Below are 57,671 nucleotides of genomic sequence, written 5' to 3'. Positions count from 1 at the left end.
GGGTTTTTTAAACGGACTGACAGAATATGAAACAGCCCAAACCGCATTACAATACCTTGGATGGGCACTGCTGGGCAATCCTTATATGAGTGTGGGGCGAAACGTGGCGTATGACGCGGTCTTAATAAAGAAAAAAATCTGGACGGAAAAAGAATTGTCCATTGCATCCGGTGATGACGATTTGACCATACAGACAATGGCAAATGCACGGAATACAACGGTTTGCCTGTCATTGAACAGTTATACCGTAAGCGATGCTGAGGATAACTGGCCGGATTGGATGAAACAGAAAATACGGCACTATCAGAGCGGAGCACTCTACAAGCCATTTGACAGGATGCTGTTGGGCGCATATTGGTTTACTAAAATGGGTGTTTATTGCCTCCTTGTTTTTTCAGTAATCGCATTATTGTTTATCGAGAATGAAACAATAATTACCGGGTACGCGTTTTTAATCTTTGCTGTTTATTTTTCCATGACGATACTGTATAATTTTTTTTTGAACAGAAGGCTGCACTTGAATTCAAGATGGTATCTGGCGGGTATCTATGATTGTATCTATAGCGTCACAGTTACTTCTTTAGGACTGATAAGCAGGATTAGCCCCACAAGCAAATGGTAATAAAAAGCCATAATGCCATTGATGATGAATTGCTCGCTGCTGCCAAATCCGGCGATCAAAGGGCGTATACGGCTCTTCTGGAGAAGTACAGGAATTCCATTTTCCACATCATTTTAAAAATAGTAAAATCGTCCGAGGATGCCGAAGACCTCACCATTGAGACGTTTGCCAAAGCTTTCGACAGGCTGTATCAGTATTCCCCAGAATATGCTTTCTCTACCTGGTTGTTTAAAATTGCATCGAACACCAGTATTGATTTTTTGCGAAGGAAAAGTATTGATAAGGTTTCCCTGGACCAGCAGGACATATCCATTACGGATAATATTAGATTCAGTACTGCTAATGACCCTGAAATGGATTTGATAAAATCGCAGCGGCAGGATAAGTTACAAAAGGCTGTAAATGAGATGGACGAGATATTTTCACGGGTCATCCAGCTGCGCTATTTTAAAGAATATAATTATGAGGAGATTTCAGCCGAATTGGGCATTCCGGTAGGTACGATTAAGATCCAGCTGTACCGCGCCAGGAAACTATTGTTTAAAAAATTATCTGAAGAAAAGGATAAGTGGTGATTATTTTACAACCGTCAGCTTTTGTGTAGATGAAAATTCCTCGTTGTAAACCGTCATGATATACGTGCCTTTTTCAAAATGCTGCATTTCCAACATATTCTGTGCTGCAGAAAAGGTAGTGGAATACACTATCTCGCCTAAAACGTTATGGAAATCAATATAGAAAATTCTGGATTTTGTGGAAGGCAATCCTTCTATGGTCAAATAATTTTCCACCGGATTCGGGTAAATTCTGAGTTTATCCGTCCATGGACGAACGACGCCGCTGCTCAGGCATTTATTAGAAGTAACAATAGCCGATCGGGTGCTGCTTAAAATAGCCTGCATACGATCTACCTGTTTGGTCGTGAACATCACCATACAGGCATCATCGGTATAGTCCATATAGTTTTGAAACATGATACCGGGAGAAGCGGCGGTACAGGCATCGGTCATTTCGCCCAGCGGGCATCCGGTGGTGGCAATTTCCTGATTCGGAGTGTCAGTAACGTTATCCGTACCGGAACATTTGCTTCCGGTGCCTTCATCATCCCCCCAGATATGCCTTAAGTTCAGCCAGTGTCCTACTTCATGTGTGGCGGTTCTGCCGAGATTAAACGGGGATTTTGCTGTTCCAATCGTGCCGAATGCTTCAAAATCTATAACAACCCCGTCGGTTTCACCGAAAAGGGCAAGGTCATCAGGCAACTGTGCATACCCGAGGGTATTGCCGTCCATTTTGCAAACCCACATATTCAGGTATTGGGTGGAATTCCAGGCATTTTCACCCCTTTTGTTGCTAAATTTCACACTATCGTCATCAGAAAATTCAGTTCTTGTGGTAGGCGTACGTGTTATTCCGGTCGTAGCGTTTCCATTCGGGTCAGATTTTGCCAGGCAAAACTCAACCTGGGCATCTGATGCCAGGCTGAAAAACGGATGGCCGGAGGATAATTTATCGGTATTCAGATTCCGGTAGTCTTTGTTTAAGCGTTCAATCTGTGATTGAATCTGTGCAGCTGAAATGTTTTGGTCTGGGGTGTTGTAAACGACATGCACAACAACCGGAATCGTCACTAAACTGGCTATGGAACCAGGTTTGTTGGCGGAGGATTGGTTGATCCATTGTGCGGTTTCCTGCTCCAGTTGTTCCCTTTGCCTTATAACTTCGGGATTGCCGGCCGCTTTTCTGATGAAAACATCCATCGTGGAGCATCGTATCCGTTCATTTCCAAACGAATGTGGTAGTACAATCCATGAAATTAACAGAACGGACAGGTATTTCAGACACTCGCTCATTTAACGAATTTACAATTTAATTTTCAAAAAAGCTATATAACAAGGTCATTCTCAGTCAAAAATTACCAAATCTTTATTTGTGGACAACTTTGGCAATTCAATTTTGTAAAGCAGGTACTTAAACGTATTTTTGCACCGAATTTTTAAATCACATTAGCAATATATTCTATGGCAAGCGTAGGTAAAATAACTCAAATCATCGGTCCTGTAGTGGACGTGTCTTTCAGCGGAGAGGGAATTGCTCTTCCAAAAATATTAAACGCATTGATCGTAAAAAAAGACGATGGTTCTGAAGTGGTGCTGGAATGCCAGCAGCATTTAGGGGAAGACAGCGTTCGTTGTGTGGCGATGGATGCAACCGAAGGTTTGACGCGTGGTGCTGAAGTAACCGATACAGGCAGCCAGATTACAATGCCGGCCGGTGATGCCATCAAAGGACGATTGTTTAATGTTATCGGCACCGCTATCGATGGTATCGGTGAAGTGAGCAAGGTAGGCGGATATCCCATACACAGGAAACCTCCGAAATACGAAGACCTGGCTACTTCTAAAGAAGTATTATTAACCGGTATCAAAGTGATTGACCTGATAGAGCCTTATGCAAAAGGTGGTAAAATCGGTTTGTTCGGTGGTGCCGGTGTAGGTAAGACGGTATTAATCATGGAGTTGGTGAATAATATTGCCAAAGGACATGGCGGGTTATCCGTATTTGCCGGTGTGGGTGAAAGAACGCGTGAAGGAAATGACCTGTTGCGCGAGTTCCTGGAATCAGATGTAATTAAGTACGGTGAGGCTTTCAAACACTCTATGGAAAAGGGTGACTGGGACTTGTCCGTTGTTGATAAAACAGCTTTGCTGGAATCCAAAGCAACCTTGGTGTTCGGCCAGATGAACGAGCCTCCCGGAGCACGTGCGCGCGTGGCATTGTCCGGATTGACGATTGCGGAGCAGTTCCGTGATGGTGACGGTGATGGCAAAGGACGCGATATCTTATTTTTCGTAGATAATATCTTCCGTTTCACTCAGGCGGGTTCTGAAGTGTCTGCGTTATTAGGACGTATGCCTTCAGCGGTAGGTTACCAGCCGACACTCTCTACCGAGATGGGTTTGATGCAGGAACGTATTACCTCTACCAAGTCCGGTTCCATTACCTCTGTACAGGCGGTATATGTACCGGCGGATGACTTAACGGACCCGGCTCCGGCAACTACATTTGCTCACTTGGATGCGACCACGGTATTGAGCCGTAAGATCGCTGAGTTGGGTATTTATCCTGCGGTGGATCCGCTGGATTCCACTTCGAGAATCCTGGATCCTCAGGTAATCGGCGAAAGACATTACGGTGTGGCTCAACGGGTAAAAATGATTTTACAACGGTATAAGGAATTACAGGATATCATTGCCATCCTTGGTATGGATGAATTGTCTGAAGAAGATAAACTGGTGGTTCACCGCGCTCGTCGTGTTCAGCGGTTCTTGTCTCAGCCATTCCATGTGGCAGAGCAGTTTACCGGCTTGAAAGGCGTTTTTGTCCCTATCGAAGAGACTCTGCGTGGTTTCGAGATGATTATGGAAGGAAAAGTGGATGAATATCCGGAAGCGGCATTCAACTTAGTAGGTACCATTGACGATGCTATAGAAAAAGGTAAAAAATTATTGTCTGAAGCAAAATAATTAAAAAGTTGTACAGCAGTAAGGAGTTTGAGAATTCCTTACTGCTAAGCTCTTACCTCTCAAATAAACAATATGCAATTAAACATACTGACACCGGAACAAAAGGTATTTACAGGCGAAGCCGAATCTGTGCAGTTGTGTGGTACCGATGGTAAATTTGAAATCCTGAATAATCATGCACCTATGATTGCTTCTATCGTGGAAGGAACGGTAAAGATTAAGACAAACTCCGGCAAACAGGAATTTAAATTAAAAAGCGGTGTTGTAGAAGTTCTGAAAAACAGCGTTTCTGTTCTGACAGAAGGCATAGCAGAATAGTCTTTTCGCGCAATATTTCTCATTTTTATCGTATTTCTCTTGGTTTTTCTGTTATTAGACAGAAATTTCTCCATTTTCCGCACTCCCTTTTACCAAATACTTCCTTTTTTCAACCGAATACTAATTGATTCTTGCCGGATACTCATGAATCGTTGACAAGTCTGGCAAATGTTATAACTTAATGACAATAAAATCTTTGTCTATGAAAAACAATATCAAAATTCTGGACATAGGAACCCGATTGATTGTTGCGGCCATTTTTGGATTTACCGCATATACTAAATTCGCAGGTACGCCGGAAGTAGTATACATTTTTCAGCGTATCGGTATGGAATCTGCAGGACGTTATGTTGTAGCTATCCTGGAGGTCGTTGCCATTGTCTTGTTACTGGTTCCCAGAACCGCATGGAGAGGTGCCATTTTAGGTGCTCTGATGATGTTTGGAGCTATTTGTATGCACCTGACAATGGGGGAAATCAACATTATGGGTGATGGTGGCCTGATGTTCGCCGCTTCCATTGTGGTACTTTTCTGCTGCATGAGTATTTTAGTATTCCACAGGGCGGAATTAGAGGCTGAGTTGAATTAGTACTTTAAACTTTAATGATCTATCGTATTTAACAGGGGCGGATATTGCTATAGTTTGGCAGGGGAATGTTCAAATTAAAATGAAAATGAGTTTCGGACGAATAGTCCGGAACTTAATTATTTATAATGGGCTGCCTTCTTTATCCGCTGTATCTCTTTTTGAGAATCCCGCTCCTTAATGGACTCGCGTTTGTCAAAACTCTTCTTACCGCGCGCCAGGGCGATTTCTATCTTTGCCAGGCCTCTTTCATTGAAGAAGATTTTGTAAGGAATAATGGTCAATCCTTTCTCTTTTATTGTACCTTCCAGTTTCCCAATTTCTTTTTTGGTCAGTAATAACTTGCGCAGGCGCATCGGTTCATGGTTCGCATAGCTGCCGTTTTTATATTCAGAGATGTGGAGGTTCTTTATCCATAATTCACCCTGACGGAAGTAACAGAAACTGTCGCCTAAATTTACCTTACCCTCCTTGATGGATTTTATTTCCGTTCCTGTCAGCACCATTCCGGCTTTATACGATTCGATAAATTCGTAATTGAACTTCGCTTTCCTGTTCACTATTTCCGGCAGTTCGTATTTCTTAGACACGCGGCAAATTTATTGATTAAGTGGCTAATTAGCTAATTAAATTCGTACATTGTATAGTATAAGTCTATCGTATGGTTTTAAATTATATCTGGATCCTGTTCTTCATTTTATCTTTTATCATCGTCTTGTTCAAGCTTATCTTTTTGGGCGATACGGCTGTCATCTCCGCTGCCGTAAATGCCATTACGGATTCATCTAAAACAGCTTTTGAGATTTCACTCGGACTTACCGGCGTCATGTGTTTCTGGCTGGGTATCATGAAGGTTGGAGAGAAAGGTGGCGCCATCCGTATCTTTTCCAAATTAATCAGCCCCTTTTTCAGCCGTCTGTTTCCGGAGATTCCAAAAGACCATCCTGCCATGGGAAGCATCCTGATGAATTATTCGGCCAATATGCTGGGGCTGGATAATGCTGCCACCCCGTTAGGACTGAAGGCCATGAAAGAATTGCACGACATCAACCCGAATAAGGATCAGGCGTCGAATGCAATGATCATGTTCCTGACACTGAACACGGCCGGTTTTACCATTATACCTGTCAGTATCATTGCTTTCCGGGCAACAGCCGGAGCTGTCAATCCTACTGATATTTTTCTGCCATTGCTGATTTCCACTTATGGTGGTATGATTTCCGGATTGATACTCTGCACATTTATCCAGAAAATAAAATGGGATGCCGTTCTAACTGCCTGGATTTTGGGAATTATAGTTTTTATTGCCGGACTGACTTACTTGTTCAGCACCTTCTCAAAAGAAATTATGGAAGTGGCGAGTAATATCATAGGAGGGTTGATCATATTTTTCTGTCATTATCATTTTTATCTCCATGGCATTCTTTAAAAATGTGAATGTATATGAATCTTTTATTGACGGTGCGAAAGAAGGCTTTGAGGTGGCGGTGAAAATCATTCCGTATCTGGTGGCGATGCTGGTTGGGATTGGTGTTTTCAGGGCCTGTGGCGGTATGGAAATGATAACGCATGGCATCGCTTCTGCGTTCCATGTTTTTGGATTTGATACCCGGTTTGTCGACGCATTGCCGGTCGCCATCATGAAACCGTTCAGCGGCAGCGGTGCGCGTGGCTTGATGGTGGATATGATCAAACCGGTGACGGAAGGCGGCCTTGGTGCAGATAGCTTTGCCGGACGGCTCGCCGGAATCTTTAACGGCAGTCACGATACCACCTTTTATGTACTGGCTGTATATTTCGGTGCAGTGGCCATCAAGAAAACACGCTATGTGGTGGCAACGAGTCTGTTTGCGGAGTTGGTGAGCATTGTGCTCAGTATACTCGTTTGTTATGTATTTTTTGGTTAATTGCAGGGCAATTAGAACCAGAATATTAGTTAAAATCTTCCTGTATTATTTTTTCCATATTCCGTTCGGCTAAAGCCGTAATGGTTAATGTCGGATTGACTAATGCACAATTGCCGGGGAGCATGGAGCCGTCAAGGGCATAAAGATTTTTATACCCTTTTACCCTTCCAAACAAATCAGAAGCTTTTCCTAAAACAGCGCCACCCAATGGATGATATGTAAATCCTTTGGAAACACCGGACGGAATGAATGTCCTGTCTAAAACGCCTCCGTTGACGGTATTCATCTTGTCGATAAATTGTTTCATGGCCTCGTTCGCCTGATCCAATCCATTCGCCGGCCATTGCAGCTGAACCGTATTTTTGACCGCATCGTATACAAAAGTACCTTTGGTTTCGCTGTAAGGCTGACCCACCATCAGCAAGGTCTTTAAATCTATTCCAAGCGGAAAAATGTCCTGCATGGCGGTCAATGGAGCGATTGGGTTAGCGTAATCTGCAACGGATAATGTTGGTGGACTGCAATGCATATTTCCGGTGGATTCCCTCAGCTGACTGCGCATGGCGAAGGAGTTTCCATTAGGGCCCCAGTCTTTTCCTACTTCCTCATTTAAATCCGGCAGTGTACCGGTGTCTCTTGCCTTTACCAATAATTCAGATGTACCGATGCTTCCTGCACATACAAATAAATAGTTGGAAGTTAAAATCGTGTAAGCCGTCTCCTGGCCCAGTTCGTTTATTTGTGTCGCTTCCATCTCGAACAGGCCCTTTCCGTTTTTCCGGATGCTGTTTGCTTTGGTCAGTGTTTGGATAGTCAGGTTGCCGGTAGCTGTTGCCTGTGCCAGATAATTTCTTTCAAGTGAATTCTTAATTCCGTTGTTGTTTCCGTATAATAACTCACCGTTCAAGGCTGATTTTTTGATTTGGTTTAAGGCCTCTCTTCGCCAGATATCAAAATCATAAAATGAATCGGCATGAATGATTTCAAAGCCTGCCTGAATTGCATGCCTTTTGGCCACCTGCGCAAAAATATAATAGGAAGAGTTGAATAAATCATCGGGCATTTTGGAAGCACGCAGCATATTTCTAACCAATGGAAAATACTTCTGTTTCAGTTCCCCGTAATTGATTTGGTCGAACATGAACGAACTGAAATGATCTTCCCTGGGTTCGAGCAGAACACCTCCATTGGAGATGGAACCGCCACCCAGACAGATATTGCGGTAAACGTGCATGTTGGGATATTCCATTCTGTCTAAAACACCTACGTACGTTCCGCTGAAAGGCAGGTTGGGCCCAAAAGGTAATTCAGTGGTGCTCCTGAGCCATGTAGAAAATTTATTTGCCGGAAAGTTGGGTGAGAAAACATTGCTGTCCGGCTGGACCGTATACTGTTTGCCCATTTCCAGCACCAGGGTTCTTACGCCCGATTCGCATAATCTAAGCGCGGCGACAGCACCACCAAATCCCGAACCGATCACGATGGCATCATAATGATAATCGTTTGCTGACAGATTTGATTTGATGCAGCCATTTAAAGGTAATGCTGATACCATGCCTCCTAAAGCTGAAAGCCGAATGAAGTTTCTTCTGGATAAACCGTTTTTCATTTGGATAAAGTCGATGAAAGACAACTGACATCAAAATAAGAAATTGTTTTGATTTTTTTCAGAAATAATATCTGGTGAATCTGTAATAGACATGAAACTGATTAATCAGCCAGCAACCGTTTCGCATTTTCCAGCGCTTCTTTTGGCGGGTTGTTGCCACTGAGCATTACGGCAATTTCGTGGAGGCGTTCGGTGCTGTCCAGCGTTCTGATTTCAGTATTGGTTTTCGCTTTCTCGTGGTTTTTATAAACGAACAGATGCTTGTCCGCTTTAGCGGCCACCTGCGGTAAATGGGTGATGGAAATCACCTGATGCTTCTTGCCAAGTTCTTTTAAAATCGTTCCTACCTTATTGGCCACCTCTCCGGAAATACCCGTATCGATTTCATCAAATATCAGGGTGGGCAAAGTAATGGTTTCCGCCACCAGGCTTTTTACTGCCAGCATCAGCCTGGATTTTTCTCCGCCGCTGCCCACTTCATCCAGCGGTTGCGGCTGCGAGCCTTTATTGGCAGAGAACAATAATCGGATTTCGTCAATACCATAGGCGTTCAGTTTTTCCGCATCCGGCATTTTTTGCGACAAGACGATAAATCCGAACGGCATGCCCAAATCCACCAGCAGATTGGATACTTTGCTTTCAACCGTTTTTATTTTCTCACTCCTGTTTTTCGAAATACGTTGAGCCGTTTCCAAAAGCGATTTTCGGGTTTGACTGATTTCTTTCTCCAGCCTGACCATCTCTTCACCTGAGTTGGAATAGTTAGCTGCTTTTAGCTGTAATTCGTGTTGGATGTGCAGCAATTCCTTTACTTCGCTCACATGGTGCTTTTGTAGGAGTTTATTGACGGTACTCTGTTTTTCCGTCAGTTCGATGACGCGTTCCTCATGGTATTCCGTAGCATCTGCGATGTTCGTGATTTGCCGTGATATGCTTTTTAAATCATCCGTAATGGCGGAAAGTTTGTCGTGCATTTCCAGCAATACATCGTGAAAACCAGTCAGCTGGCTGATTTGTTTGTTCGCCTGCAGCAACTGGCTTAAAGCTGCAAATTCATTGCCGTCAATCAGGTTATAGGCTTCCGCCAGGTTGCGTTTTATCACTTCTGCATTTTGCAGTAACCCCAATTCACTCTCAATGCCTGCATATTCTTCTTCATTCAGATTAGCTTCTGTCAGTTCGTTCAGCTGAAATGAAATGAAATCGTACTCTTTTTGCAGCCTGCCTTGTTCTTCCTGCAGCTGGTGCAGTCGTTGCCGTTTATGTTTATAGGAAAAATAGGCTAACTGGTATTCTTTTACTACGGCAGTCTGTTTGCTTAATTCATCCAGTATTTCACAGAAGAAAAATTTATCGAGCAGGTTTTGGGTTTCGCCCTGCGCATGAATGTCTACGAGTTTTTCAGTCAGGTCTTTCAATACATCCAGTGTTACAGGCGTGTCATTGATGAATGCCCGTGATTTGCCATTCGGATTTATTTCCCTGCGGATGATGGTTTCATCCTCGTACTCCAGGTCATTTTCGTCAAAGTAATTTTTTAGGGGATAACCTTTGATAAGGAAGCTCGCTTCCACCAGGCATTTTTCTTCTGTATTTCTTAAGACGGAACTGTCTGCCCGCTTTCCTAATATCAGGTTCATGGCACCTAACAGGATAGATTTGCCCGCACCTGTTTCGCCGGTAATGATGTTCAGGTTTTTGTCAAACGTGATATCAACCTGTTCAATGATGGCGTAATTTTTTATGGAAAGTGATTGCAGCACGGAACAAATTTACAAAATAGTAGGAAGTAAAAAATCAGGAAGGGAATCTATTTCTTGCCTATTTGCTTATACTTGTCGGAGTTGATGGGGTCTAATGCGGATAAAAGCTGACTGGCAATTGCCCGTTCAGACATATCGCTTTTCGAATAGATGTTAATCAGCTCGGCATTTTTGGCAATAAAGAAATTGCGTAAAGGCTGAAGACTTGGGTTGTCAACATTGATGGGTTGAAGCAGGGTAAGACAAGAGGTGATGGCGCTTCGCCCCTGAGAAGCATCTGTGTACATTCTGTCCAGCCCGTTTCTGTGATAGGAATATAAGGCAGACCTAAACTCTTTGTATCTTGGATTCAGCAGGGCATCTACCATGACGAATCTGTTGATAACACCTGAAATTATGCCACCGGCATCAAACTGGCTCCAACCCTTGTATTTGGATTTTTCTGGTGCAGGCACATTGTTGCAAACGGTCAGGGCTTTCTGAAAATAGGGCATACCACCGTCTTTACTGAAAGACTCATAGTCATAACCAATGATCAAATACGCATAGTAAGCAAGCAGGGAGGTTAAGTGGGTCACATAACCATTGTCGTTATAATCCAGCGTTTGCAGGTCCGCATAATTGAAATCAAAGGTTTTATCCTGCAGGTTCAGGAGCATGGTATTGTAATTTGAATTGTATACCGGACGTTGAGACTGTATAATGGCACTTGCTTTATATTCCCCTTCGGTAGGTATTTCCCCTATATTGATGATAAGATTGCATTTGATGCGTTCTGTTTCTTTATAGTTGTCGTTCGTCCATTTTCTGCCGTTTAAAAATTCCCGAATGAATGCCTCCATGTTTTTAAATACTTGCGGATCTACATTCTGGTTCTTAGGGGCGTTAATAGCGACCGTGCAATTCAATTCCTGTGCATTCGCAAGGGGAAGGAAACAGGTAGTGATAAGGAAGAATAGAAATAGAGAACAGTGTTTTGAACTCCAATACAATTTAGCAGATAAGATGTTTTTAGTGTTTGTCATTTCAATAAGTCTTCAATGGATTTCAAAATATCATCCGCTACCGCTTCTTTGTTCTTTAACTCGAATTTAGTGATTTTATTGTTACGATTCACAATGGAAATCTTGTTGGTGTTAAATTGAAAACCGGCGCCTTTGTCATTCAGGGAATTTAACACGACGATATCAAAATTTTTCCTGTTCAACTTTAATTTGGCATGTTTCAGCTCATTGTTGGTTTCTAATGCGAAGCCGACAGATAATTGGTTCTCTTTTTTGATTTTACCGAATTCATATGCAATATCCACATTCTTTTTCAATGTAATGGAAAATTCGGCGTCTGATTTTTTTATCTTCCGGCTGGAAACCGTTTTAGGGGTGTAGTCAGCGACAGCCGCCGCAAAGATACAGATATCGGAAGCGGCAAATTGTTTCTTACAGGCGGCATACATCTCATTGGCCGAGAAAACACGGGTGACTTTTATGCCCTCTTTTACGTTCAGTTTTGACGGGCCCAGGACGAGGTAAACCTCCGCACCAAGATTATAGGCGGCTTCCGCCAGTGCTATCCCCATTTTTCCGCTGGAATGGTTGCCGATAAAACGAACCGGGTCCAGCGCTTCGTAAGTGGGCCCGGCTGTAATCAATATCTTCTTGCCATTCAGTTTGGAAGGAGTTGCCAAATAGGAATGACGGATGGCATTTCCCAGCTGTTCAACGATTTGCTCCGGTTCTGCCATTCTGCCTTCGCCAAATAATCCGCTAGCCAGCTCCCCGGAATTCACCGAAATGACCTTGTTGCCGAAAGACTGCAGTTTTTGAATATTGGCTTTGGTAGATACATGCTTCCACATATCTTCATCCATCGCAGGAGCTATAAATACAGGGCAGCGTGCCGACATATAAACGCCTATCAGCAGGTTGTCGCATAACCCATTCGCCATTTTAGAGATGGTGCCGGCAGAAGCAGGTGCTACCACCAGAAGGTCTGCCCAAAGTGCCAAATCCACATGGTTGTTCCAATTGGTTTTACCCTTATTGGTGTAATCCACATAGCATTCGTGCTTGGAAAGGGTGGCTAATGTGAGCGGGGAAATAAATTGAGCGGCAGAAGGAGTCATCACCACACGAACGGAGGCGCCTTCCTTTATTAAAAGTCTGATGAGATAGGCTGCTTTATAGGCAGCTATGCTTCCGCATACGGCAACGAGTATTTTTCTGCCGTTGAGCATGAACTATTTGTCTTTATCTCTGAAATACGTTTCGTCGTTCAGGAATTCCTGTAATGCCGTAATCGTGGTCTTCGGTAATTTTTCGTAATAGCGGGAAATTTCAATTTGTTCACGGTTTTCAAACACCTCTTCCAGGTTGTCAGTGGCTGAAGCAAATTCTTCCAGTTTACGGTGCAGCTCCTCTTTCAATTTGGCATTCATCTGAGAAGAACGTGCACTGATTACGTTTATGGATTTGTAAAGATTGCCGGTCTTAGAAGCTAACTCGTCTAAGTTTCTGGTTTCAATATAAGCTGAAACCGTTTTGCCTTCTTCTTTTTTAATGTTGGACATATTTCTACTTTTTAATAATTCGTTTTTTGACGGATGCCTGCATTTTTTCCAGTTCCGGTAAGTATTTACTTTGCGGATATTTGGCCTTAAATGCTTCGAATGCTTTTGCTTCCTCCTTTAATCGTTCCTCCTGCTTGTTTTTATAACTTCCGTCCGCGTATTTTTTCAATGCTTTGACAATTAGGAAGTTAATTCTCTCCGGATTTTCATATTCCGGATATTCTTTCAGGAAATTGCCTAAAGCAACAGCAGCGGCATTGTACTGACCAATCTTGAAGTAAAGATAAGCACTTTCGTAGGCTTTTTTACGCAATTTGGCTCTTAATTCATCAATTTTGTCGTTTGCCTGCTGCATTTTAGTGCTTTTAGGATATTTATTGACAAATTCCTGGAAGGTTTCAATGGCTTTTTGGGTATTTACCTGTTCTAATGAATAGCGCGGGGATTGTTTGAAATAGCAGACAGCTTCATCAAAAGCCGCCTGCTCAGCATGTTCACTGGCAGGGTAAGTGTTGTAAAAACTGCGCAGATAAAATGCACCTAACTCATAGTTGCCGTTTAAAAAATGGGCATTGGCGTATTTGTAATAGATTTCATCCACACTCTTCTGGCCCTTTAAGATGGTTAACAACTGTTCATATAATGGAATAGCTTTCTCATACTTCTTTTTGGCGTACTGTGCATCAGCTTCCTTTATTTTAGCCTCCAGGTCGTTGCCTTTGAATATTTTATCATACTTACGGCTGCAGGAAGCTAAAACGATGGTGATCAATAAAAGAATAAGTGATTTTCTTAAAAACATAAGTCCGCAAAGATAAGGATTAATTGGGGAATTATGGAATAGGTGAATGTCAGAATAGTCCAAAACGGGAATTTTGATGTTAATTTATTTTAAAATTCAATGTCTAACAGTGTTTTCAGGAATGTTTATATCGTTTTTGGGAAGAATAACCGGGCTTTCTTATTTTTACGCTATGCAACAATACCAGCAGTTTCTACAGCATATTTTAGACAACGGCACTTACAAAAGCGACCGCACCGGCACCGGTACCGTCAGTGTTTTCGGTTATCAGATGCGGTTTAATCTGAACGATGGGTTTCCATTGGTAACCACCAAAAAATTACATCTGAAGTCAATTGTTCATGAGTTGCTTTGGTTTATTGCCGGTGATACAAACATACAGTATTTGTGTAAAAATGGCTGTAATATCTGGAATGACTGGCCCTATGCAAAGTATCAGAAAAGTGTTGCATGTCGGGGGGAAACGATGAAAGAATTTGCAGAAAAAATTGCCAATGATGATAATTTTGCCGGTCAATTTGGAGAACTCGGACCTGTGTATGGCCATCAGTGGCGGCACTGGCCGGATGGCAAAGGAGGTGAAATTGACCAGCTGGCTCATCTGATTCAAAATTTGAAAAACAATCCGGACTCGCGCCGGCATATCATATCGGCCTGGAATGTGGCGGATATCGAAGATATGACGTTGCCGCCTTGTCATTCGCTTTTCCAGTTTTATGTCACCCCCCTTTCTTCCCCCCTTAAGGGGGGACAAAGGGGGGTGTTAAGTTGTCAGTTGTATCAGCGAAGCGCAGATGCCTTTTTAGGAGTACCGTTTAATATCGCCTCTTACGCGTTGTTGACAATGATGATTGCGCAGGTGTGCGGTTTTGGTGTGGGCGATTTTGTGCATACATTTGGCGACGCGCATATTTACAGCAACCATGTCGAACAGGTAAAAACACAGTTGAGTCGTACACCTTATGCATTGCCGCAGCTGAAAATAAATCCGGAGGCTGCATCCATCTTTGATTTTAAATATGAAGATTTTGAACTCATAAATTATCAGGCTCATCCACACATCAAAGGTGAAGTCGCAGTGTAATTTATCTGTCCGCAGTTGTCCGTCCACAGCCAGCTGTTTATTTTTTATCTTCAATAAATCGGTTGACCGTGGACTGTCAACCAAACATCCATCATGAATATTTCCATCATAGTAGCGGCAGCAGAAAACGGAGTCATCGGCAAGGACAACCGGTTGCTTTGGAAGCTGTCCTCCGATTTGAAACGCTTTAAAAATATTACAACCGGCCATTTTATAGTGATGGGCCGGAAAACATTTGAATCCATTGGTAACCCTTTGCCGAACCGTACTTCCTTAATCATTTCCAGTAATTTTAGGAGTGCCTTTGAAAACTGCCTTGTTTTTCCAACCATTAATGAAGCCATTGTTTATGCAGCAAAGCAACAGCAGGATGAAATCTTTGTGGTAGGTGGCGGCGAAATTTACCGTCAGACATTGCCACTGGCGAATAAGATACACCTCACCATTGTGCATACGGAAATCGAAGGAGATACGCATTTTGACTACGACGATTCCAACTGGGTGGTCAAACATAAGGAGTTTGTTCCGAAAGATGAAAAGAATGAATTTGACTCCACTTATATCATCCTCCAAAGAACGTTCGATTAATTTCCAAATCGACAGAAAAAATCGTTTTTGCACATTGCCGGTTTACTTTTTTACCTTTGCAGACAGATGATATGCCTGATTATCCCCAAATAATATTAAAGAAAGAAAAAGAACGTTCCGTTCAGCGGTTCCATCCCTGGATATTTTCTGGTGCACTATATTCCTTTGATGCCGGACTGCCGGACGGAGCCATCGTGGAGGTATACGATGCCAAGAAGAAATATCTTTGTACCGGACATTTTTTTCACGGCAGCATTGCCGTGAAAATCCTGTCCTTTGTTCAACAACCGATTAGCCAGGATTTCTGGAATCAGAAGATACAGCAGGCGTTTTTATTAAGGAGTAGCCTCGGGTTGATTGGAAATGTGCATACGAATTGTTTTCGGTTGGTGCATGCAGAAGGAGATAACCTGCCTGGGTTAATCATCGATGTGTATGATACCACCGCCGTTATACAATGTCATTCGGTGGGGATGCACCATGCTATTCAGGAGATAAGAAATGCGATACAGCAGACGCTGCCTTTTGTGGATACAATTTTTGATAAGAGCAGGGAAAATCTGCCTAAGGAATATGCCGAGTCTGTCCGTAATTCCTTTTTACTCGGTGAACATAAAGAAATCACGGCACTAGAAAATGACAGTAAATTTCTGATTGACGTGGTAACCGGACAAAAAACGGGTTTCTTTCTCGACCAGCGGGATAACCGGAATTTGCTGGCGGCATATTGTAGCGGCAAAACCGTGCTTAATACATATTGCTACAGCGGTGGTTTTTCCGTCTATGCCCTTAATCACCATGCTAATAAAGTAGTATCGGTGGATGTTTCCAAAACGGCAATGGAATTGGTCGATAAGAACGTTGCACTTAATATCAACTCTCCTGAAATAGAGCATGTGTCTGTTTGTAAAGATGTATTCGATTATTTTAAAACAAATGAAGAAAACTACGATATCATAATTTTAGACCCGCCTGCTTTTGCCAAATCCATCAATAAGCGTCATAATGCCGTGCAGGCTTATAAACGTCTGAATACGGAAGGGCTTAAAAAAGTAAATAAAGGTGGATTTATATTTACCTTTTCCTGCTCCCAGGTGGTCGATAAGGAGTTGTTTTATGCCACCGTTATGAGTGCCGCCATAGAGGCCGGACGTAATGTGAAGATTTTACACTATCTCTCACAACCGGCTGACCATCCCGTCAATATCTTCCACCCGGAAAGTTCGTACCTGAAAGGGCTGGTATTGTATGTAGATTGAACAATTTATTGTAATTTTCATTTATGAATAAAACAAAATCTATGACTAAGTGTTTCTTGCCATTCATCGCACTGTTTCTCCTCTTTTCTTGCTCCAAAGAAAATTCAGATAGCAATCAAACTATAACGGAGCCGGTGCCTACGGCGCATACGCCGGTGGTGTTTTTACATGGTTTTCTGGCTTCCGGGGATACTTACGAGAAACAGGTCAAACGATTTACCTCTAACGGTTACAGCTTGGCGGATTTGTATGTGTTTGACTGGAATACACTGGATTTCAGTGCAGACAACGTGGGGAATCTCAATAAATTTGTAGATTCAGTCTTGGCAAAGACGGGAAAGTCACAGGTCGATTTGGTAGGACACAGTGCAGGAACGAGGGTAGTGCAGGATTATACCAGCCGTCATCGGAATAAAATAAAACACCTCGTATTACTTGCGGGTTTTCCTCCGGACAGGCAGGATAGTACACCTATTTTAAATATCTATTCCTCCTTTGATTTTATAGCCTCCGGCGGCAAAGATGTAAATGGCGGAACCAATGTGAAACAGACGGACAAAGATCATTATGAGGTCGCAACTTCAAAAGAAACATTTGTGGCGATGTATAAGTTTTTCAACGATGGCGCTTCGCCAGCTAACCTGGAATATACAGAGGAAAATGATGTCATACTGTCCGGTAAATCCGGGTCTTTTGGTGAAAATAAATTTCTGGCGAATACGAACGTAGAAATTTACAAAGTTGACCCAGCCACCGGATTTAGGATTAATTCAGTGCCGGATGCAGTTTTCAAGACAGATGCTAAAGGGTTCTGGGGCCCTTATCGGGCGGATAAGAATGCATACTATGAATTTGTGGTATATGATGATGTAACGGGCAGCCGAAAGGTGCATTACTACAGAGAACCGTTTAAGCGAAGTGATAAATTGGTCTATCTTAGGACATTTCCGACAGGCTTGAGTATCGCCGGATTGTTTCTTTCGTCTTTGCCCAAGGATGACCGCTTGGGAGTAACGGCATTCTTTGGTGCCAGTCAGGCAGCGGTAGCAGGACGGGATGCGCTGGTGCTCGACGGTAATGTATTGTCAATTAATAAATTCTGCTCAAAAGAAAATACAACTATAGCATTGTTTGCATACGATGACAATAAGAATAAAAATACAGACTTGTTTTCGTTAGCTTCTTTTTCATCTTTTCCGTTTTTAAAAGGTGCAGATATCTATTTCCCTACCATTTCACCACAGTCGGTTGTTATGACGTTTAATGGCAGGATATTAAAGGCTGCCAACTGGAAATCCGGCTCAGAAGGCGTAAATGTGATGGTATTTGAATAGCTGTTGTTATAATTTAATAAAAGGTTTGATCTGTACGGTGTTGTCTCCTACCCGTTTTATAAAGTATAATCCTTTGTTGAGATCGCTGACATTCAATGTGTAGATTTCTTCATCGGTTATGGTTATTTTCTTTACTTCCTGACCGGATGACGAAATAATACATATGTCAGCCGGATTTTTCACTCCTGAAAGATAAGATTTAGCTGTTCTTCAACAGGGTTGGGAAATACTTCAAAAGCAATTATCTCATATCCACTGTTATTGACCATTACCATATCAGAGTAGGTGGATTTTCCGCCATAATCAACCTGATGGTATCGGTAGTAATTTCGGCCGGAACTATAATTCACGTCTGTAAAATTATATTCATGCGGGATAATTGAGTTTCCTTGTCCGTCTAGTTTGTGGATGTTGCTGAACTTTTTACCATCGGTTGAATGCTGTATTTCAAAAAAGTCGCAATTATACTCTTGTGCCGTTGTCCAACTGATTAGATTGCCTGTATCTTTCACATAAACTGCCTGTATCGATTGTGTAAGAACAACAGGCAACAAGTTATTTGAAGTTGTTTTAGCCAATGCGAATCCTGAAAACCCCTGAGTAAATCTTCCAGAAATTTTATAATCACCTGTAAGGTATGACTGGTTGAAAACATTGGTCGCAGCATAGTTAGTCGTTCCGTTTGCATATGGATTGCCGGGTGAAACATTTGCAATTGCACCGCCTGATTTGACCATACCTATTTCTGATAATGGATTCCCTGTTCCGCCTGTCCAGCCATCTATTTCGGGTTTGTTGTAATACAAGGTAATATCATACATACCATTCGGATTATTAAATTCGGGAGTAATCAGCAGTGTCTTATGTGTAGCATAATATACCGGATCTAAGTCCAGATACGGAGATACTCCATTACCGTTCCTGTTAATACTAACCGTTGTACATCCATAATTCCACGTGGACTGGTTTTGTATGGTCGCGATGATATTCCCCGTGCCGCTATCATAAAAATTAACAAGCTGATTCGGTCCTAAATATACCGTTGATGATGAATTCAAGGCAGTAGCAATCCTGGCTTTCGTTTTAAAGCCTGTAATTTTCACATTATCCAGTATGTAAAAATTACTGTTTGTTTCATTAACCACTCCAAAACGAACTTTAAAATCCATGTTGTTAAAATCTGTTGCAGATACAGTCAAATGTTCAGGCATATTTACTTCTCCTATCTTTCCCTGCAGTGTAGTATGTGTATACTTATTTATCCATGAATTACCATTCCATAGATCTACTACAATATCACCATTATAAGGCATATAAGGGCTTAAGACATGGTCAAAGTCAATGACAACAGAGTCATATGCTGTTAAATTAAGAGATGGAGTAATTAAATAGGTGGTTTCATTATTGGCCCCGGAATATGTAGTTGGGACCATCATGTAATTGGTACTGTCAACAGAAACTGAGTTACTGTGTGTTTCAGGATCATATATCCAAAACGCCCAATAGGAGCTACTCATCCATTGCGTATATGATTGAGAAAATGTAGCGATTATAGTCCAGCCAGCAGGCGCATCAGATGTCATATTATTAAAATTCTCACTCAGCAATACAGAAGAATACATCTTCTGTTCTGGATTGGCGGTATCATTGTCGGAAATGGAGATGGTGGACGTTCTGTTCCTGTTGGTGGTTTTGTAAGTTGTATTGCCCTGTATGCTTAAACTCAGGATTATATTTTCTAGCCCTTCTGCAGCCGCATCGTCGAATATTTTAACGTTAACAGTCTTAAATGCCGTTTGTCCTGATGGGAAAATAACCTGGCTAGTCATCAATTCATAATCATGTATGTTTTCTGCAGTTCCGGTTGCTGTAATATTTACAGTAATGGCAGCAGTAGGTGCCGATGCAATAAACACCGGCACCGAAACAACCCTAAAACCCCGACAATTAAGTTGTCCACTGCTGCTGTTTTCTGAAGTAGTTAGTAACGTTCTTGCGAATCCTATCTCGCCGAGAGTGCTGTCTCCGCCTTCTACCCGGATATTGTCAATATATACATTGTTGCCGCCCTTATTGTAATTAACTATCTTAAAACTGATAAAATTATTAACATACGTATTTAAAGAAACAACCACATTTTTCCAGTCGTCTTCCGTCGGAATAAATTCCTGAAACTGTTTTGGGTGAGTTTGAAGTGATGAGCCGTATAATTTCTGTATCAGGTACGGGTAAGAATTGCCGCAATCTGTAGATGCATAGACTAAAAGTGTGTCTGTATTGTTATGCGGCGCATAAGCCACGTCGAACGTGATACGTGCATTCTTGAAATTACGCAGGTCATATGCATTTGTTACTACGGCATCTTCGCTTTCATAGGCCAGAAAGTTATAATTTCTGAACCGCAGGGAATTGGACAGTCTGCCGTTTGGTCCCATGATTTGCGCCAGTTCCCAGCTTCTTCCCCAATCCGGATTAAATAATTTCCATCCATTCGGTAATGAAGAACTATTGTTAAAGTCGTCCAGTCTCGGCACTTTATTTGGCACAATAAAGTCTATAGGTTTATAACGCATAAATGTTTTACCACCGCTGGTTGCTGACAAGGACACCCATTTTACCCCCGGGGATGTATAAGTGTGATCTGGATTGGCGGAGGTGTAATCTGTTGTTCCGTCATCATTCACGTCCCACTGATAATCGCTTACTCCGACAGACTGATTCTGGAAATGATATACATACGGACTGTCACAGGACTGTGTGGTTGTGTTGTTAAAATTCACATTAACGGAACTGCAAGTGAGGTTGTACCGGCGATTGATATAGACCCAGTTCATGTAAGCCAGCTGGTCGTTTGAAAAATGAGCTACGCATCTATGGGGTGCATAGCTCATGATATTAGAGACATCCGGGGTGTATAGCTGATTATGACCATCTCTAAATCCTGCATAATACTGACATTGGCTATTTACACGCGGATTATCGTTTACCTCAGGCGCTAATCTCGGATCTGCAGGTGTATCACATATAAAATCTCCCGCGTCATGGCAATTAGAACCGTCAACAAATTCATTTGTCATGACTATATTAGAATATCCATGTGTGTGCAGCAATCCAAAGAAGTGGCCCATTTCATGAGCATAAACAGTCGTGTCTGAATTGTTCTTTATCATTATCCAAAGTCCGCCTCCAGGTGTCGGAGCCACCCCTTGTGCATTTGAGCCCCCAATTGTTAAGGTATCTACCATATATAAGTTTATTACATTGGCGATGCCGAAAGTATTGTTTAGCGGACTGTACTCTGAGTTATTTAGATTGTAAAATATGGAATTATTGATGTAATTATAGGAACCGCAAACATAAAATTCCAGACCTGAATTCAGAAACTGTTTGTTGATATAATTGATTCCCTTTCGAATGAATGAAGTATCCAGGGCCGTAAACCCACTATTGTTTCTTACAATGTGAATCTTGATTGGAATACTGTTCTTCTTCAATCCCGCCATAATCCTGCCGGTAGGTGACATGTTTCTTTCAAAGGAAGATTTAAATTCTTCAAATTCAGGAATTGATTTTTTCATTTGCTGAGCATACTCAGGACTACAAACTGTCCCGCATGGTATTTCTTCTGAAATAGCCGGTACTGCCATGCACCATGCGCCGATAAGAAGTATAATCTTCTTCATAATTAGAATTTTATGCTACTGTGTTTAAATAGTACATTAAAGAGTTGATATCGCGTTGGGTTTATTGGATTTCTTTAATGCTTAAGCTAAAGTTAGACCCGAAAAACCGGAATTGACGGAGATGATTAATAAGTGCCGGAGTTTTTTTAATAAGTGATGACACAGTATGTGGTGTTTAGGGTATCTTAAAAAAAGAATTATTTATAATACGGTTGAGGAATTTGTTTCAGTTGTTTTTCAGTTGCTTCTACAGAGTCATAGCCTTTTTTCGGAACACACGCCTGTAAATGCTTGTCCGGAGAGAAACAACTGAAAGAAATTGACGAACTCTATAGCCGAAAGAATATGAAAAGATGGATTCCATATTGAGAAAGATAGCCGTTGCGACCACATCCTGTAAACAAATAGTATTATCCAACAGGTTGCAGTTGCAGCTGACATTGAATAAAATGACGGATGCAGAAACTGCCCAAAAGCAAATCTTAAATTAGAAACGGCTCAGACATATAGTGTATTAGCAGGAGTTGCATATACCGAAAACAACTACCAGGCATTGTTGAATCTTTGTGACAGCGGATTGCTATTTTTAAACAGAAATAAAGATTTCAGGCACTTGTTTTCCATATTCACCAAGAAGTGTGACGTTTATTCTGAACTGAAGGATTACAAAAAAAGCTGTTCAATATGCCGACTCTGCACTAACCTATGCGAAACAGGAAAATAATCCACTTAGCGTTGCCTTTATTTCACAACGGATAAATGAACTTGCCAAATTGCAGGGCGATTATTTCAATACCTTAAATTCGTTACAGGAAAATAAATATTCTAAAATCGCCGGCTATCTTTCTAAATATGCCAAAATAATGAGAGAGATATTGGAAAGTACGTACAAGGAAATGAATACCATAGAGCAGGAAACAGACTACCTGAATAATTATCTCGAGATACAGTAACTGTGTTATCCCGATAAGTTTGAATATCCCAAACGGACAGATGGAAATATCGAAGAGAATGAAACCTATATTCCTGCCATGATAATTCAGCCATTTATTGAAAACTCCACCGAACATGCCTTTGATATGACTAATGAGAATTGAAAAATATTTAAAGAACACAATCGCCTACGCATTGATATAATGGATAATGGCTCAGGTTATAAGTCGGACAGAAAATCATAAGAATATTCTTCAAGAGCAATTCAAATTATAAAAGACAGTTTGTTGCTATTAAATAAAAAACACAAATCGGATGTATCCTTCTAAATAAGAAAAAGCCGTAATGAAAAAGGTATCTGTGTGGAAGTTGTTTTACCTTTAAATCCACACCAATGAGAGCTTTAATAATTGACAATGAACTTCCTATCCGTAGAGTTTCCCGGTTCTATAAAACAGATGACTGCAGCTTGATTATGACGAACAGCGATGAGGTGCCTGTGTCACAGCGCAAAAAGCAGCAGCTTCTGGCTGTTACAGCTAAATTTTGAGCGCTATATAGAATATAAAATCATTTCGACGGAGAAATATAAATATGTACTATCTTTGTACTGCAGGCTGCTCTACCGCTTCGATCATATCGGGGAGGAAAGTCCGGGCAGCACAGAGCAGTTTGACGGGTAACGCCCGTTGGCAGTAATGTCAGGAAAGTGCCACAGAAAATATCATTGTATTCTGATTTGTTTCAGAATCTCTAAGGTGAAAAACGCTTTGCAGCAATGCATAGCTCAGGTAAACCCCAAACGCTGAAACATCACGTAAACCAACGCCTGACGGCTGCTCGCCGGATGTTGGAGGGTAGATGGATAGAGGCAATCAGTAATGGTTGTCCCAGATAAATGGTAGAGGTTCACAGAACCCGGCTTACAGGCCTGCATTTTTTTTGTATTTTCCGTAAAGGATAAGGCAGCATCTTAAAAAGAAGATTGTTGTATAGTTTTTTACGTAGCATTATATGAAGTATAATCTAATTGAACGGCAACCCATCATTGAAGCACTTTTCGCTTCTTATGCACCTGTATTAGGAAAAAATCACGAGAGGTATAAAAATCACGTATATCGTATCTTCAATTACTGCATGTATTTGAGCAATGGATCATGTGAAGAAAAATATGCCATTGCTTCTGTCTTTCATGATATCGGCATCTGGACGCACAATACCTTTGATTATTTAAAACCGTCAATTGAACTGGCTTCAGCCTATCTGCTCCATTCCAATAAAAAAGAATGGATGGAAGAAATTTCCCGGATGATTGACAATCACCACAAGGTGACCGAATACAAGGGAGATTATGCAGATTCCGTCGAAATATTCAGGAAAGCGGATTGGGCGGATGTATCCATGTCGTTCATTCCGTTTGATATTCCGGATGATATCATCAAACAAACCGAAGCGGCATTTCCATACAAAGGATTTCACCTTACACTTCTTTCGCTCTTTTCCAAAAATCTGATTCAGCACCCGCTGAAGCCTTTGCCCATGTTCAGAAAATAAATTTGTATTTTAGTGGCATACATTTTGTTCGTTCATAATCCATAATAAGAATGCTATGCCTAAAATTTTGATAGTAGACGATGAGAAAGCGATACGCAGAACGCTGAAAGAAATTCTGGAATACGAGAAGTATGAAATCGATGAAGCCGAAGACGGGGAGATCGGATTGACCAAGATTGAAAAAAATAATTATGATGTCGTTGTTCTGGATGTCAAAATGCCGAAGAAGGATGGATTGGAGGTACTGACGGAAATGCAGCAAAAAGGCATCGATACGCCTGTAATTGTTCTGTCCGGGCACGGAAACATTGAGACCGCAGTGGAAGCCGTTAAAAAAGGGGCATTTGATTATATACCAAAACCACCGGACCTGAACCGTTTGTTGATTACAGTCCGAAATGCGATGGATAAGGTTTCGCTTGTGACGGAAACCAAAATCCTTAAAAAGAAAATCGCGAAATCAAAAGAAATCGTCGGCGATTCCAATCCGATACAGAAGATAAAGGAAACGATTGCAAAAGTGGCGCCTACCGAAGCCCGCGTACTTATTACCGGTGATAACGGTTCCGGAAAAGAACTGGTGGCACGCTGGATCCATGAACAGAGCAACCGTGCAAACGGGCCATTGGTGGAAGTGAACTGTGCCGCCATTCCTTCAGAGTTGATTGAAAGTGAATTGTTCGGCCATGAGAAAGGAGCATTCACTTCCGCCATCAAACAGCGTGTCGGTAAGTTTGAGCAGGCGAACGGAGGTACCTTGTTTTTAGATGAAATCGGGGATATGAGTTTATCTGCCCAGGCGAAAGTATTACGTGCTTTACAGGAAAATAAAATCACTAAGGTAGGCGGCGACAGGGAAGAGAAGGTGGATGTGCGTGTGGTGGCAGCCACCAATAAGGATTTGCTGAAAGAGGTGGAGGAAGGCCGTTTTCGTCTGGATTTATACCATCGCCTGAGTGTTATATTGATACATGTTCCATCGCTCAACCAGCGCAAGGATGATATACCGGTACTGACCGATCATTTTCTGAATGAGATTTGCGGTGATTACGGTACTCCCGTCAAGAAAATTGAAAAAGATGCGCTGGAAGCCTTACAGGCACGCAACTGGACAGGAAACATCCGTGAACTGAGAAACGTGGTGGAACGATTGATTATCATGAGCGACAAGACAATTACCAAACAGGATGTGATTGACTATTCCGGCCCCAGCGGGAAAGCGATAAACAACGGTATTGACTTTGAAAAATTCACCAACTTACAACAACTGAATGACTATGTGGAGCGCAGTTTTATTGAACATAAACTCAATAAGAATGAGTGGAACACTTCCAAAACTGCTGATGATATGGGCGTTTCTAAAAAGGCGTTGGAAGAAAAACTGGAGAATCTGGGATTGAAAAAGAGATAGATTTTTTTAAACATCAGAGTTTAAATACCTTTCCCTCTAAAGCGAGTTCCGTATTTTTAAAGATGGTTTTGGCCTCTTCTTCCAGAATACTTAAATCGATATATCGTGAAGAAAAATGACCAAGCAATAGTTTGGTTGCATTTGATTTTTCTGCAATCTTGGCTGCCTGGAGTGCTGTTGTGTGAAATGTTTCTTTCGCTCTCGCCTTATCCAAATCTAAAAAAGTAGATTCGTGATATAATAAACTTACCTGCTTGATGCTTTTAATTAAAGGCAGGTGGTATTGGGTGTCTGAACAAAAAGCATAAGAACGGGGTGTCTTTCCGGCTGTGGTGACTGTTTTGTTTTTGATGGTTTTTCCCTGCTTGTCCTGTACATCATATCCTTGCTTCAGCCATTTGAAATGCGTTTTCTCAATGTCGTATTTTGCCAGTTTGATAAGGTCCAATTGACGTGTTTCCGTTTTTTCAACAAACAAAAATCCGGTGGTGGGTATCTTATGTTTCAGCGGAAGCGAATACACACAGCATTCCGGAATATCCAGCAACAGATTTTTTGCAGTATCATCCGTGGAAACAAATTTTAAATCGAAAAGCAGGGTGGTTTTGCTGGCCTTTAGCTGAACATCCAGAATCTTTTTTAACTCCTTAGGCCCGAAAATGGTGAGTTTGCCGGTCCGTTTTAATAAATTAAAGGTTGTCAGCAGGCCGATTAAACCAAAATAATGATCGCCGTGTAAATGGGAAATGAAGATGTAATCTATCCGGAACCATTTGATTTTGTTCTCTGCCAGGCGTTCCTGGGTGCCCTCTCCGCAGTCAACCAGAAACAACGTATTGTTTAAATTGACAACCTGAGCAGTCGGATGCCTACCGTGATTAAAAACGGCAGAGTTGCTGCCTAATATGGTGACGTCAAAATTCAAGGTTTGAGTTATAGGATAAAGGCTAAGAGCGATAAGGTTGAATTTGTATTCGTGTAACTTATAACAAATAACATTAAACGAGTATCACTTTTTCTTTTTCTTCTGGATGGCTTCCGTAGCATCAAACTGGGTGGAATAGATGTGCAGCACATCTTCCAGCTGGGAGATCTTGATCAGATTTTTAATGGTATCATTCAATCCGCACAAACCAAAAATCCCTTTTTCATCCTTGCATAAACGGTGCCCGATCAGCAGTGCGCTTAATCCGGAAGAATCCACAAATTTCACCTTATCCAGATCTACTACGATATTTTTAAAGCCTTCTGCATTGGCCAATACCAATTCTGATTTTAAAACGGGGGCATTCAAGGAAGTTAATTTGTCTTCTAAAAGTTCATACACCACTAAACCATCTTGTTTATCTACACTGAATTTCATATCACATTAATTTTTATTAGTTAAAAAATGCCGGAGTTGTTTTTTCCAAAAATAGGACTAATTATGCAAAAATCACATCACTTTCAAATGATAAAATCTTTTTTACCGTTTTTTTGTTAATAGTGTCGGGATATTCCAATTTTGTGCATAAAAAAATAAAAAAAACAAAAAAAGCGTTATACTTTTAATTTTAAGTAATAATGGCAGTTTTTTTAAGTTGGCAGCTAATTTGAAGCAATAAGTAATATGGAAGCAAAATTTTCACCCAAGGTAAAAGAAGTGATTTCGTTTAGTCGCGAAGAAGCACTTCGTCTGAAACATGACCAAATCGGTATTGAGCACTTGTTGCTGGGTCTGATACGGGAAGGCGATGGTATGGCCATCAAGGTGCTGCGTTCTTTAGATATAGATATTGCGTTGTTCCGCAAAAAAGTGGAGGATGCTATTAAAGATAAGGTAACGACGATTCCAGGTAACGTAAATAGTTTGCCGCTAACCAAACAGGCGGAAAAGGTATTAAAAATAACGCTTTTAGAGGCAAAGTCCATGAAACAGGAAACGGTGGGCACGGAACACCTTCTCTTATCCATTCTGAAAAACAAAGAAAACATTGTCACACAGCTATTGAGTAAATGGGATGTGACCTATGAAGTTTTCAGAGCGGAACTGGAGTTTCTTCAAAATGAAAACGAATTGAATGATATCACCTCTGATTTACCGAATGAACCATTTGACGAGGGAGATGAGGATGAAAGAGGACGTGGTTTTGGAAATCAGGGCAGTGCCGGTGGGGCGTCGACTGCCAAAAAGGCTGCGTCTAAATCCAATACACCTGTTTTGGATAATTTTGGCAGAGATATCACCCGCTTGGCGGAAGATGGCAAGTTAGACCCCATCGTGGGCAGGGAAACGGAAATCGAACGTGTTTCACAGATATTATCCAGAAGGAAGAAAAATAATCCGATCCTGATAGGTGAGCCAGGTGTAGGTAAAACCGCAATTGTAGAAGGTCTGGCATTGAGAATTATCCAACGCAAAGTATCACGCGTGCTGTTCAACAAACGGGTGGTTTCACTGGATTTGGCTGCATTGGTGGCCGGTACCAAATACCGCGGGCAATTTGAAGAGCGTATGAAAGCCATTATGACGGAGTTGGAAAAAAACCGCGATGTCATTTTATTCATTGATGAGATTCATACCATAGTAGGTGCAGGGGGTGCAACAGGCTCTCTGGATGCTTCCAATATTTTCAAACCGGCATTGGCGCGCGGAGAATTACAATGTATCGGTGCATCCACATTGGATGAATACCGGCAGTATATTGAAAAAGACGGAGCGTTGGACAGACGATTCCAGAAGGTGATGGTGGATCCGCCGTCTCCGGAAGAGACATTGACTATTTTAAAAAATCTGAAATCCAAATACGAAGATTACCACAACGTATCCTACAGCGATGAAGCGATTAATGCCTGTGTTCAGTTGAGCACACGCTATATCACTGACCGATTCCTGCCGGATAAAGCGATTGACGTTTTGGATGAAGTGGGAGCCAGGGTACACCTGAAAAATATTCACGTTCCGGAAAATATTACGCAATTGGAACAGGAGATTGAAAATGTGAAAGAAGAAAAAAACCAGGTGGTGAAAAACCAGCGCTACGAAGAGGCTGCCCGCCTGAGGGATTCCGAAAAACGCTTGCAGGAACAACTGGAACAAGCGAAACGCGACTGGGAAGAAGATGCCAAAGCGAAACGTTATCCGGTGACCGATGAAGATATCGCGGAAGTGGTAGCCATGATGACCGGCATTCCGGTGAAGCGTGTGGCACAGAGCGAAAGCAAGAAACTCGTTCAGATGGCAGATGACCTGAAAAAACAGGTGGTTGGCCAGGATGAAGCGGTGGCGAAAATAACCAAAGCCATTCAGCGTAACCGTGTTGGTCTGAAAGATCCTAAAAAGCCGATTGGTACCTTTATTTTCCTGGGGCCAACGGGTGTCGGTAAAACAGAGTTGGCGCGTGCATTAGCCAGATATATGTTTGATACGGAAGACTCGCTGATACGGATTGATATGAGTGAGTACATGGAAAAATTCTCGATTTCCCGTTTAATCGGGGCTCCTCCGGGATATGTAGGCTATGAGGAAGGTGGACAGCTGACGGAAAAAGTGCGCAGAAAGCCATACTCCGTCATTTTGCTGGATGAGATTGAAAAGGCACATCCCGATGTATACAATGTCTTATTGCAGGTGTTGGATGATGGTATTCTGACCGATGGTCTGGGAAGAAAAGTGGATTTTAAAAACTCCGTCATCATCATGACCTCCAACATCGGTGTCCGTCAGTTGAAAGACTTTGGTACAGGCGTAGGTTTTGCCACAGCCGCTATCAGAGATAATTCCGATAACTTAACAAAAGGGGTTATACAGAAGGCGCTCCAAAAAACGTTCTCACCGGAATTCCTCAACCGAATTGACGATGTGATTGTCTTCAACAGTTTAGGCAAGGAAGAAATCTATAAGATCATCGATATCGTATTGGCAGGCGTTTACGGCCGACTGGAAAAACTGGGCTATCATATTGAGTTGACCATTGGCGCCAAGGATTTCCTCAGTGAGAAAGGGTATGATCCTCAGTTTGGTGCAAGGCCGTTGCATAGGGCGATTCAGAAGTATGTGGAGGACCCGCTGGCGGAAGAAATCCTCAATACCAATATCAACGAAGGCGATACCATCTCGGTGGATATTGATGAGACCACAAAAGATAAGCTGAAGTTCGAAATCAAAAAGAAAAAGAAGAAACCTGCCAAAGAAGAGCAGAACTAATAAAGGGAAGCCATCACCTCGTGATGGCTTCTTGCTTTATATCTTTTCAGAAGAATCTTATTTAGAATTAATTTTATCGGCTGCGCCCGGAATATCGGTTGTTTCATAAAAATTCAATTCCGTCAGCTTCGACTTTTCTGCTGTTTTTATCCGAACAAAATAATGAAATCCATTCGGGCAGGTGCAGGCATCACAGGAAACCATATCCTTGTCGCGCGATGTCCTCATTTCCAGTATTTGAATATTTCGTCCGGTCAGTTCACCTTTCACCGCACCGGCCAGTTGTTCATCTGTAGGGGGTGCAAACCAGTTGAACTGCCAGGGATTGGCACACTTGGTCTCGTCATATTGCAGCCACACTTCATCCGATTGTATGCCGCAGGGTTGCTTTTTTCTGCAGCATTTCTTCTTATCACATTTTCCGAATGAAACTAAAGAGCTTGCTATAAAAATCGGTAAAAATATTTTTCTCATAAACCAACTATTACAAATGTGATACCACGGATGCAGATTTATTGAACGAAGGTGCATTGTTCTCCAACGGTCACCGTCGCCTGTCTCCCCATGAAAACAGCTCGGTTGTCCGGAATATGACCGCAGGGAAAATTAAAACATACGGGGAAGTCATATTCCGCGACATGCTCATAAATAATTTCTTCTGCTGTTTTGCCGAATGGAACCGTGTTGTCTTTCATGTCCGTCATGCCGCCGACTACCAACCCGGCTAAATTTTTCAGTTTGCCTGCTCGTTTCATCGCTATCATCATCCTGTCGATGTGATATAAATATTCATCCAGGTCTTCAATCAACAAAATTTTATGTGTACAGTCCAGAATGGTTCTGGTACCCAGAATACTGTAAAGGATAGATAAGTTTCCGCCGGCCGTTTCACCACCCATAACGCCGTTTCTGTTCAATGGATGCGAATGGAACGTGTATTCCAGTGATTCCCCTGTGAGCGCCTTCCTCATGGATTCCAACGCTTCCGGCGTATTGGTCGGGAATGAAATGGGCATAGTACAATGCAAGGACTCCACGCCAATATTGCAATTGAGTTGTGCGTGAAAAAAAGTGATGTCGGAAAAACCGGCTATCCATTTCGGTTTGTCCATAAATGCACGGAAATCCAGGTCGTCCATGATACGGACGGTACCATAACCTCCCCGTGCCGCCAAAATGGCTTTTATCTTTGGGTTGTTCAGCATGCGCTGAAAATCCGCCAGCCTGGCAACGTCTGTCCCGGCATACTGATGATCCTCCATTCCAATGGTTTCGCCCAATAGCACGTTGAATCCCCAGCTTTCCAGTGTGTTGATGGCTGACTGAATGTCTTCCAGTGGGATTTTTCTTGCCGGACAGGTGATGCCGATGGTGTCGCCTTTTTTCAGGTAGGGTGGACGTATCATATTGTAAAAGTAAAAAGGATAAACTAAAAAATGAATTATTCTTCCTCTAAAGAACGTTTGACTTATAACTTATAACTTATAACTTTGCGCCATGAATCAACCGAAACGATACACCATTACCGCTGCACTGCCTTATGCCAACGGACCTTTGCATATCGGCCATTTGGCCGGGGCATACATTTCGGCGGATATTTATGCCCGGTATCTGAGGCTGAAGGGAGAGGATGTCGTTTTTGTATGTGGCAGCGATGAACATGGGGCGGCCATTACCATTAAAGCTAAAAAGGAAAATACGACACCGAAAGAAATAGTAGATAAATACCACACCATCATCCGGGACAGTTTTGAGAAATTCGGTATCTCTTTCGATATTTATCACCGTACTTCCGAAAAGGTACACTATGATACCTCGCAGGAATTTTTCCGGATATTAAATGAAAAGAATGCTTTTGAAATCATCGAAAGCGAACAATATTACGATGAGGAGGCAAAGCAGTTTCTGGCCGACAGATATATCATCGGCACCTGCCCAAAGTGCGGCAATGAGAATGCATACGGCGACCAGTGCGAAAAATGCGGCAGCTCGCTGAATCCGACCGACCTGATTAATCCTACATCCACCATCAGCGGCCATCAGCCGGTACTGAAAAAAACCAAACACTGGTTTCTAAGACTGGATGAACAGCAGGATGAAATCGCGGCCTGGCTGGAAACGAAAAAAGATGTTTGGAAGAACCATGTATACGGACAATGCAAAAGTTGGATCAATGACGGACTGAGGCCGAGAGCAATGACCCGAGATCTGGACTGGGGAATTCCGGTACCACCGGAAATTGAAGGCAGCCAAGGTAAGGTGCTCTATGTGTGGCTCGATGCGCCGATTGGCTATATTTCCGCCACCAAACAATTGTTCCGGGAAAAGGCAACGGGCCAAACGGAGTTTTCCTACAATAGGAGAAGCTTTGAAGGTGCACGGGAAGACGACTGGAAAAAATACTGGCAGTATGAAGACACGACGCTGATACATTTTATCGGTAAGGATAATATTGTATTTCACTGCATCATCTTTCCGGCCATCTTAAAAGCCACCGGGCAGTATATTTTACCGGACAATGTGCCGGCGAATGAATTCATGAACCTCGAGGGTGATAAGATTTCCACTTCCAGGAATTGGGCTGTTTGGCTGCATGAGTATTTGCAGGATTTCCCGGGCAGGGAAGACGAGTTGCGCTATACGCTCATTGCGAATATGCCTGAAAACAAAGACAGTGAGTTCACCTGGCAGGATTTTCAGAATAGAGTAAATAGTGAACTGGGAAATAACTTAGGGAATTTTGTAAAACGTGTTTCTGATTTATTGCATAAGTTTTATGGGGGTGTAGTTCCGGAATATACACTTCAAAGAGGTAATATGATATATGATGTGTTATTTGAACAAATTGACCAAAAGATATATCATATAAGCAGCTTAATAGGCGGAAGATATTCAACGCATGAAGAGACTGGTACTATTACTTGGGGTACGGGCTTCAGGTTCAGAGAGGCAATGTTTGAGGTAATGCAATTGTCAACATTAGGAAATATATTTTTACAAGAAAATGAGCCATGGAAGCTAATCAAAACAGATGAAATTAGAGTCGCGGAAATTATGTATATAGCTTCTCAGTTTGTGGGGGCATTAGCCTATGTTTTAAAACCACTACTACCTAAAACTGCTAAAAAGATAGAAAGTATTATGCATATTCAAGTTGAATATAATGAATCAGGGTTAAATGATTTTAGGAATGGTAAAATAATTCAAATTATTCCAGCAGGCACCAAAATAAACCCATCTGAAATTTTATTTCCAAAAATCGAAGATGAGCAAATCGCTTTCCAGATAGATAAGTTGAATAAGACCAAACAACAAATCCGGCAGATTTCTCCTGACGTCGAAATGACGCAGGGTACTCAATCAGCATTCATGCCACTCAAATCTCAAATTCAGTACGATGATTTTTCCAGGATGGATATCCGTACCGGAAAAATCCTGACGGCTGAGAAAGTGGAGAAAGCGGATAAGCTGTTAAAACTGACTGTGGATATAGGTATGGAACAGCGTACGATTGTGTCCGGTATTGCGGAGCATTTTCAGCCTGAAGAAATAATTGGGAAGGATGTATCGGTATTGATTAACTTAGTGCCCAGAAAATTACGCGGCATTGAAAGCAACGGCATGATACTGATGGCGGAAGATGCAGACGGAAAATTGTATTTTGTGAAAGCGGATGGTGTAAGTGCCGGAAATGTAATTAAATAGGTACCTTAGTTCAATGCCCGCCCGTACCGAACGGTACGTTCGGGCGGGGATAGAACAGCAGTATGCTATTCTAATTTTGGTCTCGTAGTTCAATGGATAGAACAGCAGTTTCCTAAACTGTTCCTACAAGTTCGATTCTTGTCGAGACTACCATTAAAGAAATGTTTTATGCATACGTTATAAAAAGTATACATCACGACTTTTTCTATAAAGGTCATTGTGAGGATTTAGACAAACGGTTGTAAGAACATAATGCAGGAAATACAAAGTCAATCAAATCATTTATACCGTTCAGAATAGTATATTTTGAAAGTTTTAGCACAAGGGAGGAAGCGGTTAGGAGAGAAAAATACTTTAAATCTGCTGCCGGCAGGAGATATCTGAAAGATAAATAGGACTTATAGTTCAATGTCCGCCCTTACCGAATGGTACGTTTTGTCGAAGATAGTACCGCAGTTTTCTAAACTGTTCATGCACGTTCCCTGCCTGTCGGCAGACAGGGATTCTCGCAGGGACTACAAACTTCTAGTCAGAAATAGCTAATTTGGGTTATTATACTACCTAATTTTAGTATATTTTCACTTAAATCACATAGAAATATACAAATCTGTTGCAATTGTTGATTTTTGTCAATACATTTACTTTTGTTAAATAATTAGGGGAATTTTTATTTAATCTTTAAACAATTATTTTCAATTAGTATTCAGGCTCATCTAACGAAGTATGGAGCTATTTAAACTATTCTATGTATTTAGTTAATCAGATAAAATCATTTACCATGAAAAATCATTTTTACCGAAAAAAAGAACGGTTTTCAGACTGTTGTTTTAGAAATTTATCACTTATACTGGTGCTGATGGGAACATTTGTTCTTACATCCAATGCTCAGATTACAATTAATGGCAGCGGAAGTTTTGCAACTATTCAGGCCGCTGTAAATGCGGCTCCGGCCAATGCGGTTATTGACGTTCCGGCCGGCACATATGATGAAGTGCCTACGACTGGCGTCATAACGGTCAATAAACCCTTAACCATCAACGGGGCCAATGCCAATATATCCGCCGGCAGGTTTGCCGGGGCCCGGGGTGCCGAATCGGTCATAAACGGCCGGTTTACCCTGACGGCTTCTGTAACTTTTACCGATTTTACTCTGAATGGTTTTAGGATGAATGCTACGGCCACCAGGCCTGTCAATATTATTACTTCCGGTAGTTTCACGGTGCCGGCAAGCATCTATTTGAAGAATAATGTATTCAGCGGCCAAAATATTGCGGCAACCTCCGCCATTTCCGTTGCTTCCGCCAATTTAACCTGGTTTATCACGGATAACGGTTTCAGTAACTATGTTAGTACCAATATCAGTATAGCCGGTAATATCGGCGCGGGAACGTTCAGCGGCAACCTCGTCACCAATAACAGTATTGCGGCAAATGCGGCCACCGAGTTGTCATATCCCAATACGGTGTTAACCGGCCAGCTGATCACGGACAACCGGTTTATCAATCCACTTTCCGGACAAAAAGCTATGTCCCTGGCCAGTGGCAATCATACCGTAAGTAAAAATCAATTTGAAGGACCGGGTGGGCCTGCGATCTCAGCAGCCAGCGCTAACAATACAATTAGCGGAAATATTTTTCTGAATACAAGTTCTGCATTTCAGTTAACTGCTAATTTTAGCGGGAATGTGCTGGTGAATAATAGTTTTCTTGGTGGTGCCACAGCAACGTCAGTTATCATTACCGGATATTCTGGTAGTGTGACTACCGCTTCCTGCAACTGGTGGGGAACTGTTACACCTCCGGCTACCCGGATAAACAATGCCACCCAGGTGATCATGGCGCCGTGGCTGACGGATGGAACGGACTCGGATCTCATCACCCCGGGTTTCCAAACCACAGAGGTATGCCTGGCACCCTGCAACCTTCAGCTTTCCACAACAGTAACGGATGAAACTATCTGTGGCAATGGAACGGCTTCCGTTTCGGTGGCCAGCGGCGGTACAGGCACTTATACATATTCATGGAACACTATCCCCGCACAGACTACGGCTTCGATAAGCGGTTTGTCTGCAGGAACTTATACCGTAACGGTTAAGGATGTCAACGGATGTTCGGCAACGGCCAATGTCGTAGTAGCCAACGCCCTAACGGGTCCGGTGCATAATTTAACCAGCGGAATCAATTACTGCACGATCCAGCAAGCAGTGAATGCGGCATCTCCGAACGATGTAATATCTGCCGATGCGGGTGTTTATAATGAAAGCATCATCACCATTAACAAGCCATTAACCTTAAATGGAGCCAATGCCGGTATCTCCGCTGGTAAATATCCCGGTGTACGTGGAGCCGAATCCGTCATTAACGGATATATCAAAACATCCGCTGTAGTGGGTGTTCTGACACTGGACGGATTTACCATACAATCAGCGGCCAACAGTACCAGTTCATTAAATTGCAACCTGGGCGGTACAGGTACTATAAATGTCAGGAATAATATTTTTGACGGCGGAACTTATACCGCTAATAATGCTATTTACACAGGCATTGGTGTTACCTGGTTTGTTACCGATAACTATTTTACAAATTATAAATCGAATGCCTTATTAATGGACGGGCCATTGCCTACGGGGATGGGACCGGGCGTTTTCAGCGGCAACAAGCTGATGAATAATGGAAATGGTATGAATTTCCAGAGTGACGAGACTTCCGGTCAAACGATCACGGACAATTTGTTTATCAGTGATGGTATCATTCTGGGAGATGACAATAATATCGTTTCGAAAAACACTTTTGAGGGTACCGGCGGCGCGATCTATTGTGTAAGCGCTAATAACCAGGTTTTTGAAAATTTCTTTACTAATTCTACTTATGCGTTTGCACTGAATGCGGCAAAAACCGGAAACGTACTGGTTAACAACAGTATTTTGAGTGCCGGATCAGGTGGTAATAAACAGGTGTCAGGATTTACGGGGGTTGTCGTAGAGGCAACCTGTAACTGGTGGGGTAGTACAACACCGTCCGTTGTTGCTTCCAAAGTTAGCTTTGGAAGCCTGGTGAATTATAAACCCTGGTTGACCAGCGGAACGGATACTGATTTGGGAATAGCAGGGTTTCAGCCGGCAGCCGGATGTGCGGCTCCATGCGACCTGCAGATCTCCGTTTCAAAAATAGAAGCAGCTTGTAGTAATACGGCAACTGTAAACGTGACCAGCGGCGGAACCGGTCCTTACACTTATTCCTGGAATACGTCTCCGGTTCAAACAACTCAAACTGCTATCGGCCTGAACCCGGGAACATATACAGTAATTGTTACAGACTTAAATGGATGTAGCAATACGGCAAACGTAACAATCGTCAATTCCCCGCTGAACCCGGTGCATAATATCAATACCGGATTGCATTATTGTACCATCCAGTCGGCTATCAATGATGCGGCGACTTTAAGCGGCCACACGATACAGGTAGATCCCGGTACATATACGGAGAATTTAACCACCTCCAAGAGCCTGACTTTCTTAGGCGCTAATGCAGGCATCCCAGCCGGAAGATATCCCGGTGCCAGGGGGCCAGAATCCATTATTTTTGGCCAAATTCAGAATAACACGGGTGTTACAGACTTAACAATTGATGGATTCACCTTAGACCTGGGTGTTAATGCATCTATCATCACACAACCAGGTACTATCGCCGGACTTAATTCGTATACACTCACAAACAACATCTTCTCGAATACAACCGGCAAAACAAACTGTAATGCGCTGAATTTACAAGCTGCGGTGGTGCTTCCGACATTAACCATTACCGATAACACTTTCAGTGGTTTTAATAATGTTGGTGCGGGCGATGCCATCTTTATACAGCAAGGAGCTTCTGTAGCTTCCGGCACTATCAGCGGCAATAATTTTTACAACAATTTAAGATCCGCCATAAAATTAGGTTCAACCAACCTGAATAGTACGCCGGGAATGCTGATCACAGACAACCTGTTTGATATGGCCAATGTGAGCTATTCCAGTGCTGCTATTATCATGTATAACGGTAATAATACGATCACCAATAACGAATTTACAGGCGTTGGTAATGCCATCAATTCACAAGGTCCCAACAGTAATACTACGGGCAACGTGTTCCTGAATGATGGATATGCCTATGCTACTAACGCTGATGCATACTTACATCCCAATGCATTGCACTATAACTATTTTGGAGGCGGTAGCCGCCTTGGGTATTCGGTTGCCGGATATTCGGCTGCTTTCAAGGTTGATGCCACCTGCAACTGGTGGGGTGCAACCACCCTGGCGGCCAACACGCCTAAGGTCAACAATACAAGCTTGGTATCTTTTATCCCCTGGCTGACCAGCGGAACCGATACGGATGGCGGTACGCCCGGGTTCCAGACCACGGAAGTCTGTTTAGCGCCTTGTAATTTACAACTCACTACTTCCACCACTCAGGCCAACATTTGCTCTGACGGAACAGCGACGGTTTCAGTGGTGAGCGGAGGATCCGGTTCATACAACTTTGCCTGGAATACAGTCCCTGTTCAAACTGCTTCAACAGCAACAGGGTTGAACCCTTCTCAAACCTATACGGCAACTGTCACTGACCTGAACGGATGCACGGCTACGGCTGCGGCTACTGTTCCGAATGGATTGGCCAGCGGCCCCGTACAGAACGTCAACACCGGTATCTATTATTGCACCATACAATCGGCTGTTAGTGATCCGCTTACCTTAAATGGACACACGATTACCGTAGCAGCCGGCACGTATAATGAAGATGTGACTATCGTTAAAAGCGGATTGACCATTTTAGGTGCGAATGCAGGTATCCCATCCGGAAAATACGCAGGTGCCCGCGGTGCGGAGTCCGTCATTAATGGATCGATCTCCTTAGGCTTCCCAACGACCGTGACCGGGTTTACCCTGGACGGCTTCACGATGAATGCCACACCGGCTGTTCGAAAGACTTTGAATTGCGGTTCTTGCCTGGGTACTTTCGATATCAAAAACAATATTTTTGATGGCGGAAATTTTGGAGCAGGCCATATTTCAACAGGAACATCCGGTATTTATGCCGGTAGTGATATCAACTGGTTGGTGACCGACAACAATTTCAGCCACTTCACTTATTGGGCTCTGCAAATTGACGGAACGGCCGCATCCGGGACATTCAGCCGGAACTATATTTTTGATAACAATACACCTCCTTCCTTATACCAGGGCGGTGGTATGATCTTCCAGAGTTCCATTACGGTCGGCAGCCTGATCAGTGATAATAAATTTGTAAATAATTCGCCGTCTATGGCACTGGGCAGCGGTGGCCATACCATCACAAAAAATATCTTTGAGAATGGACGCGGTATCTATGCGGAAAGCGCGGATAATATGGTTAGCGAGAACTTTTTCGATGCTGCTATCACCTATGCATTTTGGGTGAACTCGGCCAAGACAGGAAACGTTCTGTACCACAACAGTATTTTGGGTGGTACACCCAGGGTGGTTTATGGATCAGCGGGAGGCATCGTTACGGCTACCTGTAACTGGTGGGGATCAACCGACACGGCAGTTGTCAATTATAAAACAAACAGCTTTGTGACATACCTGCCATGGTTGGTGAATGGAACGGATTCAGAAATAAATACGCCAGGGTTTCAAACTACTTCAGCGTGTACCGCTCCTTGTGATCTGGTACTAACAGCTACTCCCACTCATCCTGTTTGCCCCGGAGGTAAAGGAAGTGTTGCATTAACAGTTACAGGTGGTTCCGGAACATATACTTTTGGCGGAGACACTACAACTGATCTTAATCCGGGAACCTATAATTTTTCAGTGACAGATGCAAATGGATGTACCGCTTCAGCAAGTGCAACCATTTTAGCAGCTATAGATAACACCGCACCAATAGCTGTTTGTCAGGATGTGACCGTATATTTAGATGCCAGCGGCAATGGAGGTATAACGCCGGCTCAGGTAAACAACGGTTCATCCGATGCCTGCGGCATAACAGGATTATCCCTGAACCAGACTGCATTTAATTGTACATCCGGAGTACACGGAATAACAAATCATGAAGGTTTATCCGGTTCAGGAAATACGGTAATACTGACTGTTACAGATGCAAATGGAAATACAGCTACCTGTAGTGCAACCGTTACCGTAGTAGATGCAGTTCCGCCTACGGCAATATGTAAGGATCTTACCGTATCACTGGATTCTACCGGATATGTTTCCATAAAGGCAACAGATATTAATAACGGTTCTTCAGATGCATGCGGCATAACTTCAAAAAGTATATCCCAGGCATCTTTCAATTGCAGCAATACCGGTGCAAACACTATCATACTTACGGTAACAGATGTGAATGGAAATACATCAACCTGTTCATCAACAGTTACAGTGACGGGCGGCTCACTCTATAATTATGTCATGTTAGCCAGCGAGGAAGTCCACTTACATCACAGCAATGTACAAAGTGGAGGAATTGGTATCACTACCTTGACCGGTAAAGCAGAAATTGAGGAGTATACTACTGTAACTGCACCGGGCACTTTTGTACAGGCTGTGAATATTGATGTTAACAGCGGAGGGGTTGCAACCACACAAATTCATACGGTTGCTTCAGCTCCGATACCTGCTTTTGAAACAAATCCTTATTCCAGCAATAATAATATCAGGGTGAATGCAGGACAAACCGTGATTTTAACAGATACTATCTACAATGAGATTAAGATTGAAAAGGCAGGTGTGGTGATTTTTACACAGCCTGTGGTAAATATCAGAAAGTTGGAGACGAAGGAGTTTGCAGTGATTAAATTTATGCAATGTACGAAAGTCAGGCTGAAAGAACATTTACACCTGAAGAGAAATTCACGCTTCAATCCGGATGGTTTAGGGGTAACAGTCTTCGCGCAAAAACATGTGGATATTCAGGAAGGTTCCAAGGTGCTCGCAACACTCTATGCAAAAGATGAACATATAAAAGTGAAGGGGAAATCTACGAATCGCACCACCATGACCGGTTTGTTTATTGCGAAAAAAATTGAAAAAGGAGAATACACGGACTGGAATGCCAATACACAATGCGGCAGCTGTTCTGTTGCATCCGGCCTGTTTGCAAGGATGATAGCTTCTACGGATGTGAGCTGCGACGGAGAGAGCAATGGCTCTTTAACGGCTATGGCAACTGGTGGAACGGGACCATATAGCTACTTGTGGAGTAATGGTCAGACAGGACAGACTATCAGTAATCTTGCACCTGGAACGTACAGCGTGACAGTGACAGATAATTCCGGAGCAACAGCAATAGTGAGTGGTGATATTATCGTATCAACATTTACCATACTTGCCAGTGATGAGATAAATATCGGTAAATTTGATACCGTATTCAGCGGCTCCATCGGAATTACGAAACCAAGCGGAAAGGCGACGGTGGAAAGTTCAAGTGTTTATGACGACGATGCGTTTGTGATTGCGCCTATTATTACGCTTAGCGGAGGAGGAACGGCATCAGACACAGTATATGGTGTGGCATCTGCTACCACCATTACCTTTGAAGGAAATATCTCATATGCAAGCAATGTGGATGTAAATGTCCCCAACGGAACAACGATGGTTCTTGGAGTAGACGATACCTTAAAACATAAGATAGTGATAGGGGATGATGCAACGTTGATTGTGAGCGCATCTGTACTTAATCTGACAGACAGATTGGAGTTGAAAAAGAATTCCACAATTAGGTTTGCACAGTCATGTACAAAATTGAGAATCAGGAACGATATGTCGGCAGGAGATAACCCGACAATTAATCCGGATGGCATGCAGGTAACTTTCCATGTAAATGGGAATGTAACCATCAATAAGGGAGCAGCTGTTATGGCAACCATCTTCGCACCGAATGGCAATATACAGACTCAGAATGCAACGGCGTCTGTTCCAAGTGTAATGACAGGTAAGTTTATCGCCAAGAAAGTAGTTGGCGGTGATTATACATACTGGTATGAAAATACAGCCTGTCCGTGTGTCATTGACTCCGGAGCACCGATATTCCGTCTGAACTCACAGGCAACGGATGTTAAACCACAGCCTGCTCTTCAGGTATCAGCAGCATTGGAAATAAAAGCTTATCCAAATCCATTCAGTGATAATGCGACGATAAGCTTTTCAAGCCCTAAAGATGTAATTTTGCGATTGGCAGTATACAATAATGTCGGGCAGGAAGTTGAGAAAATTTTCGATGGCGCAGTAACCGCCAACAAAGAAAATCAGTATCAGTTCAATGGAAGTAAACAACCGGCAGGTATCTACTTCATCCGATTGGAGACATCCGAAGGTAAATACTATGTAAAACCAATTATGCTCACTAAGTAATAATTGCAGATACAGTGATTTAAAATAACCCCGCATTTGCGGGGTTATTTTTTATACGGAATTTACTTGAAAAAATTCGACTCAAATTAATCCAGTTTCTTCCCACCGTGCTGTTCCAGCATCTTCTTAATATCTTGGTAATTGTTGCCAAATTTCCAAACCATCATGGTATACCGGTCATTTATATTGAGTTTCGATTTCCGGGAATACTTATAAAAGAATTTATCCAGTGAATTATCCGGAGCAATTTCCCTCTGATACTGACGTGTATTCTTCGGAATCTTAAAAAGGTCATATTTTTCTTTCAGCAGTAGGATGTCGTCTTGGTTTTCAGTAATGATAACGTCTGCCAGGGACGCCGTTAGTTCCTTGGTTGTCATTTTTTCCCCTGATTTCGTATGTTTACCGCTGGCGAATGTAGTTTGCCATTCCGTCAGCCAGGGAATAAAATTATCATAATAGAGGATAACTTTGCCATTGTGGACTTTTGCCAGATCGTTCGCCAGATAATATTCGTTGTTGTTGGCGCTCTGTAACGTATTTTCGAAATATATGAAGGCAAATTTAAATCCGAAAAAGAGCACGAATACCGCTGTTGTTACAGCCTGGGAAATCGAACGGAAATCACGTATAAACAGCAGTGACAGTGTAATTAAACCGAGATAAATGCTGTACATATTCTTGTATCCCAGGTTCTCATCCTGTGTAAATGTGCAGTTATAAATAATGGGAATAAATAAAAAAGAGACGGCTAATGCCCAATAACGTATGTTCAGACTTTTGAATTCTTTCAGAAAATAAAAGGCGATGCCAATAAGGAGAGGAAGGGTATAGAAGCGTAGATAATGTTTGGTAACATTAAATGCTTCCAGGTTAAAGAAACCGAAATACCTGTCTGTTTCCACTGAATGATGCAGCCAGTTATACGGAAGGATCTTTCCAAAGTACAAATAACGGTCCGTGTAAAATATAATTATGGGGAACAGGAAGAATGTTATGGTTCTGCGTATCCTTCGAATGATAAATTTTCTTTTGTCCCGTTCTTTTAATAAAAGGATATCCCAAAAGCTGACAACGATAAGCGGCAGAACAATGAACAGGTTATCCGGGCTTGCAATGATATTGACTGAACTCCAGAATAACATACCGATATAGCGGTGTTTCCAAAAGGAATGTATCACCAGCAGCCACAACATGCCTTGGAAAATGATTTCATCTCCCAGTACACCTGCCCATATTTGTGTGCTCATGAACAACAAACCCACCACCAACAATTGTATGTTCCAAAATCTGGAATCGATGGTTCTGTGCAGCAGATAAACAGATGTGAACATACTGAATGCAGAAATAGCCATTGCGGCCTTTACGGTGGTAAACTGAAAGAAGTGTATCAGCAACCAGATGCTTACCACATACAGAAAGTTCGAACTGTCGTCGAAACGAATGGTGCTGTCCGCATCAAAACACCAGATTTTAAGTTGTTCGATATTCTCTGCATACATGAAATTGGGCGTGGAGCAGTCTGCCGGATGAGTATAAACAGGCAATAGTTTGAAAAAAAACCAGATCAGTGGGATACAGATTAAAAAGGCAAATTGGAATTTCTTCATTAAAGTACATTTTGGGTCAGTTTTTCAGGCTGATTCAAATTTGAAAAAAGAAGAGAGAGCCGTTGAATTATGAGGCTAATCTCAAAATCATTTTCTAAATTTAAGCAAAATTAAAAATATGAGCTTAGATAATCAGTTTGAACAGGCACAATTAGATGTAAAAACATTGACCAAACGACCAAGTGACACCCAGTTACTGGATTTATATGCCTTTTTTAAACAGGCAACAGACGGTGACAATACGACCTCAAAACCTGGTATGTTCGATATCAAAGGACAGTTTAAGTGGAATGCCTGGAAAGACAAAGCCGGCTTGTCCAAAGAAGAAGCCATGCAGAAATACATTGATTTGGTGTCTGGATTACTTGATACTCACAAGTAAGTACGGCCTGCATTCCGGCATAATAGGCAGTAAATAATCTTAGCTGTTGTTGTGTTTATTTATTTAGAATCTTTCTAAACAAAAGATGTGCAAAAATTTAATGCACATCAAAACATATTTCACTCATTAACTGTTAATTTTGCGACGGTTTTTTGAAATCATACTATCATGGCAAAAGAAAATTTTTTAAGTTCATCCATCGGCAAAAAAATCATAGTCGGTCTCACAGGTTTATTTCTTATCAGCTTTCTGGTTGTACACGCAGGCATCAATTCTACCATCTTATTGAATGATGGCGGGGAAACCTTTAATACGGCAGCGTATTTCATGTCACACAACTGGGTGATTCGCATCATGGAAATTGTACTGATACTGGGTTTACTGGCACACATCAGCATGACCTTGAAACTGCATTTTGATAATAAATCAAAACGCCCGGTTGGATATGCCGTATCTGCCGCCAGCGCAAACAGCAAATGGTACAGCCGTTCCATGACATTACTGGGAACGTTGCTGTTGATTTTCCTGGTATTGCATATGTCTGATTTCTGGCTGCATACCAAAAAAGCCTTGTATATAACCGGCGAAGAAGAAAATCCATTTGAAGAAGTAAAGGAAGCGTTGACGAAATGGTATATTGTAATACCTTATTTATTGGGCTTCGTTTCCTTAGGATATCACCTCTTGCATGGTTTCCAGAGTGCATTCCAGACTTTGGGGCTAAACCATAAAAAATATACACCCATCATAAAAACACTGGGGACGGCATTTTCTATCATCATTCCAGGCCTGTTTACAGCGATTGCAGTGGCATTATTTTTTGGGATTGTACAATAATTCAAACGATTTTAATTCAAGATAAAATGGCGTTAAATTCAAAAATACCGGCAGGAGATATAGAGACAAAATGGGAAGACTATAAAGGTCATGTCAAACTTGTCAATCCGGCCAACAAGCGTAAACTCGAAATCATCATTGTGGGTACAGGCTTAGCCGGTGCTTCTGCGGCTGCTTCATTGGGAGAGCTTGGCTATAAGGTGAAGGTATTTTGCTTTCAGGATTCTCCGAGACGTGCGCACTCTATCGCAGCACAAGGCGGTATCAATGCTGCCAAGAATTATCAAAATGACGGTGACTCCGTGTACCGGTTATTTTATGATACGATTAAAGGGGGTGATTATCGCGCCCGTGAGGCAAACGTACACCGTTTGGCGGAAGTATCTGTAAACATCATTGACCAATGTGTGGCTCAGGGTGTTCCTTTTGCCCGTGAATATGGCGGTTTATTGAATAACCGTTCATTTGGCGGTACACAGGTAAAACGTACTTTTTATGCGGCTGGGCAAACAGGCCAGCAGTTATTGTTAGGTGCTTATTCTGCACTCGAAAGACAAGTGGCATTGGGTAATGTAAAACAATATGTCCGTCATGAAATGCTGGATATTGTAAAGGTAGACGGCAAAGCTAGAGGAATCATAGCAAGAGATTTAGTGAGCGGAAAACTGGAGCGCCATTTCGGACATGCCGTCTTATTGTGTACAGGCGGTTACGGAAACGTATTTTATCTGTCCACCAATGCGATGGGTTCTAATGTTACAGCAGCCTGGAAAGCGCATAAAAAAGGAGCCTTCTTCGGTAATCCGTGCTTTACCCAGATTCACCCCACCTGTATTCCGGTTTCCGGCGACCATCAGTCCAAGCTAACGCTGATGTCAGAGTCCTTGAGAAATGACGGACGTATATGGGTGCCGAAGAATAAAGACGATAACCGTAAACCAAACGAAATTCCGGAAGACGAACGCGATTATTATCTTGAAAGAAGATACCCGGCTTTTGGAAACTTAGTTCCGAGAGATGTAGCATCCCGTGCGGCTAAAGAACGATGTGATGCGGGATATGGGGTAGGAACGACCAAACAGGCCGTTTACCTTGATTTCAGATTCAACTTAATCAATAAATACGGCCGTGCGGAAGCGTCCAAGTTAGGTATTGAAAATCCCGATGAAGCGACTTTAGTGAAGTTGGGTAAGGAAGTCGTGAAAGAAGAATACGGTAACCTTTTCGACATGTATGAGAAAATCACCGGCGAGAATCCATATGAAGTGCCTATGCGTATCTATCCTGCGGTACACTACACCATGGGTGGCTTGTGGGTAGATTATGAATTGATGACATCCGTTCAGGGTTTGTATGCTTTAGGTGAATGTAATTTCTCTGACCACGGTGCCAACCGTTTGGGTGCTTCAGCACTGATGCAGGGATTGGCAGACGGCTATTTTGTAATTCCTTATACAATGGGTAATTACCTGGCAGATGAAATTGCCGTTAAACCTATTCCAACAGATAGCCCAGAGTTTTTAGAAGCGGAAAAAGCCACCGCTGACAGAATCCATATGCTGATGAATATCAAAGGAACTAAATCCGTGGAAAGTTTTCATAAGCGTCTGGGTAAAATCATGTGGGAAAAATGTGGTATGGCAAGAAATGCAAAGGGATTGCAGGAAGCGATTGAAGAGATACAGGCATTGAAAAAAGAATTCTGGAGTGATGTCAGAATACCGGGAAGTGTGGAGGAATTCAACCCTGAATTGGATAAAGCAGGTCGTGTGGCTGATTTTATCGAGTTGGGAGAGTTGATGTGCAAAGATGCATTGAACAGAAATGAATCCTGCGGCGGTCACTTCCGTGAAGAATCACAGACAGAAGAAGGGGAGGCATTGCGGGATGACGAAAACTACAAGTATGTGGCAGCCTGGGAATTTGCCGGAGAGAGCAACTGGAATTTACAAAAGGAAGAACTGGTATACGAAAACATTAAAATAGCAGCAAGAAGTTATAAATAGAATAGGATTAGAATAATTGGCTATTGCTGATTATAAAATTACAAACTGAAATCAATATGCAGCATTACAACATGAACCTCACTTTAAAAGTGTGGAGACAAAAAAATAAAGAGGACAAAGGTGGCCTGGAAACCTATCAGGTAAAAAACATTTCGTCTGAAATGTCGTTCCTGGAGATGTTTGATGTATTAAATGAACAATTGGTCGCGGAGAATAAAGAACCGATTGCTTTTGACCATGACTGCCGTGAAGGTATCTGCGGTATGTGCTCTATGTATATCAATGGTCGCCCGCATGGGCCATGGCATGGCACCACCACGTGTCAGTTACACATGCGTGCCTTTAAAGACGGCGATACGATAGTGGTGGAACCGTGGAGAGCAAAAGCCTTTCCGGTTATCAAAGATTTAGTAGTCGACCGTGCAGCATTCGACAGAATCATTCAGGCGGGCGGCTATATTTCGGTGAATACGGGAAATGCAGTGGATGCGAATGCCATTCCTGTGGAGAAAGATAAGGCTGACAAAGCATTTGCGGCAGCTGCCTGTATCGGTTGCGGCGCCTGCGTGGCTGCCTGTAAAAACTCATCGGCGATGTTGTTCGTTTCGGCTAAAGTATCCCAGTTGGCATTACTGCCGCAGGGGCATCCGGAACGTCATAGTCGTGCCCTCAATATGATTGCACAAATGGATAAGGAGGATTTTGGCAGCTGTACCAATACAGGTGCCTGCGAAGCGGAATGCCCAAAAGAGATTTCTCTGGAAAATATTGCGCGGCTTAACAGGGAATTTATTTCTGCCAGTATCGTGTCAGAAGATTAAGATATAATCCGAATCACAACTTTCAGAAACCTTCAATGTTACTCGTTGAAGGTTTTTTATTTTCTGTTCATTAGACTAAAAATTCCTATACTTGTAAAAATGAAATGATGCAATTCAACCTGTTACCGGATACCGATATCAAAGTGAGTAAGATCTGCCTCGGTACAATGACCTGGGGAGAACAAAATACAGAAACGGAAGCACACGAGCAATTGGATTACGCTGTTGAACAACAGATCAATTTTATTGATACCGCTGAAATGTATTCGGTGCCTTCTAAAGCGGATACACAAGGCTCAACGGAACGGATAATAGGCACGTGGCTCAAAAAACGACAAAAGCGCGACGACCTAATCATTGCGTCCAAAGTGGCGGGGCCAAGTGCAGGATTGCCGCATATTGGATTGGGACCGAAATTCAATAAAGAAAATATCACCAGAGCGCTGAATGACAGCCTGAAACGTTTGCAAACCGATTACATCGATTTGTATCAGCTGCACTGGCCGGAAAGGCCAACTAATTATTTCGGTACTTTGGGATATGAACACAAATCAGATGACCCAGTTACCGATTTCAGAGAGACGTTGCATATTTTGCAGAATTTCATTCTGCAGGGAAAAATAAGGTATATCGGTATTTCCAATGAAACTCCCTGGGGAACCATGCAATACCTTCGTATCGCAGAAAAAGAACAGCTTCCCAAAATCATCACCATCCAGAACCCGTATAACCTCGTGAATCGTACATTTGAAATAGGTCTGTCCGAAATATCCATTCGGGAGAACATAGGTTTGCTGGCCTATTCACCACTGGCAGGCGGGTTACTCTCCAATAAATACCTAAAAGGCACCAGGCCGGATGGGGCGCGTTTTACCTTGTGGCCGAATTATTTCTCGAGGTATGCGCATCCGAATACCATGAAAGCGGTGGAACGATATGCACAACTTGCAGCCGATCATCAGCTTTCATTTCCGCAAATGGCTTTGGCGTTCATTAATTCCAGAAAGTTTTTAACGGCGAATATTATTGGTGCGACATCCATGGCTCAGCTTAAAGAAAATACGGACAGCATACATGTTACATTGCCGGAAGAGGTGTTAAAGGAGATTGAAAAAATACACCTGGAATTTCCCAATCCGGCACCCTGATGCGTATTGATGGTAAAACGTTATTTGCCATCTTTCTCCTGAATGCCGTGGTTCGTGTCTAACCAATACTGTCCGAACGCGAAAAAACCCTGCTGGTCACAGGTGCCAAACCTAAGCCCAGCGAACAAAAATGCAGCAACTTAGACAAACAAATAGATGAGATGGTGTATGCATTATACGGCATCACCGAAGAAGAACAACAGATAATTGAAAATAATTAAGCGTCATTCCCTTGAAAAAGGGAATCTCACAAATAGTGAAGGAGATTCCCGCTTTTACGGAAATGACAGTTATAAGTTATAGCCTTTTGTCTGCCTGCTGGCAGACGTTGTAAAACGCAGTCTGCAAATGCTGAACAGAAATAAAAAAACCCGAACCTTTCAGTTCGGGATTACTACTATTGTAACACAGCAAGCGCAAAACAGCAGTTTATTTTCGTCATTGCGAACGAAGTGAAGCAATCATTAGATGGCTTCCTGCCCGTCCGGTCAGGCGGGCGTGTCTCGCAATTACGTTATTCATTTACATACATCAGCCCTTCGTCTTTTGCTTCCAGAAGGCTTTCACCCATCAGAAAAAGGTCCACCTGCCGCGCACATTCTCTTCCTTCAGAGATGGCCCAAACTACTAAACTTTGCCCTCTTCTCATATCACCGGCGGTGAATATTTTATCTACATTGGTTTTATAATTGTTGGCTTTCACATTTCCTCTTTCGTCCAGTTCAACAGTTAACTCCTGAAGCAGACCGTCGTGCTGAGGGTGGACGAATCCCATTGCCAGCAAGGCCAGTTCGCAGGGCAATATCCGTTCGGTTCCTTTTATTTCCACCATTTGCGGTTTTCCGTCCACGGTTTTCCATTCTATCTCTGCTACCTTTAGTCCGGTGAGTTCACCTTTTTCGTTGCCCGTAAATTCTTTACTTAATATTGACCATTGGCGCTCACAACCTTCCTCATGTGAGGAAGAGGTACGCAGCATCATCGGCCATAAAGGCCATGGGGTGCTTTCTGCCCTGGTTTCAGGTGGTCTGGATAATAATTCTATCTGTGTCACGGATTGCGCACCATGACGGTTGGAAGTACCTACGCAGTCAGAGCCGGTATCGCCGCCGCCGATAACGATTACATTTTTACCGGTTGCAAGGATATCCCCGTTCTCATATTTTTTCCCCTGATGGTCAATAATGGTGTCAATCGACGCAACGCGTTTGTTTTGCTGGGATAAGAATTCCATAGCGGGATATACGCCCTTGAACTGTCTGCCGGGAATGGGTAAATCTCTCGGTACGGTGGAGCCGCCGGAAAGTACCACAGCGTCAAAGTTATTGGTTAATTCGTCTGCCGTAATATCTGTGCCGACATTGGTATTTGTTTTAAATGCAATGCCTTCCGCCTCCATCAGTTTCACCCGGCGTTCCACATATTGTTTTTCCAGTTTGAAATCCGGGATTCCATAACGCAACAGTCCGCCAATGTGGTCGGCACGTTCAAAAACGGTAACACTGTGGCCGGCTTTGTTGAGTTGAGCCGCCGCCGCCAATCCGGCAGGGCCGGAGCCAACCACCGCCACTCTCTTTCCGGTTCTTTCTTTAGGAGGATTGGGTTGTATCAGGTTTAATTCAAATGCCTTTTCAATGATGGATTTCTCAATATGCTCAATGGCTACAGGTGGCTGGTTGATACCCAATACGCAGGATGCTTCGCATGGAGCGGGGCAAATTCTGCCGGTAAATTCCGGGAAGTTGTTGGTGGATAATAAAATATCCGCCGCCAGTTTCCAGTCGCCGTTATAGGCAGCGTCATTGAATTCGGGAATGATATTTCCGAGCGGGCAGCCGTTATGACAGAACGGAACGCCGCAGTCCATGCAGCGTGCTGCCTGGGTTTTGGTTTTTTCCTCAGCAAATTCCAGGTAGAATTCCTTGTACTCATGGATGCGCTCTTTCGGATCCCTGTATTTCGGCAATTCTCTGGTGTATTCTAAAAATCCTGTTGGTTTTCCCATCTTATATAATGTTGACTTGCTATTTTAATATTAAAGTGGAATAATACTTATGTTCCATCGGAACAGCATATATTCCGCACCTGCCCTCTTCATATTGAAATAAAAATTTGGAGTCGCTCATTCTGTACAGGAATGATGTGTTCACCACTTTTAAATCATTACAGGTAGATAACAGCTCTTGAGAACGTATAGTATCTTTTTCAACTTTGTTCAGTACCAATGACCATTCTTTTCTATAGGGGAATATTTTTCCCTTTTCGATCTTTTCTTCCGAAATTTCCCTTTCCGTGCTGTTTCTGAGAATGCAGATATTCCCATTATAGAGAAATGGATAAGGTTTGTAATCCGTATTTTTGCAAAAGTGAGAATCTAATGCAAACAATCTGTTTACTTTGTTGTAAAAACTGATTTTTCCATTGTTGTCGACAGTCAGGATGTAGATATCACCGTTAAAATAAAAGTCATTGCTGAATGAACTGTTAAAAACATGGAGGCTAGTGTTAAAATCTGCCACTATATAAGTATTATCCTGAGTGCTGATGTGATTAATAAACCGAACGAGTCTGTTTTCGGCATTATCCTCATTATCGAATTTTTTTATGGATGCCAGGTATTTTTTGATGTTGTCGATGTAATCTTTCGGAAATATACAGGTGCTGGTTCTTACAGAATTATCATACTGGTTGATTTCGGCATACTCTACGCTATAGGGAATGTCTTTATTGTCATGTGTGATGCCGGCAAAACCAACAACATTTCTTTGTGCATTGTAAAAGAGATAATGCGAGTTGTATCTTGAACTGTTGAGATTAATTTTTGTAACAGATTTTCCGTTTTGAGAAATCTTATATAGATACGTGTCGAAATTCAATTTGTAAATCTTATCTGGCTGTTCAATTTTTTCTTTATAACTTCTTAAAGCGCCGGATAGGGTGAATTCAACCATTATTTCATTGTAATCCTTGACTGTAAAATACACATCGCCATTCGGGAGTACAATAGCCTCTTCAATATTGCAGTTGGTTTCTTTGAAATCTTCCAGCACTGTTTGAAAAGACCATATTTTTCCACCATCCTCATTTAGAAGCGTTCCTCCTATTCTTTTTATTTCATCTTTTTCAACTGGCACTTTTTTTGTAATTTTCTGGAAAAGAACGAACGTCTTCGAACTATCGGCAGATATAAAACAATTGGTTCTGTTGTGTTCAGTAAGCTCATCCTTACTCAGTGTGAAATAGCTGGCAAAAGATGATTTTCCGTTTGAATGATCAATTTTATAGATAAAATAGCTGTTCGGACCCTTTTTATCTTTTTCATTCTTGTATAGGATGAAAGTGTTCTTCTTTAGTCTTGCAATCTCGTCTATTTCATAATCTTTTTCATTCGTTATTACCGGTTTGATATTTATTTTGCTGATAAATTTCTGATCAGCTGACATCTTTATCATATAGGGATATATGTCTGATTTCGGACTCATATCCAGATAATTCATTTTATATGCATCTTTAATAGATAGAAAACCGTAATTGCGGCCTGTGCCTAATAAAAAGGTATAATTGCTTTCATTATAACTGCTTACCAGTTCATTAACGTGTTTCTTTTCGTACTCTTTGTTGTCATCCCAGAAAAACTCAAAATCCTGTGCTTGGGATGATAAATGAAAGTGTAAAACGAATAATATAAGCAGGCAGTTTCTCATCGCATTTATACATTTATATTTTGTTTTTGCGCTTTTCTCTCCCGTAATACTTTCTTGTAATCGGTCGGCATCACCTTTACAAAAAATTTGGATGTAACCTCCCAATTGTCTAAGATATTCTTCGCGATATCGCTATTGGTGTATTTGAAATGGCGTTCGATATAAAACCGGAGTGTTTCCAAATCCTCATTTTCCGGATCTTCCAGTTCCACCATTTCCTTGTTGATATTTTTCGGGAAAGCATTTTCCATGTCATAAACATAGGCTATGCCTCCGCTCATTCCGGCAGCAAAGTTTCTGCCTGTTTTGCCCAGAATGATTGCCAGTCCTCCTGTCATATACTCACAGCCATGATCGCCTACACCTTCCACAACGGCTTTTACACCGGAGTTTCGAACGCAAAACCGTTCGCCGGCCATGCCTCGGATATATGCTTCGCCGCTCGTAGCGCCGTAAAACGCCACATTGCCGATGATAATATTTTCACTCGGTTTAAAGTTTGCTTTGGTGGATGGATAGACAATCAGTTTCGAACCGGATAAGCCTTTGCCAAAGTAATCATTGGCTTCTCCCTCGAGCTCAAATGTAATTCCCGGTGCTGTAAATGCGCCAAAACTCTGTCCGGCACTGCCCGTAAATTTAAACTGAATCGTGTCTTCCGGCAATCCCGTTCCTTTATGCCTGTTGGATATCTCATTGCTGAGCAAAGCACCCACCGTTCTGTCCGTATTGATGATCTTAAAATGTCCTGTAGCAGGAATGGAATTTTCCAGGCTTTCTCTGGCAGCTTCCACTAATTTCTTATCCAGTATTGCGTCATCCGTTGGATGCGCCTGTCTCATCTGTTTAAATAAACCTACTTCCGGCCCTGCTTCTTCTTTGAAAATAACAGGACTTAAATCGAGATGCTTATATTTCCAGTGGTGGATGCCGTCTCTGCGTTTCAGCAGTTGGGTTTGTCCCACCATTTCATTGATGGTGCGGAAGCCGAGTTTCGCCATCCATTCCCTTAAATCATTCGCAATAAACGTGAAGAAATTGATGACATGCTGCGGGTCGCCGGTGAATCGGGAGCGCAGAATCGGGTCTTGCGTGGCGACGCCTACCGGGCAAGTGTTTAAATGGCATTTACGCATCATGATACAACCTTCCACCACTAATGCAGCGGTGGCGATACCCCATTCTTCGGCACCTAACAAGGTGGCGAAAGCAATGTCTTTACCGGTTCGCAGCTGTCCGTCTGTCTGCAGTATGACACGGCTTCGTAAATTATTTTTTACCAACGTCTGATGTGCTTCTGACAACCCAAGTTCCCATGGCAAGCCTGCATGTTTGATGGAAGAAATAGGGGAAGCACCTGTTCCGCCGTCATAGCCTGAGATTAATATCACATCAGATTTTGCTTTGGCAACACCGGCGGCTACCGTTCCCACACCCGCTTCAGCCACCAGTTTCGTGTTGATGCGTGCCTTTGGGTTGGCGTTTTTTAAGTCAAAAATCAATTGCGCCAAATCCTCGATGGAATAGATGTCGTGATGCGGCGGCGGTGAAATCAATCCCACGCCCGGAGTAGAGTGACGCACTCTTCCAATCCATTCATCCACTTTATGGCCGGGCAGCTGTCCGCCTTCACCCGGTTTAGCGCCTTGTGCCAGTTTGATTTGTAATTCATCGGCATTTGCCAGGTAATAACTCGTTACACCAAATCGGCCGGATGCTACCTGTTTGATAGCCGAACGTTCCCAATCACCGTTTAGCTTTTTCTCAAAACGAATTTCATCTTCACCGCCTTCACCGCAATTCGATTTGCCGCCTATCCTGTTCATCGCAATGGCGAGCGTGGAATGTGCTTCATGTGAGATGGAACCGAATGACATGGCGCCGGTAGCAAAACGTTTCAATATATTTTCTACAGGCTCTACCTCTTCTATCGGAACAGGGGTTGCAATGGAATAATCAAAATCCAGCAAACTGCGCAAAGTGATCGCTTTTTCTGCCTGGTTGTTTATTTTATCCGCGTATTGCTTATAGATTTTATAATCGTTCTTCTTGGTGGAATACTGCAGTAAATGTATCATGTCCGGGTTGAATAGATGCGCTTCACCACGGCGTTTCCACTGATAGTTTCCGCCCACTTCAAGATGCGGGGTTCCATTTTCTGCATCCGGGAATGCGAGCGTGTGTCGTTTCAATACCTCTTTAGCGATTTCATCAAAACCCATCCCATCCAGGCGGGAGATGGAGCCGGTGAAACATTTTTCCACCACTCTCTTACTCAATCCGACTATCTCGAAAATCTGAGAACCGTGGTAGGATTGATGAGTGGAAATACCCATCTTGGAAAATACTTTCAGCAAACCATTACTGGATGCCTTGATGAAGTTCTCCACCAGCTTCTCATCCGGTTTATTTAAATGTTTTAGTTTTTCCTTGTTTAAATCGTAGATGGTCTGATACGCTAAATACGGATTGATGGAAGTGGCACCGTAGCCGATATGGGTTGCCATCTGGTGTACTTCCCGGATATCACCGCTTTCCACCACTAAAGAACAGTCGATACGCGTTTTGGTACGAATCAGATGATGATGTATGGCGCCGGTAGCGAGTAAGGATGGAATCGGTGCAAAATCTTTATTAACGCCTTTATCAGAAATGATTATGATATTGTTTCCGTTGGCCACCGCATCTTCCGCTTCCTTACAGATTCGCTCTATACTTCTTTCCAGCGCGCCTTTTTTTCCGCTGGAACTGAATAATGCCTGTATCGTGATTACCTTAAAGTCAGGATGATTGATGTAACGGAGTTTTGCGATGTCGCTGTTGGATAATATCGGCTGACGGATCGCTATCTGTTTACAGTGATGCTCTGTAGTCGTTAATATACTGCTGGCACCGCCTAATGCGGTAAAGGTACTCATCACCATGCGTTCCCGAATCGGGTCGATAGGAGGGTTGGTTACCTGTGCGAACAATTGTTTGAAATAATTCGATAAATTCTGCGACTGGTCGGAAAGGACCGCCAGCGGCGTATCTGTTCCCATAGAACCTATCGGTTCATAGGCGGTTTCAGCCATAGGTGTGATAATGACACGGACATCTTCAGAGGTATAGCCAAATGCGAGCTGTTGCTGTAATAATTCTCTGCGAGCTAATCGTTCTTCAGAAATGGCAGATTTCGGCAAGTCTGAAAACGTAATTTTGTGTTTATTCAGCCATTCGCGGTATGGATGCTGGGTGCAGATATTTTTTTTCAGTTCATCATCAGAAATGATTCTGCCTTCTTCCATGTTGATGATAAACATCTTTCCGGGCTGCAGGCGGCCTTTCTGAATTACTTTTTCTTCTTCTGTCGGTAAGGCGCCCGCTTCGGATGACATCACCACTCTGCCATCATTATACACGACAAAACGTGAAGGACGCAATCCGTTTCTGTCCAGCGTTGCGCCTACCATCTTGCCGTCGGTAAAGCAGATCGAAGCCGGACCGTCCCAAGGCTCCATCAGACAGTCATGGTATTCGTAAAATGCCTTTTTCCAGTCTTCCATCTGTTCATTATCCTGCCAGGCTTCCGGTATCAGCATCATGATGGCATGCGGCAACGACCGGCCAGCGAGGTATAATAACTCAACGACATTATCTAATGAAGCGGAGTCCGACTGATCACGATAACAGATTGGCATGAACATTTCAATCTCTTCTTTGGTAAATACATTGCATTCCAGCAGATGCTCCCGGGTGCGCATCCAGTTCAGGTTGCCCTGTAGTGTATTGATTTCCCCGTTATGGGCTATGTAGCGGAATGGCTGTGCCAGACGCCATTTTGGAAAGGTGTTGGTAGAGAAACGGGAATGCACCAGTGCCAGTGCAGATTCTACGCTTTCATCATTCAGTTCCGGATAATACTGACGAACCTGATGGGTGGTCAGTTGTCCTTTGTAGATAACGGTATGGCAGGAAAGGTTGGTGTAATAGAAAGAATCCTTTCCACCCAGGATGATATTAATCTCTCTGACCGTATGAGCTCTCAGCACATACAGTTTTCGTTCCAGTTCGATGTCTTCCTTGTATTCAAACTCCGGTTTTATGAACAGCTGCTCGACACAAGGTTCCGCAGATTTGGCCGTCGGACCAACAGGTTCATTATTGGTGTTGATTTTCCGGTAGCCTAAAACGGTGAATTTTAATGTCTTTGCAGTTTGTGCGATGAATTCTTTGCACTGGTTTCGCGTCTCTTGATCCTGTGGGAAAAAGATGAAACCGGTTCCGTATTTACCTGGCTCTGGCAGGGTAATACCCATCTTGGCAGCTTCTTTTTGGTAGTACTCATGCGGAATCTGCAGCAAGATGCCTGCTCCGTCACCGGTATTTTCTTCACAGCCACAGGCACCCCGATGTTCCATGTTCTCCAGCATGGTTAGGGCATCCTGAATGATACGATGTGATTTTTCACCTTTCATATGCGCGACAAAGCCGATTCCGCAAGCATCTTTTTCAAATGAAGGATGATACAAGCCCGGATGTTCATTCGTAACATTCATGTATATGGTCAGATTTTAGATTGAAACAGTCCTTTTTGAATACGGTAATATGCATTTCAGACTGAATTATAATATTAGCAAGAAACTTTTTCTTAGTTGACATACGGTCGTTTAAGAAAATCTTAAACATTGATTTTGGGCTTAACAATTCATTTATACAGTATAGGCTCGCTATCGTATATAAAACATTATAAAAATAAATATCTAAACTATTTTGCGTAAAATTACTAAAAAGACAACTTTAACTAAAAATTAAATAAAATATTTGAGTGTAATAATTGAAAATCTAAGTTTATACTTGCAAAATAATAATTATTAACTTTTTAAAATAGGTGCTATGAGAAGAATTATGTTAACAGTTTGGGTGTTTATTGCTTCGGCGTCATTTTTAGCTGCGTCTTCCTCTCTGGGGTTGAAGAGCTTCAAAAAGAAGAGAGAAGGTGATGACTCCAGTGAAGTAAAAAAAACGTATGAAGAAAAGGTCGAGGAGTTTAAGGCGAAACTTCCTTTCGAAATTTCAGGATCGGTAGATGTGTATGTACAAACCAACTTTAATGGTAAAGTAACCAATACGGTATTGAACAGAGCATTTTACCCGAAAGCGAACTCTTTTGAATTAGGCATGATAAACATAATCATGAAAAAGAAAATCAAAAAAGTAGGTTTTTGCGCTGACCTGGGATTTGGCCCAAGAGCAGAAGCAGCAAATAACACCTTGTATTCTAATACGATTTTAGCCATTAAACAGTTATATGTGACGTATGCGCCCGCACCATGGGTGGAATTTACGTTGGGTAACTTCAGTACCTACTTTGGTTAT

Annotated in this window: 41 protein-coding genes, 1 tRNA gene, 1 other RNA gene and 1 pseudogene (2 of these 44 running past the window's edge); 26 read left to right on the top strand and 18 right to left on the bottom strand. The window is 42.5% G+C overall.

The window, feature by feature from the left end:
- A protein-coding gene (locus tag IPM95_06445) for a glycosyltransferase (protein MBK9328948.1) crosses the window boundary here: on the top strand, positions 1-622 show its 3' portion. The gene continues 434 nt to the left of window position 1, outside the view; 622 of the gene's 1,056 nt are visible here — the last part of the coding sequence; its start codon lies off the left edge, out of view; its stop codon occupies positions 620-622.
- Positions 616-1,197: an RNA polymerase sigma factor gene (locus IPM95_06440; protein ID MBK9328947.1), complete on the top strand. Its 582-nt coding sequence runs from the start codon at positions 616-618 to the stop codon at positions 1,195-1,197. Before IPM95_06445 ends, IPM95_06440 begins: the two co-directional genes overlap by 7 nt.
- On the opposite strand, the gene IPM95_06435 is transcribed toward IPM95_06440, so the two are convergent.
- Positions 1,198-2,475 carry a T9SS type A sorting domain-containing protein gene (locus tag IPM95_06435; GenBank protein MBK9328946.1) on the bottom strand — a complete coding sequence of 426 codons (1,278 nt, stop codon included), beginning with the start codon at positions 2,473-2,475 and terminating at the stop codon, positions 1,198-1,200. It abuts the gene before it with no gap.
- 168 nt (positions 2,476-2,643) lie between these two features.
- Here IPM95_06435 and IPM95_06430 point away from each other — a divergent pair, with 168 nt between their 5' ends.
- The 3 genes from IPM95_06430 to IPM95_06420 all read left to right on the top strand — a co-directional run bounded on the left by IPM95_06430 (position 2,644) and on the right by IPM95_06420 (position 5,056).
- Positions 2,644-4,149, top strand: a complete 1,506-nt coding sequence (locus tag IPM95_06430) for a F0F1 ATP synthase subunit beta (protein ID MBK9328945.1) — start codon at positions 2,644-2,646, stop codon at positions 4,147-4,149.
- 72 nt (positions 4,150-4,221) lie between these two features.
- On the top strand, positions 4,222-4,467 hold the full coding sequence (atpC, locus tag IPM95_06425) for an ATP synthase F1 subunit epsilon (GenBank protein ID MBK9328944.1): 246 nt from the start codon (positions 4,222-4,224) through the stop codon (positions 4,465-4,467).
- A gap of 202 nt (positions 4,468-4,669) precedes the next feature.
- A complete protein-coding gene (locus IPM95_06420; protein ID MBK9328943.1) occupies positions 4,670-5,056 on the top strand; it encodes a DoxX family protein in 387 nt (128 codons plus the stop codon).
- Between the two features lie 116 nt (positions 5,057-5,172).
- Here the strand turns inward: IPM95_06420 and smpB are convergent, their stop codons facing one another.
- Positions 5,173-5,652: an SsrA-binding protein SmpB gene (gene smpB, locus IPM95_06415; protein ID MBK9328942.1), complete on the bottom strand. Its 480-nt coding sequence runs from the start codon at positions 5,650-5,652 to the stop codon at positions 5,173-5,175.
- Positions 5,653-5,714: 62 nt separating this feature from the next.
- Here smpB and IPM95_06410 point away from each other — a divergent pair.
- Positions 5,715-6,960 (top strand): annotated as a pseudogene (locus IPM95_06410) (hypothetical protein).
- Between the two features lie 25 nt (positions 6,961-6,985).
- Here IPM95_06410 and IPM95_06405 read toward each other — a convergent pair.
- The 6 genes from IPM95_06405 to bamD all read right to left on the bottom strand — a co-directional run bounded on the left by IPM95_06405 (position 6,986) and on the right by bamD (position 13,700).
- Entirely contained in the window at positions 6,986-8,569 is a 1,584-nt protein-coding gene (locus IPM95_06405; protein ID MBK9328941.1) for a GMC family oxidoreductase, read from the bottom strand.
- A gap of 101 nt (positions 8,570-8,670) precedes the next feature.
- On the bottom strand, positions 8,671-10,332 hold the full coding sequence (gene recN / locus IPM95_06400; GenBank protein MBK9328940.1) for a DNA repair protein RecN: 1,662 nt from the start codon (positions 10,330-10,332) through the stop codon (positions 8,671-8,673).
- A 47-nt stretch (positions 10,333-10,379) separates the two neighbouring features.
- Positions 10,380-11,357, bottom strand: coding sequence for a DUF4835 family protein (locus IPM95_06395; GenBank protein MBK9328939.1), 978 nt, complete (start codon positions 11,355-11,357; stop codon positions 10,380-10,382).
- The gene (coaBC, locus tag IPM95_06390) at positions 11,354-12,565 is read right to left on the bottom strand and encodes a bifunctional phosphopantothenoylcysteine decarboxylase/phosphopantothenate--cysteine ligase CoaBC (GenBank protein ID MBK9328938.1); all 1,212 of its coding nucleotides are present in this window, start codon (positions 12,563-12,565) and stop codon (positions 11,354-11,356) included. Before coaBC ends, IPM95_06395 begins: the two co-directional genes overlap by 4 nt.
- Positions 12,566-12,568: 3 nt before the next feature.
- Positions 12,569-12,898, bottom strand: a complete 330-nt coding sequence (locus IPM95_06385) for a hypothetical protein (protein MBK9328937.1) — start codon at positions 12,896-12,898, stop codon at positions 12,569-12,571.
- A gap of 4 nt (positions 12,899-12,902) precedes the next feature.
- Positions 12,903-13,700, bottom strand: coding sequence for an outer membrane protein assembly factor BamD (gene bamD, locus IPM95_06380; protein MBK9328936.1), 798 nt, complete (start codon positions 13,698-13,700; stop codon positions 12,903-12,905).
- A gap of 172 nt (positions 13,701-13,872) precedes the next feature.
- On the opposite strand from bamD, the gene thyA reads away from it, so the two are divergent.
- From thyA to IPM95_06360, 4 genes are all read left to right on the top strand, one after another.
- Positions 13,873-14,784: a thymidylate synthase gene (thyA, locus tag IPM95_06375; GenBank protein ID MBK9328935.1), complete on the top strand. Its 912-nt coding sequence runs from the start codon at positions 13,873-13,875 to the stop codon at positions 14,782-14,784.
- A gap of 93 nt (positions 14,785-14,877) precedes the next feature.
- The gene (locus IPM95_06370) at positions 14,878-15,372 is read left to right on the top strand and encodes a dihydrofolate reductase (protein MBK9328934.1); all 495 of its coding nucleotides are present in this window, start codon (positions 14,878-14,880) and stop codon (positions 15,370-15,372) included.
- 71 nt (positions 15,373-15,443) lie between these two features.
- On the top strand, positions 15,444-16,631 hold the full coding sequence (locus tag IPM95_06365; GenBank protein ID MBK9328933.1) for a class I SAM-dependent rRNA methyltransferase: 1,188 nt from the start codon (positions 15,444-15,446) through the stop codon (positions 16,629-16,631).
- A gap of 41 nt (positions 16,632-16,672) precedes the next feature.
- Entirely contained in the window at positions 16,673-17,965 is a 1,293-nt protein-coding gene (locus tag IPM95_06360; protein MBK9328932.1) for an alpha/beta fold hydrolase, read from the top strand.
- A gap of 6 nt (positions 17,966-17,971) precedes the next feature.
- Here the strand turns inward: IPM95_06360 and IPM95_06355 are convergent, their stop codons facing one another.
- Positions 17,972-18,148 (bottom strand): T9SS type A sorting domain-containing protein, encoded by a 177-nt coding sequence (locus IPM95_06355; protein ID MBK9328931.1) that lies wholly within the window; start codon positions 18,146-18,148, stop codon positions 17,972-17,974.
- On the bottom strand, positions 18,145-21,648 hold the full coding sequence (locus IPM95_06350; GenBank protein MBK9328930.1) for a hypothetical protein: 3,504 nt from the start codon (positions 21,646-21,648) through the stop codon (positions 18,145-18,147). The genes IPM95_06355 and IPM95_06350 overlap by 4 nt, the downstream gene beginning before the upstream one ends.
- 353 nt (positions 21,649-22,001) lie before the next feature.
- Between IPM95_06350 and IPM95_06345 the strand changes: the two genes are divergently transcribed.
- The 6 genes from IPM95_06345 (at position 22,002) to IPM95_06320 (ending at position 25,546) form a co-directional block, all read left to right on the top strand.
- A complete protein-coding gene (locus IPM95_06345; GenBank protein ID MBK9328929.1) occupies positions 22,002-22,139 on the top strand; it encodes a hypothetical protein in 138 nt (45 codons plus the stop codon).
- Between the two features lie 282 nt (positions 22,140-22,421).
- The gene (locus tag IPM95_06340) at positions 22,422-22,601 is read left to right on the top strand and encodes a histidine kinase (GenBank protein ID MBK9328928.1); all 180 of its coding nucleotides are present in this window, start codon (positions 22,422-22,424) and stop codon (positions 22,599-22,601) included.
- A 374-nt stretch (positions 22,602-22,975) separates the two neighbouring features.
- Positions 22,976-23,131 carry a hypothetical protein gene (locus IPM95_06335; protein MBK9328927.1) on the top strand — a complete coding sequence of 52 codons (156 nt, stop codon included), beginning with the start codon at positions 22,976-22,978 and terminating at the stop codon, positions 23,129-23,131.
- A gap of 59 nt (positions 23,132-23,190) precedes the next feature.
- Positions 23,191-23,523, top strand: an RNA gene (rnpB, locus tag IPM95_06330) — RNase P RNA component class A.
- 72 nt (positions 23,524-23,595) lie between these two features.
- Complete coding sequence (locus IPM95_06325) at positions 23,596-24,135, top strand: phosphohydrolase (GenBank protein MBK9328926.1); 540 nt, start codon at positions 23,596-23,598, stop codon at positions 24,133-24,135.
- Between the two features lie 55 nt (positions 24,136-24,190).
- Complete coding sequence (locus IPM95_06320) at positions 24,191-25,546, top strand: sigma-54-dependent Fis family transcriptional regulator (protein ID MBK9328925.1); 1,356 nt, start codon at positions 24,191-24,193, stop codon at positions 25,544-25,546.
- Positions 25,547-25,559: 13 nt separating this feature from the next.
- Here the strand turns inward: IPM95_06320 and IPM95_06315 are convergent, their stop codons facing one another.
- Complete coding sequence (locus IPM95_06315) at positions 25,560-26,471, bottom strand: ribonuclease Z (GenBank protein MBK9328924.1); 912 nt, start codon at positions 26,469-26,471, stop codon at positions 25,560-25,562.
- 84 nt (positions 26,472-26,555) lie between these two features.
- The gene (locus tag IPM95_06310; protein MBK9328923.1) at positions 26,556-26,909 is read right to left on the bottom strand and encodes an STAS domain-containing protein; all 354 of its coding nucleotides are present in this window, start codon (positions 26,907-26,909) and stop codon (positions 26,556-26,558) included.
- Positions 26,910-27,155: 246 nt separating this feature from the next.
- On the opposite strand from IPM95_06310, the gene IPM95_06305 reads away from it, so the two are divergent.
- On the top strand, positions 27,156-29,732 hold the full coding sequence (locus IPM95_06305) for an ATP-dependent Clp protease ATP-binding subunit (GenBank protein ID MBK9328922.1): 2,577 nt from the start codon (positions 27,156-27,158) through the stop codon (positions 29,730-29,732).
- 57 nt (positions 29,733-29,789) lie between these two features.
- On the opposite strand, the gene IPM95_06300 is transcribed toward IPM95_06305, so the two are convergent.
- Both IPM95_06300 and IPM95_06295 read right to left on the bottom strand, forming a co-directional pair.
- The gene (locus tag IPM95_06300; GenBank protein MBK9328921.1) at positions 29,790-30,206 is read right to left on the bottom strand and encodes a hypothetical protein; all 417 of its coding nucleotides are present in this window, start codon (positions 30,204-30,206) and stop codon (positions 29,790-29,792) included.
- A 38-nt stretch (positions 30,207-30,244) separates the two neighbouring features.
- The gene (locus tag IPM95_06295) at positions 30,245-31,138 is read right to left on the bottom strand and encodes an LD-carboxypeptidase (protein ID MBK9328920.1); all 894 of its coding nucleotides are present in this window, start codon (positions 31,136-31,138) and stop codon (positions 30,245-30,247) included.
- 91 nt (positions 31,139-31,229) lie between these two features.
- On the opposite strand from IPM95_06295, the gene metG reads away from it, so the two are divergent.
- The 3 genes from metG to IPM95_06280 all read left to right on the top strand — a co-directional run bounded on the left by metG (position 31,230) and on the right by IPM95_06280 (position 41,805).
- Positions 31,230-33,437, top strand: a complete 2,208-nt coding sequence (gene metG / locus IPM95_06290; protein ID MBK9328919.1) for a methionine--tRNA ligase — start codon at positions 31,230-31,232, stop codon at positions 33,435-33,437.
- Between the two features lie 78 nt (positions 33,438-33,515).
- A tRNA-Arg gene (locus IPM95_06285) sits at positions 33,516-33,590 on the top strand.
- Between the two features lie 625 nt (positions 33,591-34,215).
- Complete coding sequence (locus IPM95_06280) at positions 34,216-41,805, top strand: T9SS type A sorting domain-containing protein (GenBank protein ID MBK9328918.1); 7,590 nt, start codon at positions 34,216-34,218, stop codon at positions 41,803-41,805.
- A gap of 86 nt (positions 41,806-41,891) precedes the next feature.
- On the opposite strand, the gene IPM95_06275 is transcribed toward IPM95_06280, so the two are convergent.
- Complete coding sequence (locus tag IPM95_06275) at positions 41,892-43,415, bottom strand: hypothetical protein (protein MBK9328917.1); 1,524 nt, start codon at positions 43,413-43,415, stop codon at positions 41,892-41,894.
- A gap of 118 nt (positions 43,416-43,533) precedes the next feature.
- On the opposite strand from IPM95_06275, the gene IPM95_06270 reads away from it, so the two are divergent.
- The 5 genes from IPM95_06270 (at position 43,534) to IPM95_06250 (ending at position 48,609) form a co-directional block, all read left to right on the top strand.
- Positions 43,534-43,797, top strand: a complete 264-nt coding sequence (locus IPM95_06270) for an acyl-CoA-binding protein (protein ID MBK9328916.1) — start codon at positions 43,534-43,536, stop codon at positions 43,795-43,797.
- 168 nt (positions 43,798-43,965) lie between these two features.
- Positions 43,966-44,634, top strand: a complete 669-nt coding sequence (locus IPM95_06265; GenBank protein ID MBK9328915.1) for a succinate dehydrogenase cytochrome b subunit — start codon at positions 43,966-43,968, stop codon at positions 44,632-44,634.
- Between the two features lie 26 nt (positions 44,635-44,660).
- The gene (locus IPM95_06260; protein MBK9328914.1) at positions 44,661-46,640 is read left to right on the top strand and encodes a fumarate reductase/succinate dehydrogenase flavoprotein subunit; all 1,980 of its coding nucleotides are present in this window, start codon (positions 44,661-44,663) and stop codon (positions 46,638-46,640) included.
- A 56-nt stretch (positions 46,641-46,696) separates the two neighbouring features.
- Complete coding sequence (locus IPM95_06255; GenBank protein MBK9328913.1) at positions 46,697-47,461, top strand: succinate dehydrogenase/fumarate reductase iron-sulfur subunit; 765 nt, start codon at positions 46,697-46,699, stop codon at positions 47,459-47,461.
- Positions 47,462-47,568: 107 nt separating this feature from the next.
- The gene (locus IPM95_06250) at positions 47,569-48,609 is read left to right on the top strand and encodes an NADP(H)-dependent aldo-keto reductase (GenBank protein MBK9328912.1); all 1,041 of its coding nucleotides are present in this window, start codon (positions 47,569-47,571) and stop codon (positions 48,607-48,609) included.
- Between the two features lie 514 nt (positions 48,610-49,123).
- Here the strand turns inward: IPM95_06250 and IPM95_06245 are convergent.
- The 3 genes from IPM95_06245 to gltB are packed head-to-tail and all read right to left on the bottom strand — an operon-like array spanning position 49,124 to position 56,851.
- Positions 49,124-50,614: a glutamate synthase subunit beta gene (locus IPM95_06245; GenBank protein ID MBK9328911.1), complete on the bottom strand. Its 1,491-nt coding sequence runs from the start codon at positions 50,612-50,614 to the stop codon at positions 49,124-49,126.
- Between the two features lie 19 nt (positions 50,615-50,633).
- On the bottom strand, positions 50,634-52,313 hold the full coding sequence (locus IPM95_06240) for a hypothetical protein (protein MBK9328910.1): 1,680 nt from the start codon (positions 52,311-52,313) through the stop codon (positions 50,634-50,636).
- Positions 52,314-52,318: 5 nt separating this feature from the next.
- Positions 52,319-56,851, bottom strand: coding sequence for a glutamate synthase large subunit (gltB, locus tag IPM95_06235; GenBank protein MBK9328909.1), 4,533 nt, complete (start codon positions 56,849-56,851; stop codon positions 52,319-52,321).
- A 337-nt stretch (positions 56,852-57,188) separates the two neighbouring features.
- On the opposite strand from gltB, the gene IPM95_06230 reads away from it, so the two are divergent.
- Positions 57,189-57,671: the 5' portion of an outer membrane beta-barrel protein gene (locus tag IPM95_06230; protein ID MBK9328908.1), read on the top strand. The gene runs 711 nt beyond the window's last position; 483 of the gene's 1,194 nt are visible here — the first part of the coding sequence; its start codon is at positions 57,189-57,191; its stop codon lies off the right edge, out of view.

This window comes from Sphingobacteriales bacterium (genome assembly GCA_016719635.1).
Classification (GTDB): Bacteria; Bacteroidota; Bacteroidia; order Chitinophagales; family JADIYW01; genus JADJSS01.
The sequence above is the reverse complement of the archived record's forward strand: the minus strand, read 5'-3'. Positions and strand labels throughout refer to the sequence as shown.

What these genes read in the sequence shown, in the direction of transcription:
- IPM95_06440 (MBK9328947.1), top strand. Translation starts at nt 616, where the DNA reads ATGGTAATAAAAAGCCATAATGCCATTGATGATGAATTGCTCGCTGCT.
- IPM95_06435 (MBK9328946.1), bottom strand. Translation starts at nt 2,475, where the DNA reads ATGAGCGAGTGTCTGAAATACCTGTCCGTTCTGTTAATTTCATGGATT.
- IPM95_06430 (MBK9328945.1), top strand. Translation starts at nt 2,644, where the DNA reads ATGGCAAGCGTAGGTAAAATAACTCAAATCATCGGTCCTGTAGTGGAC.
- atpC (MBK9328944.1), top strand. Translation starts at nt 4,222, where the DNA reads ATGCAATTAAACATACTGACACCGGAACAAAAGGTATTTACAGGCGAA.
- IPM95_06420 (MBK9328943.1), top strand. Translation starts at nt 4,670, where the DNA reads ATGAAAAACAATATCAAAATTCTGGACATAGGAACCCGATTGATTGTT.
- IPM95_06405 (MBK9328941.1), bottom strand. Translation starts at nt 8,569, where the DNA reads ATGAAAAACGGTTTATCCAGAAGAAACTTCATTCGGCTTTCAGCTTTA.
- IPM95_06395 (MBK9328939.1), bottom strand. Translation starts at nt 11,357, where the DNA reads ATGACAAACACTAAAAACATCTTATCTGCTAAATTGTATTGGAGTTCA.
- coaBC (MBK9328938.1), bottom strand. Translation starts at nt 12,565, where the DNA reads ATGCTCAACGGCAGAAAAATACTCGTTGCCGTATGCGGAAGCATAGCT.
- IPM95_06385 (MBK9328937.1), bottom strand. Translation starts at nt 12,898, where the DNA reads ATGTCCAACATTAAAAAAGAAGAAGGCAAAACGGTTTCAGCTTATATT.
- bamD (MBK9328936.1), bottom strand. Translation starts at nt 13,700, where the DNA reads ATGTTTTTAAGAAAATCACTTATTCTTTTATTGATCACCATCGTTTTA.
- thyA (MBK9328935.1), top strand. Translation starts at nt 13,873, where the DNA reads ATGCAACAATACCAGCAGTTTCTACAGCATATTTTAGACAACGGCACT.
- IPM95_06370 (MBK9328934.1), top strand. Translation starts at nt 14,878, where the DNA reads ATGAATATTTCCATCATAGTAGCGGCAGCAGAAAACGGAGTCATCGGC.
- IPM95_06365 (MBK9328933.1), top strand. Translation starts at nt 15,444, where the DNA reads ATGCCTGATTATCCCCAAATAATATTAAAGAAAGAAAAAGAACGTTCC.
- IPM95_06360 (MBK9328932.1), top strand. Translation starts at nt 16,673, where the DNA reads ATGACTAAGTGTTTCTTGCCATTCATCGCACTGTTTCTCCTCTTTTCT.
- IPM95_06350 (MBK9328930.1), bottom strand. Translation starts at nt 21,648, where the DNA reads ATGAAGAAGATTATACTTCTTATCGGCGCATGGTGCATGGCAGTACCG.
- IPM95_06345 (MBK9328929.1), top strand. Translation starts at nt 22,002, where the DNA reads ATGGATTCCATATTGAGAAAGATAGCCGTTGCGACCACATCCTGTAAA.
- IPM95_06335 (MBK9328927.1), top strand. Translation starts at nt 22,976, where the DNA reads ATGAGAGCTTTAATAATTGACAATGAACTTCCTATCCGTAGAGTTTCC.
- IPM95_06325 (MBK9328926.1), top strand. Translation starts at nt 23,596, where the DNA reads ATGAAGTATAATCTAATTGAACGGCAACCCATCATTGAAGCACTTTTC.
- IPM95_06320 (MBK9328925.1), top strand. Translation starts at nt 24,191, where the DNA reads ATGCCTAAAATTTTGATAGTAGACGATGAGAAAGCGATACGCAGAACG.
- IPM95_06310 (MBK9328923.1), bottom strand. Translation starts at nt 26,909, where the DNA reads ATGAAATTCAGTGTAGATAAACAAGATGGTTTAGTGGTGTATGAACTT.
- IPM95_06305 (MBK9328922.1), top strand. Translation starts at nt 27,156, where the DNA reads ATGGAAGCAAAATTTTCACCCAAGGTAAAAGAAGTGATTTCGTTTAGT.
- IPM95_06300 (MBK9328921.1), bottom strand. Translation starts at nt 30,206, where the DNA reads ATGAGAAAAATATTTTTACCGATTTTTATAGCAAGCTCTTTAGTTTCA.
- IPM95_06295 (MBK9328920.1), bottom strand. Translation starts at nt 31,138, where the DNA reads ATGATACGTCCACCCTACCTGAAAAAAGGCGACACCATCGGCATCACC.
- metG (MBK9328919.1), top strand. Translation starts at nt 31,230, where the DNA reads ATGAATCAACCGAAACGATACACCATTACCGCTGCACTGCCTTATGCC.
- IPM95_06280 (MBK9328918.1), top strand. Translation starts at nt 34,216, where the DNA reads ATGAAAAATCATTTTTACCGAAAAAAAGAACGGTTTTCAGACTGTTGT.
- IPM95_06275 (MBK9328917.1), bottom strand. Translation starts at nt 43,415, where the DNA reads ATGAAGAAATTCCAATTTGCCTTTTTAATCTGTATCCCACTGATCTGG.
- IPM95_06270 (MBK9328916.1), top strand. Translation starts at nt 43,534, where the DNA reads ATGAGCTTAGATAATCAGTTTGAACAGGCACAATTAGATGTAAAAACA.
- IPM95_06265 (MBK9328915.1), top strand. Translation starts at nt 43,966, where the DNA reads ATGGCAAAAGAAAATTTTTTAAGTTCATCCATCGGCAAAAAAATCATA.
- IPM95_06260 (MBK9328914.1), top strand. Translation starts at nt 44,661, where the DNA reads ATGGCGTTAAATTCAAAAATACCGGCAGGAGATATAGAGACAAAATGG.
- IPM95_06255 (MBK9328913.1), top strand. Translation starts at nt 46,697, where the DNA reads ATGCAGCATTACAACATGAACCTCACTTTAAAAGTGTGGAGACAAAAA.
- IPM95_06250 (MBK9328912.1), top strand. Translation starts at nt 47,569, where the DNA reads ATGCAATTCAACCTGTTACCGGATACCGATATCAAAGTGAGTAAGATC.
- IPM95_06245 (MBK9328911.1), bottom strand. Translation starts at nt 50,614, where the DNA reads ATGGGAAAACCAACAGGATTTTTAGAATACACCAGAGAATTGCCGAAA.
- IPM95_06240 (MBK9328910.1), bottom strand. Translation starts at nt 52,313, where the DNA reads ATGAGAAACTGCCTGCTTATATTATTCGTTTTACACTTTCATTTATCA.
- gltB (MBK9328909.1), bottom strand. Translation starts at nt 56,851, where the DNA reads ATGAATGTTACGAATGAACATCCGGGCTTGTATCATCCTTCATTTGAA.